A 56,908-nucleotide genomic window follows, 5' to 3' on the forward strand; every position below is an offset into this window, starting at 1 on the left:
GAGATCTCCTCGGTTGCCTTGGCGGTCTGGCTCGCCAACGACTTCACCTCGGAGGCGACGACCGCAAACCCGCGTCCGGCTTCACCGGCGCGTGCAGCCTCGATCGTGGCATTCAGGGCCAGCAAATTGGTCTGTGCCGCGATGGTGTTGATCAGACCGACGACCTCGCCGATGCGTCCCGCCGACTGCGCCAGCCCTTGCACGGTGCTGTCGGTTTCGCGCGCCTGATTGACGGCCCGGCTGGCGATGCCTGCCGCATGGGCGGCCTGCTGGCTGATGTCGTTGATCGAGGCCGAGAGCTCCTCGGCGGCCGCCGCAACGCTCTCGACGCTGCTCGAGGCCTCGTGCGAGGCCTTGCCTGCGATCTCGACGCGTTCATTGGTCTGGCGTGATACCGCGGACAGGTCGCCCGAGGTCTTGCGCATTTCGCCGGAAGCCTCGCTCAACTCGCCTAGCGACTTGCGCACCACGCCCTCGAACTCGCCGACATAGGCCTCCATCGCGCGCTGGCGCGCGGCGGCACCGGCGTTGCGCTCGCGCTCCTGTTCTTCGATCTTGAGCTTGTCGATGGCCTGCTGCTTGAAGGTCTCCAGCGCCCCGGCGAGCGAGCCGATCTCGTCACGGCGTTCGAGATAGCCGCTGTCGACGGCAAGATTGCCGCCGGCGACTTCGAGCATGGCGTCGCGGATCCGGTGCAGCGGCGTGATCACGCGGCGGCTGACCGCCAGCATGGCAGCGCCGGTCAGGACGATCGCGGCGACGAGGAGGGCGGTATTGACGATCAGCGACTGCACCGCGGTCGCCCGCTGCGACGCGGAGTGGTCTTTGGCGGCCTGCAGGGCCGCGTCGGCGAGCCTCACCGCGGTCATCATGCGGGGCACCGAATAGGGGCTCCACTGGTTGGCGGTCATCGACGGCTTCTCGCCCTTGGCGACCGTCGTGATGACGCCGTCGCGCGTGGCGGCGTATTGCGGATCGAAATAGGTCGACTTGGTTTCGGTCATCGCAGCCGCCAGCGCCGGCGGCAATGGCATGCCGGAGGCGGCCAGCTCGATCGCGGTCCAGGCGGTGTCGGTCCCGCCGACCAGCTTGGTGTAGGTGAGCTGCACCTCGGGAGCGATCTTGCCGGCGTTGAGGGCATTGCCGACGATCTGCGAGGATTCGCCGGCGGTGTTACGCAGCAGCCAAGCCATCTGCTTGATGGTCAGGAGCTGATCGATGGTCGCGTCCTGGTGATTGACGCTGGCGGCGAGCGCGCCCGACAGCTTTTCGAGCTGCGTCATCAGCGCATCTTCCGTCGCGACATATTCCTTGGCGAGGCCTGCGCGGCGCTCCGCCTTGGGCTTGACGACCTCGGTCCAGAACTCGGCCTGTGCCGCCAGCAGCGTCTTGTTCAGCGTGCCCAAGTCGGCGAGGAACGCCTCGCGCTGCGCGAGGTCGGTCGTGGGCAGGATCTCGAGCGTGCGGGCCAGCGCCGGCATCAGGGCGCCACGAAGCTCGCGGATGTACTTCTCGATGTCCTTGTCCAACGCGACATCGGAGGTGAGCTGGCGGTTGCTGGTCGAGCGGTCGGCCCGAATGTTGGCCATCGCTTTGAACACTTCGGTCGAGGCGGCAGAAACCGCGACGATCCGGTTGGCCTGCGCAAGCCGGCCCCATGAGCTCCAGGCGCTGATCGAGAAGCCGATGACGACGATCAGTGCGGTGGAGAGGATCACCGCCTTCAGCAGCGTGGATACGGTCAAGCGATTGAGCATCGGATACCTTGGGGTGAGCATTTCGAGTTCGTGGTCCTGAACGGCAGTCCCACGAAGTTCGAAAGACCAAGGGATGCACGCAGCAGACGCGCCCGCCGGTGGCGAGCGCGTGAAGCGCATTTGGCCCGAAAAGAGTAAAAACTTAGGCAGTGTTCCTGCCGTAAAATTACCGGCCGGCTGCGCACGGTATCCTCGGTCGCGCGCGCCTGACTGGCGGCGCGGCCGGCGATGCCTGCGCCGCATGGGAGGCCTGCTGGCTGATGTCCTTGATCGAGGCCGAAAGTCATTTCGGCGCCCGCGGGCAGGTCGGCCGATCGCATTATATTAGTAGTTGCAATGGGTTGCCAGAATGGAACCGGCGCGAGAGACAGGCGTTAGGACAATAATCGCAATTTGCCTGAAGGGGGTCTCGCGATGTTGGTGGGCGTGCTCGTCACTTTTCTCGTCGTCATTCTCGTACTTTATCTCATCAACATGCTGCCGATGGACGGTCGCGCCAAGCAGATCGCACGCGTGATCGTCATCATCATCGGCATCGTGTCGTTGTTGAAATATCTCGCGGTGTTCTAGCGAAGGTATCGTAGCCCGGATAAGCGAAGCGATATCCGGGATGCCGCAAAGAGGTCCCGGATGTCGCTGCGCTCATCCGGGGGGCTGCAACAAAAAGCCCCGGCCTTCGCCGGGGCTTCGTTCGCGCGCTTCAGTGCAGCGATTTCAGCCAGTCGTCGACGTCCTGACGAACCTGGTCCTTGGCCTTGCCGTAGCGTTCCTGGAGCCGGCCCTCGAGCTGCTCGCGGCGCCCCTCGATCAATTTGAGGTCGTCGTCAGTGAGCTTGCCCCATTTTTCCTTGGCCGAGCCCTTGAACTGTTTCCAGTTTCCTTCGATCCGATTCCAGTCCATGACCATCTCCCGTGGGTTGATGGCCCGACAACGCGAGCGCCGCGCAGCCTGTTCCGCGGCGCGCCGCGGCGTTTCGCCCAACGAAAAAGCCCCGGCGTGGCCGGGGCTTTTGACGTTTCTGTGCCTTGGCTCAGCCGAGCGCCTTTTTATCCCAGAGCCCTTTTATCCCAGAGTCTTGGCTTCGCGGCGGCGCGCGGTGAGGATGTATTCGGTGTAGCCGTTTGGCTGCTCGCGCCCCCTAAAGATGAGGTCGCATGCGGCCTTGAAAGCGACGCCGTCGAAGGCGGGTGCCATGGGCCTGTAGATCGGATCGCCCGCATTTTGCTTGTCGACGACAACCGCCATGCGCTTCAGCGATTCCATCACCTGCGCCTCGGTGATGACGCCCTGGTGCAGCCAGTTGGCGAGGTGCTGGCTGGAGATGCGCAAGGTCGCGCGATCCTCCATCAGGCCGACATCGTGGATGTCGGGGACCTTGGAGCAGCCGACGCCCTGATCGATCCAGCGCACGACATAGCCGAGGATGCCTTGGCAGTTGTTGTCGATCTCCTGCTTGACGTCGTCAGGTGCCCAGTTCGACTTCGACACCGGAATGGTGAGGATGTCCGAGAGCTTTGCGCGCGGCCCGCCCTTGGTGAGCTCCTCTTGCCGCGCGATCACGTTGACCTGGTGGTAGTGCAGCGCATGCAGCGTCGCGGCGGTCGGCGAGGGCACCCAGGCGGTGGTGGCACCGGCCTGCGGATGACCAAGCTTCTGCGCCAGCATGTCCGCCATCTTGTCGGGCGCGGCCCACATGCCCTTGCCGATCTGGGCATGGCCGGGCAGGCCACAGGTCAGGCCCATGTCGACGTTCCAGTCCTCGTAGGCCTTGATCCAGGCCTGCGCCTTCATCTCGTTCTTGCGGATCATCGGGCCCGCTTCCATCGAGGTGTGGATCTCGTCGCCGGTGCGGTCGAGGAAGCCGGTGTTGATGAACATGATGCGCTTGGAGGCGCGCTGGATGCAGGCCTTGAGGTTGACGGTGGTGCGCCGCTCCTCATCCATGATGCCGACCTTGAGCGTGTTCTCCGGCAGGCCCAGCATCTTCTCGACGCGGTCGAAGATCTCGCAAGTGAGCGACACCTCGTCCGGGCCGTGCATCTTCGGCTTGACGATATAGGCCGAGCCGGTGCGGCTGTTCTTGACCTTGGAATTGCCCTTGAGGTCGTGGATGGCGAGCAGTCCGGAGACGGCGGCATCCAGCAGGCCTTCCGGAATCTCCTCGCCCTTCTCGTCCAGCACCGCGTCGGTGAACATGTGGTGACCGCAATTGCGCATCAACAGCAGGCTGCGGCCGTGCAGCTTGAGCTCGCCCTTGCCGTCGGGCGTCTTGTAGCTGCGGTCAGCGTTGAGCGAGCGCGTCAGCGTCTTGCCGCCCTTCTCGAAATCGGCGGACAGCGTGCCGTTCATCAGGCCCAGCGTGTTGCGGTAGACCAGCACCTTGTCCTCGGCATCGACTGCGGCGACCGAGTCCTCCATGTCGAGGATGGTGGAGACCGCGGACTCCATGATCATGTCGGCGACACCGGCCGGATCGTCCTTGCCGATCGCACTGCTGCGGTCGATCTTGACCTCGACATGCAGGCCGTTGTTGACGAGCAACACCGCGCTCGGAGAAGCCGCATCGCCCTGGAAACCGGCGAACTGCGCCGCGTTCTTCAGTGCGGTGGCGTTGCCGCTCTTGAGCTTCACTGCAAGCTGCCCCGCGACGACGCTGTAGGCGGTGACGTCGGTGTGGCTGCCGGTGGCGAGCGGCACGGCGGTATCGAGGAACGCCTTGGCCTTGGCGATCACCTTGTCGCCGCGCGCCTTGTTGTAGCCCTTGCCGCTCTCGGCAGCGTCGTGCGGGATTGCGTCGGTGCCGTAGAAGGCATCATAGAGCGAGCCCCAGCGCGCGTTCGCGGCGTTGAGCGCATAGCGCGCATTGGTAAGGGGGACCACGAGCTGCGGGCCGCAGATCTTGCCGATCTCCTCGTCCACATTGGCGGTCTCGACCTTCTGCGTCGCCGGCTCCGGGACGAGGTAGCCGATCTCCTTCAGGAAGGCGGTATAGGCATTGAGGTCGAACGCCTTGCCCTTGTTGGCACGGTGCCAGTCGTCGATCTTGGCCTGCAGGGTGTCGCGCACCGCCAGCAATGCGCGGTTCTTCGGCCCCAGATCCTGGATGATGGCGGCAAGCCCGGCCCAGAACGCATCCGGCGCAATCCCTGTTTTCGGGGTCGCTTCCTTGGCGATGAAATCAAACAGGACAGGGGCGATCTTCAATCCGTGGGCGTCGACGCGTTTCATGATGGGCTTTCTTGTTGGAAATGGCTGTTTTTGGCTGCTTTTGACCCGACAGCAGCAAAATGCGCCCACAGGGGGCAGCTTTCGGGCCCTATTAGCCCCAAAACCGGGGCGGTGAGAAGACCCCCGGGGGCTTGTCAAAATGTCAAGATTGGGTGGGGCGGGCGGTATTCGGAACGCGCCCTTGGCGTCCTCTGCCAATGCAATAAGCGCGATCTCAATCCCGGGTCGTCCTGGCGAAAGCCAGGACCCATTACCCCAGGGAGGAGTTTGGCGGAGGACCGACGTCCGGTACTTCGACCGCTCGTAGTCGATAGATCACGCGGTATGGTCCCGGCTTTCGCCAGGACGACACCATTGATGTGGCGCGAAGTGTGCTCCCAAAGCGGAGCGCGCCCCTCAAATATTCGCGGCGAGGTCCACGGCCTCGTCGAACAGCACGCCCGTTGTCTTCAGCATCTGCTCGATCTCATCGGCGGCCTCGGTAACAGTTCGTGTCGAGGTGTCGATCACGAGCTCGGCCGCTTGCGGCGCCTCGTAGTCGTTGCCGATCCCCGTGAACGAGGCCAGCGCGCCGGCGCGCGCTTTCTTGTAATGGCCCTTGGGATCGCGCTCCTCGCACACTTCGGCAGGCGTCGCGACGTGGATCTCGCGGAAGACGGTGTCGGCGATGCGGCGCGCGGTCGCGCGATCCTCGCGGGCCGGGGAGACGGCGGCGACGATGGCGATGTGGCCGTTACGCGCCAGATGCGTCGCGACTTCCGCGAGGCGGCGGATGTTCTCGCTGCGGTCCGCGGCAGAGAACCCGAGATCGCTGTTGAGACCTGCGCGCAGCGTGTCGCCGTCGAGCAGGATCGGCGAGCCGCCATTGCTGAACAGCCGCCGTTCCAATGCCTTGGCGAGCGTCGATTTGCCGGACGCCGGCAGGCCGGTGAGCCAGACCACGGCACCATTGTGCTGATAGCGCGCGGAGCGTTCGTCGGGACGCAGGGCCGATTCCACCGGTACGATATCGACGGGCACGGCGCGCTGGCCGGCATCGACCGACAGCACCAGGCCGCCGCCGGCAATGCGTCCGGAGATCTCGATCACGAGACGGCCGGTCCGCGGGTTCTCGGTGTAGGGATCGGTAGCAATCGAATTTGAAAGAGAAATATCGATCTCGCCGACATGGTTGCGGCCGATCGCCTTGTTCTCGCTGCTCGAGAGCTCGCCCGGATCGACCGCCTTCTCGATGGCGACCACGGTGGCGCGGCTTTCCTTCGGCCCGCAACGCACCAGCAGCTGGTCGCCCCTGGCGAGCGGCTTGTCGTGCAGCCAGAAAATCCGCGCGCGCAGCCGGCGCGTTTCGCGTGGAGCTGTGCTCGCATGCGCGACGATGTCGCCGCGCTCGATGAACAATTCGCGGTCGAGCGTGATGCCGACCGAACGGCCGGCGCCTTGCCGGCCGGTGACCGGCGTCACCGGCCAGCTCTCGACCGTCTTGATCCTGGCGATCTTGCCGGCCGGCATGATCACGATCTCGTCGCCGGCCTTGAGGCTGCCGGATTCGATGCGGCCCGCCACGATGCGGCGGTCGTCGAACTTGTAGATCGCCTGCACCGGCAGGCGCAGCGCCAGCGCCTCCAGCGGCCGCGCCGGCTCGAGCCTGTCCAGCGCTTCGACCACGGTCGGTCCCTTGTACCAGCCGATCCGATCGGTGTGCTCGGCGACGCCGTCGCCGTCGCGGGCGGAAATCGGGATCACGGCCGTGGGCTTCACGCCGAGGCCATTCAGATGCGCGGAAATCTCGTCGCTGATCGCCTTGAAACGATCGGCGGAAAAGTCGACGCGGTCCATCTTGTTGACGACGACCGCGACCTGCTTCACGCCGAGCAGATGCAAGAGATAGCCGTGCCGCCGGGTCTGGTCGCGCACGCCTTCGAGCGCGTCGATGATCAGCACCGCGCCGTCGGCCTGCGAGGCGCCAGTGATCATGTTGCGCAGGAATTCGGCGTGGCCGGGCGCGTCGATCAGGACGATATCGCGCGAATTGGTGCGGAAGCGGATCTGCGTGGTGTCGATGGTGATGCCCTGGTCGCGCTCGGTCTGCAGCGCGTCGAGCAGGAACGACCATTCGAACGGCATGCCGCGCCGTGCGCTGACGGCTTTCAGCATGTCGAGCTTGCCGTCGGGCAGGCTGCCGGTCTCGTGCAAGAGGCGGCCGACCAGCGTCGACTTGCCGTGGTCGACGTGGCCGACGATGACGATGCGCACTTGCGGACGGGTGGTGCCGTTCGGCGTGGCGGGCGAGGTTGGGGTGACAATCATGTTCATATCGCGCTCGCGTCCTTGAGATCAGAGATAGCCGGCGACGCGCAGGCGCTCGAAGGCGTCCTCGGTCTCGTGGTCGAGCGCGCGCCCCGCGCGCTCCGGTATCTTGGTTTGCTCGAGCTCGATCAGGATCTCGTCGATATTGGACGCCGCCGAATTCACGGGATTGGTAATGTCCTGATCGCCCAGCGAGCGGTAGCGCTTGCCGTTTTGCGACAGATAGAGCGGGATGATCGGGATGTTCTCGCGCTTGGTGTAGGCCCAGATATCGGCCTCGGTCCAGTGCAGGATCGGGTGGATGCGCAAATGCGCGCCTTGCGGCGGCGAGGCGTTGAAATGGTCCCAGAACTCCGGCGGCTGGTCGCGCACGTCCCAATTGCCCTCGAGGCCACGCGGCGAGAACACGCGCTCCTTGGCGCGGGTCGCTTCCTCGTCGCGGCGGATGCCGGCGATCAGGCCGTCGAAGCCATATTTGCCGAGCGCCATCTTGAGGCCTTCGGTCTTGCGCGCTGCGGAGCGAGCGGCCGGCGGCAGCGTCGGATCGACGGCATCGATGGGCGGGCAGGGCTCGACGCGCAGATCGAGATCCCACTCTTTTCCGTAGTGATCGCGGAAGCGGTACATCTCGGGAAACTTCTTGCCGGTGTCGACATGAAGGGCCGGGAACGGCATCTTGCCGAAGAAGGCTTTTCGCGCCAGCCAGATCATGACGTTGGAGTCCTTGCCGAGCGACCACAGCAGCGCGATCTTCTTCAGCCGCGCGAAGGCCTCACGGAAGATGTAGATGCTCTGCGCCTCGAGCTGGTCGAGATGGTCCATGCTCGGCGCAACATCGACAGAAAATTCTTGCGAGCCCGCGCGTGCGACGGGGGCTTTGCTGCTCATTCCGACAGAAGCGGAATCGTCCTTGAGAAGATGCATCTCTGCCACTTTGCGTTTGGAGGCGAAAATTCTATAGTCGCGAAGCCAAGGAGAAGAAAAAATTTTCTCTTTGCGCGCTTGAAACGACACATATATAGAAAATAATTCCAGTCAACCCCGATGTGGGGGAAGCGAGTATCGTATGCGGTTCTTGCCGATGTTCCTCGATCTCAAGGCCGGGCCGGTGGTTCTCATCGGCATGGGCGAGTTCTTGCGCGCTAAGCTGCGCGTGCTCGCCTCCGCCGGCGCGCGCATCCGCGTGCATGCGATCGACGGCAATCATCATCTCGGCCTTAGCGCGGAAGACGCGGCGCGCATCGAAATCCTAACGGGCGATCCGCTCGCCGCCGATCTCTCGGGCGTCATCGCCGTCGTCTGCGCAGGCGCAGGCGATATCGGCGTGGCGATGTCGGTTCGCGCCAAGGCGCTCGGCCTGCCCGTCAACGTCATGGACGATCTCGATCATTCGAGCTTCATCTTTCCGGCGATCGTCGACCGCGGCGATGTCGTGGTCGCGATCGGCACTGGCGGGACATCGCCGGTGGTGGCGCGCCGCGTGCGTGAGAAGATCGAGGCGCTGCTTCCGGCGCGCATCGGCGAACTCGCCGAGTTCATCGGCGGCTTCCGCAAATCCATCAACGAGCGCATCGCCGAGTTTCCGCTGCGCCGCCGCTTCTGGGAGCGGGTGATCGACGGTCCGATCGGTGCCGCCGTGCTCGCCGGTCGCAAGAGCGAGGCGGACGTCGCGCTGAAGGCGATTGCCGATCCCTCCGAATTTGCGCGTGCCGACAAGCCAGAAGGTTCGGTGGCGCTGGTTGGCGCCGGCCCCGGCGATCCAGACTTGCTCACCATCAAGGCACTGCGCGCATTGCAGGACGCCGACATCGTCTTCCATGACGAGCAGGTCTCGGGCGAAATTCTCGACCGCATCCGCCGCGACACCACGCGCGTTGCCGTCGGCCGCCGCGTCGGCAGGCCCGGCATCGGCCAGGACGCCATCAACCAGCGCATGATCGAGGCCGCGCAAGCCGGCCAGCGGGTGGTGCGGCTGAAGGGCGGCGATCCCTTCGTGTTCGGGCGTGGCGGCGAAGAGATTGAAGCGCTGCGCGCCGCCGGTGTCGCCTATTCGATCATTCCCGGCATCACCGCAGGCCTCGGCGGTGCCGCCGATTTCGAGGTGCCGCTCACCTACCGTCACGAGGCGACCCGCATCACCTTCCTCACCGCACACAAGGCGCGCGACGCGGAAGCCGCGGACTGGTCGACGTTGACCGACACCAAGATGACCATCGTCGTCTACATGGGCGTGTCCGCTGCACCTGCCGTGCGCACGGGCCTGCTCGCCGCCGGCCGTTCGCCGGAGACGCCGGTCGGTGTGTTCGCCCGCGTCACGCGTCCCGATGCACAGGGCGCGATCGGCACGCTTCGAGACCTCCCCGAGCTCGCACGGCGGGCTGATGGCGGTCCCGCCATTCTCATCATCGGCGACGTGGTCCGTCATACCGGTTCGCTTCGCCGCCAGACACCCAACCAAATCATCTCTGACCTATTGGATGCAGCCGAATGACCTCCCCGCTCGAACAGAAGAAGATCAAGATCGCCGGCCCCTCGGTCGTGACCGCCAACCGCACCTGGGACGGCATCGTGGTTTACCGCACCGCCGCCAAGAGCTGGTCCGCGGACCTCTCGGAAGCCGCGATCGTGCGCAACTCCGACGAGGCCAAGGCGTTGCTTGCGGAGTCCGTCGCCGATGACGTCGGCGCGATCGGACCCTATATCGCCCCGGTGCAGGTCGGATCGGACGGCGGGATCGAACCCGGCAATCTGCGCGAACAGATCCGCCGCACCGGTGTGACCATCGGACAGTCGGCTCAGGCTTAAGGCATCTTCTTATGTATGCTTACGACGAAATCGACCGCACGCTCGTCAACGAGCGCGTCTCGGAGTTCCGCGACCAGGTGAAGCGGCGCCTCTCCGGCGAGCTCACCGAGGACGAGTTCAAGATGCTGCGCCTGCAGAACGGCGTCTATCTGCAATTGCACGCCTACATGTTCCGCGTCGCGATCCCCTACGGCACGCTGGCGACGAACCAGCTGCGGGCGCTCGCCCATGTCGCGCGCAAATACGACCGCGGCTACGGCCACTTCACCACGCGGCAGAACATCCAGTTCAACTGGATCAAGCTCGCCGAACTGCCGGACGCGCTGGAAGATCTTGCCAAGGTCGGCATCCATGCGATGCAGACCTCCGGCAACAACATGCGTAACGTCACCTCGGACCAGTGGGCCGGCGTCGCGCCCGGCGAGATCGAGGATCCGCGAATCTGGTCGGAGCTGATCCGCCAGCACACCACGCTGCATCCGGAATTCTCGTTCCTGCCACGTAAGTTCAAGATCGCGATCACCGCGTCGGACCATGACCGCGCCGCGATCAAGATCCACGACATCGGCCTCCGCCTGATCCAGAACGAGAAGGGCGAGACCGGCTTCGAGGTGCTGGTTGGCGGCGGTCTCGGCCGCACGCCGTTCATCGCCAAGACCATCAAGCACTTCGTGCATGGCCGCGACATCCTCAGCTACATCGAGGCGATCCTGCGCGTCTACAACCAGTACGGCCGCCGCGACAACATCTACAAGGCGCGCATCAAGATCCTGGTGCACGAGCTCGGCATCGAGAAATTCTCGCGCGAGGTCGAGGACGAGTGGCAGCATATCCGCAATTCCTCGCTTCAGATCGACGACGAGGTGATCGAGGACATCCGCTCGCGTTTCACCTATCCTCCTTACGAGAAGCTGCCGCACATGCCGGACGAGTTGCGCCAGGCCGCGGCCGATCCGGATTTCGAGGCGTGGCGCAAGAACTCGGTGGCCCCGCACAAGGTGCAGGGCTATTCGATCGTCACGATCTCGCTGAAGCCCACCGGCGGGCCTCCGGGCGATGCCACCGCAGAGCAGATGGATGCGCTGGCCGATCTCGCCGACAAATATTCCTTCGGCGAGATTCGCGTCGGCCACGAGCAGAACCTGGCGCTGCCGCATGTCGCCAAGCGCGACCTGCCGGCGCTTTGGAGGGCGCTCGACAAGCTCGGCCTCGCAACCCCGAACGTCAATCTGATCAGCGACATCATCGCCTGCCCCGGGCTCGATTATTGCTCGCTGGCGAATGCGCGCTCGATCCCGATCGCGCAGGAATTGACGCGGCGCTTCGCCAATCACGAGCTCGCCAATTTGATCGGCCGGCTCCACATCAACATCTCCGGCTGCATCAACGCCTGCGGCCATCACCACGTCGGCCATATCGGCATTCTCGGCGTCGAGAAGAACGGCGAGGAGATCTACCAGATCACCATCGGCGGCCGAGCCGACGAGAACGCCGCGCTCGGCACCCTGATCGGGCCGGGCGTGAAGTTCGACGAGGTCGCCGACGTCATCGAGGACATCGTGGAAGCCTATCTGGCGCTGCGCGAGCGGCCCGAAGAGCTGTTCATGGACACCGTGAAGCGCCTCGGCGTCGAACCCTTCAAGGAGCGCGTCTATGCCACTCGTTAACGGCGGAAAGATCACGGGCGACAGCTTCGTCAAGCTCGCCGTCGACACGCCGCTGCCCGAGGGCGGCGACGTCCTGGTGCCGGCCGAACGCTTCCTGGGCGAGGCGGACACGCTGCTCAACCGTTCGGGCAAGGTCGGCGTGATCTGGCCCAACAACCGCGACATCGCCGAGCTCGTGCCGTATCTCGGCAAGATTGCGACGGTCGCGCTGGTATTCCCGACCTTCCGCGACGGCCGTGCCTACAGCCAGGCTCGCCTGCTGCGCGAGCGCTACAATTATCGCGGCGAATTGCGCGCCACCGGCCAGGTGTTGCGTGACCAGTTCGTGTTCATGCTGCGCGCCGGCTTCGATTCGTTCGACGTCAAGAAGCAGGCCGACGCGGAAGCCTTCATGCAGACTGCAAAGCGCTATTCGGTGTTCTACCAGCCGACCGGCGACGGCCGCATCACGGCTTTGCACCGGCGCATGCAGTTGCGTCACTCCGAGGGTGTCGGCACGTGAACGTCGTTCCGTCTCAGCTCGCTCCGGTCTCCGTCTCTGCGCCGCCTTCCGCGGAGGAGCTCGATCGCGCCTTGCGCGATGCCTCGCCTGCGGAGATCATCACTGCGGCGCTGAAGACGGTCGGGCGCGAGAAGCTGGCGCTGGTGTCGTCCTTCGGTACGGAATCGGCGACGCTGCTGAAGGTGATGGCGGATGTCGATCCGGCCATCCCCGTGATCTTCCTCGATACCGGCTGGCTGTTCGAGGAGACGCTCGCCTATCGCGACACGCTGATCGCGACGCTGGGTCTGAAGGATGTCCGCTCGATCAAGCCGGCCGAGGAGAGCCTGTCGCGCGAGGATCCCGAGCGCGAGCTCTGGTTCTCCGATCCCGACGCCTGTTGCCGCATCCGTAAGGTGGAGCCGCTGGCGCGCGCGCTGAAGCCCTTTGATGCCTGGCTCAACGGCCGCAAGCGCTTCCAGGGCAATGCGCGCACCGATATTCCGGTCGTCGAGGACGATGGTGCGCGGTTGAAGTTCAATCCCTTCGCCAACGTCTCGCGCGAGGAACTCGAGGCAATTTTCGTCCGCGCCAAATTGCCGCGTCACCCCTTGGTCGCCTCCGGTTTCCGGTCAGTTGGGTGTATGCCTTGCACGAGCAGGACGGCCGAAGGCGAGGATGAACGCGCCGGTCGCTGGCGCGGCCGAGCCAAGACAGAATGCGGCATCCATACGATGAAGACCTCGTAGCACAGCTACGTTGCCACGCTGCGAACAAGAAAATCCGGTTTCGTTGACTTAAGCGCGTTTCGCCGCGAGTTTCGCCTGCCTTCGCTGACACCGGCGTCAGTGAAGTGAATGGAGATGGACATGATGCGCCGTATCGTTCCGCTCGCTGCAGGCCTCGTCTTGACGGTTTTCTTGGCAAGCTCGGCTCTCGCCGCTGACATCAACCTCTTGAACGTGTCGTACGACCCGACGCGCGAGCTCTATGCCGAGTTCAATAAGGCATTTGCGAATGCCTATCAGAAGGAGACCGGCAGGAGCGTCGAGATCAAGCAGTCGCATGGCGGCAGCGGCTCGCAGGCGCGTAGCGTGATCGACGGATTGCAGGCCGACGTGGTGACGCTCGCGCTCGCCTACGACATCGACGCGATCGCGGCCAAGGGCCTCACGGCGGCGGACTGGCAGAAGCGATTGCCGCAGAACTCGTCACCCTATACCTCCACCATCGTGTTCCTGGTGCGCAAGGGCAATCCCAAGGCCGTCAAGGACTGGGACGACCTGCTCAAGCCCGGCGTTGCCGTGATCACGCCCAACCCGAAGACGTCGGGCGGCGCGCGCTGGAATTATCTTGCGGCCTGGGGTTTCGCACAGAAGAAATACGGCTCAGCCGACAAGGCCAAGGATTTCATCGGAAAGCTCTACCAGCAGGTGCCGGTTCTGGATACCGGCGCGCGCGGCGCTACCGTGACCTTCGTCGAGCGCGGCGTCGGCGACGTCCTGCTCGCCTGGGAGAACGAGGCGTTCCTCGCGCTGAAGGAGTTCGGCGCCAGCAAGTTCGAGATCGTGGCGCCGCCGCAATCGATCCTCGCCGAGCCGCCGGTCGCGATCGTCGACAAGGTGGCCGACAGGAAGGGCACGCGCAACGCGGCCGACGCCTACCTGCAATATTGGTACACGAAGGAAGGTCAGGAGATCGCCGCGCGTAATTTCTACCGTCCGCGCGATGCCGAGATCGCCAAGAAGTACGAAAACGCCTTCGCCAAGGTCGAACTATTTACGATCGACGACGTTTTCGGTGGTTGGACCAAGGCGCAGAAGGAGCACTTCGCCGACGGCGGTATCTTTGACCTGATCTACAAGAACTGATCGGGAGCTGTCTTAGGACGCTTTAGCAGGGGGCCTGGTGAGCGCAATCGCAGCACGACGCCGGACGTTGCCGGGCTTCGGTCTCACGATGGGGCTGACGCTGTCCTGGCTGTCCGTCATGATCCTCATTCCACTCGCCGGGCTGTTCCTGAAGTCGCTCGAGCTCAGTCCCGAACAGTTCTGGAATATCCTCTCCAGCCGCCGCACCTTGAATGCCCTGCGCGTCTCCTTCGGCCTCGCCTTCGCGGCGGCCTGCATCAATCTCGTCATGGGCAGCATCATCGTCTGGGCCTTGGTGCGCTACCGCTTTCCCGGTCGCCGGCTGTTCGACGCCATCGTCGACGTGCCCTTCGCGCTGCCGACGGCGGTCGCGGGCGTCGCGTTGACCGCGCTGTTCGCCGAAAAGGGCTGGCTGGGCGCGCCGCTCGCGGCGCTCGGCATCAAGGTGGCGTTCACGCCGGTCGGCATCTTCGTCGCCATGATCTTCATCGGCATTCCTTTCGTGGTGCGCACGGTGCAGCCGGTGCTGCAGGATCTCGATCCCGAGATCGAGGAGGCCGCGGGCAGCCTGGGCGCCAACCGCTGGCAGACCATCACCCGTGTGATCCTGCCCTCGCTGGCGCCGGCTCTGCTCACCGGGCTCGCGCTCGCTTTCGCCCGCGCGGTCGGCGAATACGGCTCGGTGATCTTCATCGCCGGCAATCTGCCCAACGTGTCCGAGATCGCGCCGCTGCTCATCGTGATCCGCCTGTCGGAGTTCCGCTATGCCGACGCGACCGCCATCGCGGTGGTCATGCTCGTCGTGTCCTTTGTCGTCATCTTAGCCGTCAACCGACTCCAGCGCTGGGCGCAGAGCCGGGTACCGGCGCGTTGAGGGCGGACCATGGCGATGCAGATTGCCGACTCCGTTTCGCTCTCGGTCTCCGACGCCAAGGCGCGTGCGGCGGCAGCGCGCGACAATCTCCGCACCGAGCCGCGCGCGGTGCGCATCGTTATCATTGCGCTGGCGGTGACCTTTCTCACCGTCTTCGTCGTGCTGCCACTGGTGGTCGTGTTCGCGCACGCCTTCTCCAAGGGCATCCTCGCCTATTTGGCCGCACTCGCCGAGCCGGAAGCGCTGGCTGCGATCAGGCTGACGCTGCTGGTCGCGGCGATCTCGGTCGGCCTCAACCTCGTCTTCGGCCTCGTCGCGGCCTGGGCGATCGCAAAATTCGATTTCCCCGGCAAGACTTTCCTGATCACGCTGATCGACCTGCCGTTCTCTGTGAGCCCGGTGATCTCCGGCCTCGTCTTCGTGCTGCTGTTCGGCGCGCAGGGCTATTTCGGCGGCTGGCTTCGGGATCACGACATCCAGATCCTGTTCGCGGTGCCCGGCATCGCGCTCGCCACTACCTTCGTGACCTTCCCGTTCGTGGCGCGTGCGCTGATCCCTCTGATGCAGGAGCAGGGCACCCAGGAGGAGGAAGCCGCGATCTCGCTGGGCGCCTCAGGTCTTCAAACCTTCTTCCGCGTCACGCTGCCCAACATCAAATGGGGCGTGCTCTACGGCGTCCTGCTCTGCAACGCGCGCGCGATGGGCGAATTCGGCGCAGTCTCCGTCGTCTCCGGCCATATCCGCGGCGAGACCAACACCATGCCGCTGCTGGTCGAGATCCTCTACAACGAATACCATTTCGTCGCCGCCTTCGCGATTGCCTCGCTGCTGGCGATGCTGGCGCTGATCACGCTGATCGCCAAGACGGTTCTGGAACGCCATCTGGACGAGGGATACGCAGGTGACCATTGAAGTCAGAAATCTCGTCAAGACGTTCGGCAGCTTCAAAGCCCTCGACGGCGTCGACCTCAAGGTCGACAGCGGCGAGCTGGTGGCGCTGCTCGGGCCATCCGGATCGGGAAAGACCACGTTGCTCAGGATCGTCGCTGGCCTCGATTGGCCCGACGCCGGTGAAGTCCTCATCAACGGCGAGGACGCGCTGGCGCAGGGCGCGCGCGAGCGGCATGTCGGCTTCGTGTTCCAGCATTACGCGCTGTTCCGCCACATGACCGTGTTCGAGAACGTCGCCTTCGGCCTGCGGGTGCAGCCGCGCGTGGTCCGGAAAGACGAGGCTGCGATCCGGGCGCGGGTCAAGGAGCTGCTCGACCTCGTGCAGCTCGACTGGCTTTCCGACCGCTATCCGAGCCAGCTCTCTGGCGGCCAGCGCCAGCGCATCGCGCTCGCCCGCGCGCTCGCGATCGAGCCACGCATCCTGCTGCTCGACGAGCCGTTCGGTGCGCTCGATGCCAAGGTGCGCAAGGAGCTGCGAAAGTGGCTGCGCTCGCTGCACCACGAGATCAACGTCACCTCCATCTTCGTCACCCACGACCAGGAGGAGGCGCTGGAAGTCGCCAACCGCGTGGTGGTGATGGACAAGGGCAGGATCGAGCAGATCGGCTCGCCGGACGACGTCTATGAAAGCCCGGCAAGCGCGTTCGTCCACGGTTTCATCGGCGAATCCATCGAGCTGCCGGTTCGGGTCGAAGGCGGCGTCATCAGGCTCGGCGGCCGGCCGCTCGCCCTTGCGGCGGATGGGCTTGCGCCTGGCGCGTCAAGACTGTTCGTGCGGCGACATGACATGTTGGTCGGCCCGCCCGGCAGCGGCGCCTTCGAGGGCATCGTGCATCACGTCCGCAATTTCGGTCCCGTGCAGAGGGCCGAGGTTGCACTGTCAGACGGCAAGACCATCGAGATCGACGCACCCCGCGACAAGGAACTGCGCGCCGGTGATACGATCGGCCTCGAACCGCGCCGTTACCGGATCTTTGCGGGGTAAGGCCCCGTCATTCCGGGGCGATGCGGAGCATCGAACCCGGAATCCCAAGATTGTAGCGCGAGATTCCGGGGTCAGTGCTGCGCACTGCCCGGAATGACACGAGCAGATTTTCTTCAAAATTCACCTTTCAGCCATTGTTGGTATGCAACAACGGCCCCTCATTCGGGGGCCCCTACATGCGCGCTGCGGCCGCAATTCTCATCACTTTGCTGCTCGCCGGCTGTGCCGGCAACGAGGCACCGGTCCAGCAGCCGTCGATGTATACCGACATGGCGGCCCCTGGCGCCCAGCTCGACGCGCAGGCCGCCGCCGTGATGATCTCGCAATACCGCCAGAACAACATCCTCGGCACGGTCGTGGTCGACCCCGATCTGATGCGGCTCGCCGAATCCCAGTCCAACGCCATGGCCGCGGCCAACAAGATGGACCATGACGTCCGTGCGCCCTTGGCCAAGCGCCTCGCCGCGGGCGGCTATCCTGCGACCGTGGCGGTCGAGAACATCTCGGCCGGTTATCATACGCTGGCGGAAGCGTTTTCCGGCTGGCGCGACTCGCCTCCGCACCGCGCCAACATGCTCAAGAGCGGTGTCACAAAATTGGGCATCGCGGCGAGCTATGCTCCCGGCACCAAATACAAGGTGTTCTGGACCATGATCTTGGCCTCGACCGAGCGATAAGCCAGACTTGATCCCGGCATGCATTGACGCCGCGGTGGAGTGTCGCCACGGTGGCGCGCCATTGCTATTGTTCTCCCATGATTGATCGTAGCCCGGAATCCGCCAGCATCCCCGCCAATGCGCAACGCGTCCTGGTCCTGCAGGGCGGCGGCGCGCTCGGCTCCTACCAGGCCGGCGCCTTTCAGGCGCTGTGCGGCTTCGGCTTCGAGCCGGAATGGGTCGCCGGCATCTCGATCGGCGCGGTCAACGCCGCCATCATCGCCGGCAACGAGGGGCAGACCCGCGTCAAACGGCTCAAGGAATTCTGGGAGATGGTCTCCGCGCCGGTGCCGTGGAAGCCGATCGGCAAGAGCGACCACAGCCGCGAGTTGTTCAACTCGACCAGTGCCGCGCTGATCGCCACCTTCGGCGTGCCCGGCTTCTTCGTCCCACGCGTCCCGCCGGCGCCGCTCTGGCCGCTCGGCAGCCCGCAGGCCGAAAGCTATTACGACACCGCACCGCTGAAGAAGACGCTGGAGCGTCTGGTCGATTTCGATCGCATCAACGACCTGAAGACCCGCCTATCGGTCGGCGCGGTCGGCGTCACCTCCGGCAACTTCAAATATTTCGACAATTACGAGTTCAAGAAGCTCGGCAAGAAGATCGGCCCCGAGCACATCATGGCCTCCGGCGCGCTGCCGCCCGGCTTTCCTTCCGTCGTGATCGAGGGCGAGCATTATTGGGACGGCGGCATCGCCTCCAACACCCCGCTCGACTATGTGCTCGATGCCGAGGTCGACCGCGACATGCTGATCTTCCAAGTCGACCTGTTTTCCGCGCGCGGCGATCTGCCGACCTCGCTGCTGGAGGCCACCGAGCGCGAGAAGGACATCCGCTATTCCAGCCGCACGCGGATGAACACCGACAAGAACAAGCAGCTGCACAACGCCCGCAGGGCCGTGCGCGATCTGATCGGCAAATTGCCGGACTATCTGAAGAACGATCCTTCCGTTGAATTCCTGGCGAAGGTGTCGCGCGAAAGCACCGTCACCGTCGTGCATCTGATCTACCGCAGCAAGAACTACGAATCCTCGTCCAAGGACTATGATTTCTCGCACGTCGCCATGGTCGAGCATTGGGAGGCCGGCGTGAACGACGTGCATCTGTCGATGCGCCACAAGGATTGGCTCGAGAGACCACAGTCCGGCGAGACCATGGTGACTTACGATCTCACGGGGGACGTGTCCGCGCCCCCGGCAAAAAGGAGCGAATAGAATGGGTAGTCTGTCAGGCAAGAACGCCGTCGTGACCGGGTCCACCAGCGGCATCGGGCTTGCCTATGCGCGTGCGTTCGCCGGCGCCGGTGCCAACGTCGTCATCAACGGTTTCGGCACGCCGGAGGATATCGAGAAGGAGCGCACCAAGATCGAACAGGACTTCAAGGTGAAGGCGATCTACTCGTCCGCCGACATGACCAAGCCCGCCGAGATCGCCGCGATGATCGCGCTCGGCGAGCAGACGTTCGGCTCGGTCGACATCCTCGTCAACAATGCCGGCATCCAGTTCGTTTCGCCGGTCGAGGAGTTTCCGATCGAGAAGTGGGATCAGATCATCGCAATCAACCTGTCCTCCGCCTTCCACGGCATCCGCGCCGCGGTGCCCGGCATGAAAAAGAGGGGCTGGGGCCGCATCATCAACACGGCGTCCGCGCACTCGCTGGTGGCCTCGCCCTTCAAGTCGGCTTACGTGTCGGCCAAGCACGGCATTGCCGGTCTCACCAAGACCGTGGCACTGGAAGTCGCGACCCACAAGATCACCTGCAACTGCATCAGCCCCGGCTATGTCTGGACGCCGCTGGTCGAGAAGCAGATCCCCGACACGATGAAGGCGCGCAATCTGACGCGCGAGCAGGTCATCAACGACGTGCTGCTCGCCGCGCAGCCGACCAAGGAGTTCGTCACCTCCGAGCAGGTCGCCGCGCTGGCGCTGTTCCTGTGCAGCGACGACGCCGCCCAGATCACCGGCACCAATCTTTCCATCGACGGCGGCTGGACCGCGGCGTAAAGCGCTCAGTGTCGTAGGGTGGGCAAAGGCGCGTCAGCGCCGTGCCCACCACCTTTCTGTGATTGAGACGAGTGGTGGGCACGCTTACGCTTTGCCCACCCTACGATTCTGTCGCCCGGGCGGGCCTAATGCGTCCACGCCAACGCCGTCACGAAGGCCGACGACAGGTTCAATTCCACAAACATGATCTTGCCGGCGACGAGGAACAGCACGCTGGCAAGCGTCAGGCGCAGCACTGTCTCGGGCACACGCGTGGCGCTGTAGCTGCCGACGATGATGCCGGGCACCGAGCCCATCAGCAATATGCTCATTAGCGCCCAATCCACGTCGCCGAGCGCCCAGTGCCCGATGCCGGCGACCAGCGTCAGCGGCACCGCATGGGCGATATCGGAGCCGACGATGGCCACCATCGGCAGGCGCGGATAGAGCAGCAGCAGCACGGTGACGCCGACCGCGCCGGCGCCGACCGACGAGATCGACACCAGCACGCCGAGCACGATCCCGGTGACCACGGTCGCGATTGCGGTGGTGCGATCGTCGACACGCTCCAGCCTGCCGCGGTAGCGCTCCATGATCGACTTGCGGAAGATCAGCGACGTCGCAGTCAGCAGAAGCGCAAAACACAGCACCAGGTTGATCAGGCTACGCTCGGAATCGCTTTTGAGGTCGAGTTTCCACAGCACCAGCAGCGTCAGCGCACTGGCTGGAATGCTGCCGCAGGCGAGCCGCAGCACCGCCGGCCAGTGCACGCTGCGCGACCAGCCATGCATGAGGCTGCCGCCGGTCTTGGTCGCGGCGGCATAGAGCAGGTCGGTTCCGACCGCTGTGGAGGGATGAACACCGAACAGCAGGATCAAGAGCGGCGTCATCAACGAGCCGCCGCCCACGCCGGTCATCCCGACAAGCAGGCCGACGCCGAATCCAGAGGCGACATAGAGCGGATCGAACATGTCAGGTGAATCTTAGGTTGATCTCGTCGGTTGGGCAATACGAAGTAGAATAAAGTTCCAACGAGAGGCAACCTCCTGGATAAAATAAGAAAAATTGTGCTACCAGGCAAGGATAAGGGGGCGTTTCGCCTCTTTCGCGAGCTTGCCGCGAAACAGCCGTCCCTCGGAGCCGCGATCAAGCATACTGCTTTCCGGGCTCGTTCAGCCCCCCGAGCGGCCGTCGTGACGTATGGCGGACGTGGACAATATGGATGACGTCACCACTGACACGACGAAATATCCCGAATGGATAGCGCACGACTGTTGCTACGCGGACCTGGGAACGGTGCGCGACGCGTGGCGCGGAGAAAGGTGCGCTTCGAATGCCCCCGATGACGTCGATGAATCTTTGTCCGAGAGCTCCGGCGATCACAGGGCTAGCGTTGGTGGCATAATATGTCGCGATGCCTGCGAGATCAGCAAGCGCTTCTCGCGTTCAGACGACCTTCATCCGCGCTGAAACTTCGCGAAGGCCTCCGCAACCTCGGCATCCGTAGCGACCTCGCCACGATCGATCGAGGCCAAAGCCGCGTCGATGCTCCGCAATTCCTCTTGCGTTGCCAAGTACTCGCCGCCGAGCAGCTCGTTCTCGATTTCGCTAGCAATTGCAACCAACTCGTTCTGGGCCTCTTCAGGCCAGGTCTGAGCACGTTCCAGAAGGTTTCGCAGATCGCTTGCAGCCATAACCCGACGATATCAGGTGCCACACTGCTTTCCAATTGCCTCAGGCCCTTCGATAACGCCCGAACGCCAGCACGTGCAGGCCAAGGCGTTGCCGTACGATCCAGAACAAGAGCACCGTCTCGAAGGTGAGGGAGATCGAAGTCGCGGCTGCGGCGCCGTGGCCACCGTAGTGCGGTACCAGCGCGATGCAGAGCACGACGTTCATCATGAACGCCAGCGCATAAGCGAGCGCGCAGATCTTCTGCTGACCGAGCATGTTGAGCAGCCGCTCGACCGGCCCGATCGCGGCGCGCACCACGAGCCCGATCGCGGCGACGAACATGATGTCGTAGCCGACCACAAATTGCGGTCCGAACAGCCAGAGCAGCGGCTTGCCGAGCGCGAGCAGCACGATGGTCGCCGCCAGCGACGGCCAGAACGTCCAGTTGATCGCATGCGCCACATAGGCCGACAGCCGTGCCTTGTCGCCGCTTGCATTGTATGCGGCGAAGCGATGCGCCGTCGTCGCCGACATCGCGTAGTGGATGAACGAAACCAGCGCCAGCGTCTTCACCACCGCAAAGTAGACGCCGACCTCGTCGGAGGGGCGGAACTGCTGCAGCACCAGCACGTCGGTGTAGGACAGCAGCAGGTAGAAGCTCTCGACCAAGAGGATCGGCAGCGAGACGGCGAGCCAGCCGCGGATGTCATACGTCCTGGGGCCGGACGGAATATGATCGGCGAGCTTGCGGTTCAGCACCACCATCTGCCCCGTCATCGCGATCCACACGGCACCCAGGCTCGCGACCATCGCGGCGACCGCACCGAGATGATAGCCGAGCAGGAAGGCCGCGCCCGTGATGCCGATGATCAGCGCCTGGCGAATGATGAATTGCGGCATCAAGCCGAGCTGCATCCAGTCATGCGAGCGCGCGATGCCGTCCTGGGTGTTGGCGACGACGAAGGCGGGTAGCGTCATGCAGCCGATATAGAGCGGCAGCACCTCGGCGGGATCGAGCCAGGGCGACAGCAGCCTGACGATGCCGGCAAGGACCAGCGACACCAGCGTGGACACCGCGAAGGTGAGCCAGCGGCTGCCTCCGAGGAAGCCGCGCAAGAGCGCGTGGTCGCCACTGGCCCGATATTCGGGAATGATCTTTTGCGCGGAGGCCGAGATGCCGAAGTCCATCATGCTGCCGAGCAGCAGCACCCAGGTCCAGACATAGACATAGATGCCGTAGTCGGACGTGCCCATCCAGCGCGCCAGCAGCACCTGCGAGAGATAAGCGAGCCCGGCGCTGATGACGCGGATGACGAAGATGGTGCCGGCCAGCCGCCGCGTCAGCGAGGCCTCACTCGATCCGCCCGAGAGCTTGGCCCGCAGTCGCGCGATCAGCCCGGCCGGTCCGGTCGTTGCGGGTTCTGCATCCATCACGGCCAATTCGAAGATCCCTCAGGTCGCCCGGCATGCTGTGGCAGGTGAGGAATTAGCAACCATTCGTTAAGATTGGGTTGGGTGGGGCGCGGCGTCGCGCCACCGCACCTGTCGGCCCTGCGGACGCGGGGACCCATAACCACAGGAAGAAGTCGCTACGCGACCTGGCAACGACGAGCCTTCGCCAAACCACTCCCTGGGCTATGGGTGGCGGATCTGCGCTTCGCTTGTCCGGGACGACAGCTGAATGCGGAGCGTCGGCAGCGCAACTCACTCCAAATTCGTATTGAACTCGTACGACTTCTCCGGCCCGACCAACGTGAATTTCAGCGCTGCGCCGTCGGGCTTGGCGCCCGGCGGCAGGCCGTCGAGTTCGAAGGAAAACCGCATCACCCCAGGCGGGCTGGGCTGCACCGGAGCCGGAATCGGCAGGGCCCAATCGGGCGTCGGCCCTTCCACGTACAGATTGACGCTGCTGCTTTCGGGCGCGACCACGTCGACCACCACATTCTTGGGACCGTCGCGCTTGACGTCGCGGATGGTGAGCGGATTGGGATCGCCGATATTGGCCGGCTTCGGCACGGTGTCGAGCGCGGCACGCAAATTGGCATCCTCGGTCGAGGCGACGCTGTTGAAGCCGAGCTCGGCGTGGACCTCGACCGGAATGCAGAGCTTCTCGCACACCGCGTAATTGATCTCCGCACGCAAGGTCACGGGTTTGTCCGCAGCCTTCGCGACGATGCGCAACGGCAGCACGATCTGGTCATGATAGCCGATCGAATGGCCGCCGGCGCCATCATCGAATTTCAGCGGCGCCGGCCACATCACCGTCACCGCCTCGACATTGTCCGACTTCGAGAAGTCGAACCGCGGCGGAACGCCGGAATCGCCGGGGGTGCGCCAGTAGGTTTTCCACCCGTGCTGAAGCTGGAACGCGATACCGCCGAGCAGGACGGCGCCGCTGCGCGATCCCGCCAATAGCCGCACCGCGGAATGTCCGTCGCGCTGCCACGGCGAAGCGTCATCGGCGCGGGCTGCGATGGCCAACGACGACGCAAGCAGGGTTGTCGCGACGCCAATCGCCGCACGCAGGGGAACTCTTGTGAGCATAGCACGTCTTTACAGGGTCAGCCCCGGGCAAACCATTGAATTGCTTGTGATGGATGCACTTGTATCGACTCTCTGCAAGCCTTGATTTGACAGCCGCCCGGCCCAACATCAGGATAGGAATTGAAACCGGAGTGCTTTACCGATGGCTCCCACAGGTAAGAGGACGGGCGAAAGCACCCGCCGCGCGGGTCCGGCGCTTCCCAATTCGGCCGGTTATCTCGACGGCCGGCTGCTGATCGCGATGCCCGTCATGGGCGATTCCCGCTTCGAGCGCTCGGTGATCTATCTCTGCGCCCATTCGGCGGAGGGCGCGATGGGCATCATCGTGAACCATCCGGCCGGCAGCATCGACTTCCCCGAGCTGTTGGAGCAGCTCGGCATCATCAAGAAGGGCGAGCACATCAAGCTGCCGGAGAATGCCGAAAGCATGAAGGTGCTGCGCGGCGGCCCGGTCGATACCGGCCGCGGCTTCGTGCTGCATTCGAGCGACTTCTACATCGAAAACGCGACGCTGCGGATCGACGACGGCGTCTGCCTCACGGCGACCGTCGACATCCTGCGCGCCATCGCCAGCGGCTCCGGCCCCAAGCACGCCATTCTCGCGCTCGGCTACGCCGGCTGGGCGCCGGGCCAGCTCGAGACAGAGATCCAGAGCAACGGCTGGTTGCATTGCGACGCCGATGCGGATCTGATCTTCGGCGACGACGTCGACGACAAATACAACCGCGCCCTGCAGAAGATCGGCATCGATCCCGGGATGTTGTCGAACGAGGCGGGGCACGCGTAGCTGCTCGGGGACGCTTTGCCATAGTCAACCGCGACATCCTCGGCTGTCGTGCGTCACCCTCCGCTGTCGTCCCGGACAAGCGCGCCACAAGCGCGCGCAGATCCGGGCCCCATACTTCGAGGGAGGAGTGTGGCGCGAGCTCTCAACCACTAGCCTTTGTCAAACTCCGCCCTGTGGTCATGGGTCCCCGATCTTCGCTGCGCTCGTCCGGGACGACAGCGGAATATGTCGCTACTCCGCCGCCTGCTGCTGCACCGTGGGCTCCGTTCCCGCCACCGTGGCACGGCGCATGTCGCGGGGCTGCGACTGGTCGTAGCGGCGGACGCGGTGCATGGTCTGGCGGTTGTCCCACATCACGAGGTCATGCAGCTTCCATTTGTGGACGTAGACGAACTCGGGCTGCGTCGCGTGCTCGTTGAGATCGCGCAGCAACAGCCGTCCCTCCGGCACGCTCATGCCGACGATCTTGCCGGCGTGCGATGACAGATACAGCGATTTGCGGCGATGCACGGAATGTGTCCGCACCAGCCGCTGCAGCACCGGCTTGAACATCACCTTCTCCGCGTCGGTGTATTCGGTGAAGCCGAGCGATCCGCGCGAATACATCAGCGAGTGTTCACAGACGAGATCCTCGATCTCCGCCTTGGTCTCGTCGTCGAGCGCGTCATAGGCGGCGCGCATGTCGGCGAACTCGGTGTTGCCGCCCTTCGGGTTCACCACGCGCGCCGACAGCAGCGAGAACTTCGCAGGGATCGGCCGGAACGAGCTGTCGGAGTGCCACAGGCAATTGCCGAGGTTGAACAGATTGGCGCGGCTGTCCTTCGGCAGCGGCTTGCCGTCCTTGCCGAGGTTGGAGACGTCGTTCAGGCCCGAGGTGAGGCGGTATTCGTCGGCCTTGGTGATGTTGCCGCCCCGCGCGTCCTCGCGCTGGCCGAAGTTGAGCGCAAAGGCCATCTGCTGCTCGTCGGTGATGTCCTGATCGTGGAAGACCAGCACCGCGTATCTGTCCATGGCGGCCTCGACCTCGCGCGCCTCATCCGGTGTGAGCGGCTTGCGCAGATCGAGGCCGGATACCTCGCCGACAAAATGCTTCTGAAGCTGCCGGATGGCGATCGTCATGGCGTTTCTCCCGCGGGTCCCGAGCGGTTGGTCCCGCTCTGTCGGTCTAAAAAGCTACTCCCGCGCTCGCGGTTGTCAACGCGCGGCGCGCATGGCTGCCCGTAGCCGGGGTGAGCGCAGCGATACCCGGGAACGGTGAAGCAAAGTCCCCGATGTCGCCTTGCTCATCTGGGCCACGCACCTTGTAACCTCCTACGCGTTCCGCGCCATCAGCCCGCCGTCGACCGGAATCACCGCGCCGGTGAGGAAGGACGCCGCCGGGAGGCACAGGCTCAGTGTCATATGCGCGACCTCCTCGGGATCGCCGTAACGCAGAAGCGCGGTGCGGCGCTTGGCGTAGATCGTCTTGTGCTCTTCCGAGATGCGATCGGTGATCGCCGTGCGGATCGGGCCCGGGCAGATGCAGTTGACGGTGATGCCCTCGCGGCCAAGCTCGACCGCCAGTGAGCGGGTGAGGCTCGCAACGCCGCCCTTTGCCGCCGAATAGGGGCTGTGCAATGCGGTGGCGCCGAGCGCCTCGGTCGAGGCGATGTTGACGATGCGCGGGCACTTCGACTTGCGCAAATGCGGCAGCGCGGCGCGGATGATGCGCGGATGCGCCGTCAGCATCACCGCGATGCCCCTGGCCCAGGCGTCCTCGTAGGTCTCGTCGTCGATCGCGACCCGCACGGAGATGCCGGCATTGTTGACGACGATGTCGATTGCGCCGAAATGCGCGGCGACCTCGCCAACCACGCGCTTGATCTCGCCGCCGTCGGCAACGTCGAGCTTCCATGCCTTCGCCGATCCGCCGTTCGCGGCAATCTCCTCGGTCACCGCGTGCGCGCCTTGCGCGTCGAAATCGGTGACGGCGACATTCGCGCCTTCAGCGGCGAACACGCGCGCGGTCGCGCGCCCCATGCCGCTCGCCGCACCAGTGACAAGAACGGTCAGGCCCTTGACGGACCGGCTGAGCTCTTTGAACTCGGACATGTTGTTTCCTTGGGAAGCTGCTTGTTCTTGTTATGATTGACAAGGCTGGCATCGATCCGCAGACAGGTCAAACAAGCAAGATAAAAGGGGAGGCCGCGATGGCGAACGAGCTCGATTTCTCAGGCAAGCAGGTGCTGGTCGTCGGCGGTTCGAGCGGGATCGGCAATGGCATCGCGCAGGCTTTTCGCACCAGAGGCGCGGAGGTCGCGGTGTGTGGCACGCGTGCTCACGCAACGGAATATTCAGCCGAACAAGGTTCCGATCTCACCGGTCTTTCCTACGTGCAGCTCGACGTCAGTAACCCCGGTGCGATCGAGGCTTTCAAACCGGCCTTTGACAGGCTCGACATCCTCGTGCTGGCGCAAGGCGCGGTGCTCTATCGCCGCGGCGAGTTCGAGATGGCCGGCTTCCGCAAGGTGGTCGAGGTCAATCTGATGAGCCTGATGGCCTGCGCGACGCGGTTTCATTCCATGTTGCGGGATGCGAAGGGCGCGCTGATCATGGTGTCCTCGACCGCGGCCTATCATTCCACCATGGGCAATCCCGCCTACAACGCCTCGAAGACCGGTGCGGTCGGATTGACGCGGACCCTGGGCGAGGCTTGGGCCGAGGACGGCATCCGCGTCAACGGCATCGCGCCGGGGCTCGTCGACACCAAGATGACGAAGGTGACGACCGACAATCCCAAGCGGCTCGAAGGCGCGCTCGCGCGCATCCCGCTGCGGCGATTGGGCACGCCGGCCGACATGGCGGGCGCGGCGCTGTTCCTGGCCTCACCGCTGTCGTCCTACATCATCGGCCAGACGCTGGTCGTGGATGGCGGCCTTATCTTGTAGCCGGGGTGAGCGCAGCGATACCCGGGAACGGTGCACGCAAAGTCCCGGATGCCGCTTCGCTCATCCGGGCTACGCCCTGTAATGATCCGCCTACACTTTCATCGTGGCTTGGAACTGCGCTGCTCCTGATCGGTTACTTGGGCTGACCCCCGAGGAGGAGCATCATGGACACGGATCGGATTGTTGGATCGGCCAAGGAATATGCCGGACGCGCGGAAGGCGCGATCGGAGACATGGCAGGCGATGCCAAGACGCAGGCGTCGGGCAAGGCGCGGGAGGCTGCAGGCACGGTGCAGAATCTCTATGGTCAGGCCAAGGATGCCGTGCGTGACGCCGCGGACACCGCGACCAGCTACGCCAAGGACGCCTATGAGAACAGCGGCGATACCTTCCGCGATGGGACACAGGCGCTGTCGAAGAAGGTGCAGGACAACCCGCTCGGCGCGCTGATGGTTGCCGGCGGCATCGGCTTTGCGCTCGCGCTGCTGATGTCGCGCCCCGCACGCCGTCCGCCGCCGCGCTGGCGTTATTACAGCTGAGGGACAAGCAGGGACTTGTGCCCCGGACGCGCAGCGGCGCCAGAGCGCTGCTGCGCAGAGCCGGGGCGCATTCTTTTGTAAGAGGGTTGGGGTGAGAGAGCTGGGTCCCCGCTCTGCGTCGCATCACCATGAGGTGCTGCGCCGCGTCCGGGACACGTCAGCAATTACCGGAACATCTCCGCCGAGCGTCCGACGTTGCCCGGCGGACGCGGGATCGCGGGATTCTGTGCCGGATTGCGCGGCCCGGGCGCCGGCGCCAGTTGACGCGGCGGCGCTGGCTGCGGAGAGCCGAAGCCGAAGAAATCGCGGAATGAGGGCGTCGCTTGTGCCGGCTGTTGCGGCGGGACCGGCGGCTTCTTCGGCGCAAGTTTCGGCGGCGCGATCGCGGCGGCAGCTCCCGGCGCGGCGGGATTGGTGACGTTGCCCTCAGGCGTCGTCGCGGCCATCGGCGTATCGCCCTTGGCCTGCTCGCGGCCGACTTCGCGGCGCGGCCAGGCGTAATCGTCGGCGCGGCCGGCCGGAGCGGCTAGCGGCTCGCCCTTCACCATCGTCTTTGCGGCGAGCGCATCGACGGCGGCGGGACGCGAGCCCGGGCCGCCCAGCAATTGATCGGTCGAGATCGAGGCCGCAACCAGCGGCACGATCGGCCCCGCCAGCGGCCGCGGTGCGGGCTTGCCCGGCTCGGCGCTGGTGTCGGGCGTCGCAGGCTCGCTCGGCAGCGCGATCGGGCCGGAGCGTCCGGCCAGGAGACGCGTGATCTCGCGCTCGACATAATGCGCGAGCTTGCGCGCGCCGGCCTTGGTGAAATAGACGCCGTCAGAGCTGCGCAGCTGGCGGATCTGGCCTTCGAAGTCCGGGCCCTTTTGCAGGAAGCGGCCGGCCTCGTCGACAAAACCGTCCCAGACATCGACATAGGTGATGCCGGCCTTGGCCGCGCCCTCGCGATAGAGCGAATCCAGGAACAGCGTGTCCGCGGTGCCCTTGGGTCCGCGAACCGCGGGCAGGCCGACCCAGAGCACCGGCACGCCCTTGGATTTGAGGATATTTGCGAGCTCCTCGATCTTCTTGCCGTAGAGCTCCACCCAGCGCTCGTCGCGGAATTCGTAGAGGCCGTTCGGATTACGGGCCGCCTTTTCCGGCGCGGCCGCAGGCGTATCGGCATTGTCGGCGTCGTCCTGCGGCAGGTCGGCATCGGCATGCTTGTCGTCGGGCTTGGCGACGCTGTCGGTGCTGGGCTTCGTCTCGCCAGGCTTTGCCGGCGGCTTGCCGCGCGCGCCTTTGTCGTTCTTCTTGTCCTTGTCCTTATCCGTCGCCTTCTCCGCCGCAGGCTCGCGGATCGCGGCGCGGTCGTTGAGGCCGAGCATGACGACGATCACGTCGGGCTTTTCGGCCTCGATGATGCCTTTTGCCGCCGCCGCCCAGTCCGACGGCTCACCCTTCGGCTGGTACTTGATCAGACCTGAAAAGGTCTTGTGCTTGCGGATCACGCCCATGTCGGGCTGCTCGGCGTAAGCGTCTTCCAGGCCATAAGCCAGCCAGTCGGCCATGGCATCGCCGAGCACCAGCACGTTCTTCTCAGGAATGGTGTCGCGCTTGGCTGGCGCCGGGGCGCGCGAAAAATCCTGGCGCGGCGCCTGCGGCTGTTGCTGCTGGAACGGTGCAAAGAAGTCACCGCCGAACCATCCACCACCCCGTTGCGGCGGCGGTGCCGAGCGCTGCGGCGGGCCGCCGAAGCCGGGGAAGTTGAAGAACTGCGCCGAAGCAGGCCCCGCAACCGACACCAGGATCGCAAGCGCCGTCCCCAGCGCGATCAACGGGCCGGTCTCGGTCAGCGCCTTGAACAGGGACTTCTGCTTCGACATGCGATCTCTGGGCGCGAGGGGCCTGGAACAAGCCCGATATAATACCGGAATCAGGCCGCAAACAGGCAAATTGTAGCGTCATAAACTGCGCGATTTGGCCGGCGGTCAAGGCGATCGGCACGGACTCGGCGGAAAAGGTTACTGGCGACCGGCAATGCCGGGGCAGCGCCACGATCCGTCGTCAATTGTGATCCATCCGACAACCCGAATGATAATGAGGGTATAAAATCTCCTTGTAATTGCAATCTGTCCATACGCAGCAAAGTCAATTTCAGGAGCCCAGCCATGCAGGACATGACCAATTCGCGTGCACAAGCGATTCAGTTGCTCGACCAGCAGGCCGAGAAGGCCAAGGCGAAACGGCCGCAAGGCCACGGACGTGCCGAACGCGGTCTTGATGCTGTGGCCTACCATCCGGAAGGTTTTGGCCGGTTCGGCCGCATGTTCCCTGAGCTCGCCCGCGCCCGCTTCGGCGATACGCTGCCCCAGGAGCAGGAGGTCATGAAGGCGATCGCTGCGACCATGATCAAGACCGGCGACCTCGGCGCTCCGATCGACGAGAACGAGCCGGTCGACGAGAATCCGGCTATCAAAGCCGGCTATACCTATTTCGGCCAGTTCATCGATCACGACATTACGTTCGATCCCGCCTCCGATCTCGACCGCGACAATGATCCCAATGCGACCGAGGATTTCCGCACGGCGCGGCTCGACCTTGATTGCATTTACGGTCGTGGTCCGGCGGATCAGCCCTATCTCTACAATCCCGATCTCACCATCAAGCTCGGCTTCGATAAGACTCCGTCTTACCTGAAAGGGAAGAAGCGTTTTGACGTGCAGCGCGCGCCGCGCGACGAGAGTGGGGAGATCGACGATTCGAGCCAGGATTGTCCGCGCGCCATCATCGGCGACAAGCGCAACGACGAGAACAACATCGTTGTGCAGATCCATGCTCTGTGGCAGCGATTCCACAACAAGGTCATGCTCGATCTGGCCAGGCCATCGACTGCGAAGGGAAACGAGCGCCCGGGGATCACGGGCCTGGCTGCCTTCAACACCGCGCAGCGCATCGTGCGCTGGCACTATCAATGGGTAGCGCTGCATGACTTCGTGCGGCGCGTTGTCGGCGACAAGATGTTCAACGCCGTCTACAACGGCGGCAAGCCGGATTTGAAGTTCTACAAGCCGGAAGCCGCGCGCTATCCCTTTATGCCCGTGGAATTCTCGGTCGCTGCTTACCGGTTCGGCCACTCGATGGTCCGGCCGAGCTATTCGCTGAGCGCGGCGATCCCGCACCAGACGACGAATTCGCTGGATCGTCTGCCGATCTTCAAAGCGAGCTTCAGCTGCGACGACGTCCAGAGCCTGAATGGCTTCCGTCCGTTGCCGCCGGAATGGGGCATCGACTGGAGCTTCTTCCTGCCCGACGTGAAGAGCGATCTGCCGAAGCCGACGAAGGAGCTTCCGTTCGGGAGTTTTGTTCGACCCCAGCCGGCCTATCGGATCGACACCATGCTGGTCGACCCCCTATCCAGCCTGCCCGATCTGCGCAACGAGAGGCTCGATCGCAGGTCCCTGCCAAGCCTGAACCTGCAGCGCGGCATAGCGCTGGGCTTACCCAGCGGGCAGGCGGTGGCGCGGCGGATGGGGTTGACGCCGTTGACCGACGAGCAACTCTGGATCGAGGACGGGAACCTGACGGATGCGAACGCCGCGAAGGCGCGCCGCGAGATGTTCAAGGCAAACGCCGCGCAGCTCCACGAGAATGCGCCGCTCTGGTACTATATTCTGCGCGAGGCGGAGCTGACCGACCAGGTCAAGACCTCGTTCGAGGACGACGACAAGAAGAAGCGCACGGCCAAGCTCGGTGGCGCCCGCCTGGGTGACGTCGGCGGGCGCATCGTCGCCGAGGTCCTGATCGGCCTCGTCGCCGCAGACAGCCAGTCCTATCTCGTCCAGGTCCCGCATTGGCGGCCTACGGTGAAGGACATGACGACCCCGGGAACCAGGTTCGAACTGTCTGACGTTGTGAACTATGTCGACGCCTGAGCAGGCAAGGCGGCAGCAGAGGAGGCGTCGCGCTTTTTACCGCCCGCGCAGGCGATCCAGTACGTCGGAGGAGGCAAAGCCGTCGGCAGGCACCCCGATGGAGGCCTGGAAATTGCGCAGCGCCTCCCTTGTCTGGCCGCCGAACTGGCCGTCCGGGGTGCCCTTGTAGAAGCCGCGCTGGGCCAGGAGCTGCTGCAGTTCCAGCCGCTCGCTGCGCGACAGCTCGCGCTCCTGGCGCGGCCAGGGCTGCACGAAGGGCTGGCCGCCGCGCAGGCGGTCGGCGAAATGGCCGATCGCCAGCGCATAGGCCTCGGCCGGGTTGTACTTCATGATGACGCGGTAGTTCTGCAGCATCAGGAAGCCGGGGCCTTGCGCGCCCGCCGGGGCCAGCAGATAGGCCTTCTCGCCCGGATGCGGGAACGGCTGGCCCGTCGCCCGCTTGAGCCCGAGCTTCTCCCATTGCGCGATCGTCATGGCCTTGGCGCGGTCGGCCAGCATGTAGTTGAATCCCTGCGGCACGACCACCTCGAAGCCCCAGGTCTGGCCGGCCTGCCAGCCGTCCTTCTTCAGGTTGTTGGCGGTGGAGGCGATCAGATCGGTGGGATTGTCGACGACGTCGCGCCGTCCGTCACCGTCGCCATCGACGGCAAAGCGCTTGAACGCAGTCGGCATGAACTGGGTCGGGCCGAAGGCGCCGGCCCAGGAGCCGCGCATCTGCTCCGGCCTGAGATCGCCGCGGTTGAGGATCTCCAGCGCCGACAGAAACTCGTCCTTGAAATAGGCCTGGCGGCGGCCGATGCAGGCGAGCGTCGCGGTCGATTGCAGCACGCTGCGGTCGCCCATCTGCGTCGAGTAATTGGACTCGATGCCCCAGATCGAGGCGATGATGTAACGGTCGACGCCGGTGGCTTTCTCGGTGGCGTCGAACTGCGCCTTGTATTTGGCGAGGATCTCGCGGCCCTTGGCGAGGCGGTTGTCGTTCACGAGGATGTCGAGATAGTCCCAGATCGATTTGGTGAACTCCGGCTGCGAATCCATGAGGTCCATGATGCGCAGGTCGGGTGTGAGCCCGGCCGTGAAGCGTTGAAAATTCTCCTGCGTGACGCCGCGCCGCGCGGCATCGGGCCACATCCCGGCGACGCAATTGTCGAAATTGCCGGCAGCCTCGCGGATCGCTGCAGCCGTCATCAGTGGATGGCCGGAGGCGCCGTCCTCACCGCTCCAGGGCAATGCTCCCGTTTGAGCGCCGCCGGGGCCCGGCGGGGCCTGCGACGATGCGGCGTTGGGGCCGGAGAAGATGCCGCCGAACAGGTTGGACAGGCCGTTCTGCGCCTGGGCATGCGCGCCGGCAGGCATCAGCAAGGCGGCCGCAACCATCATCGCGCCGGTCACGGATACCGCCCGTCTTGCCTGCCCTGCCACTGATCGCATCATGTCCCACCCGTCGGGCTGTTCAAAAATCCGCCATCAGGAGGCCTGGTTACGGTTGCCAATAGCTTAACAAAGGTGAAATTTTGGTGGCGGCCTTTTTCTTAACTCTGCGCGGGTGAGGCCCCACATCCGCCTTTGTTGGCGGCTGCAAACAGGCTAGCAAGATGCCATTGCTCCGTTCCCATCTGCCCCCAGGTATTCGATCAATCACATGAAAATTCGCAAAGCCGTATTCCCCGTCGCCGGCCTCGGCACCCGTGTCCTGCCCGCCACCAAGGCGATGCCGAAGGAAATGCTGACCATCGTCGACAAGCCGCTGATCCAGTACGTCTATGACGAGGCGAGGGAGGCCGGCATCGAGCACTTCGTCTTCGTCACCGGCCGCAACAAGAACGTCATCGAAGATCATTTCGACCGGATGTTCGAGCTCGACGCGACGCTTGCGGCGCGCGGCAAGAAGGCCGAGCAGGACATCCTGGCGCAGAACCAGCCCGAAGCGGGCGCCGTCAGCTTCACCCGCCAGCAGGCACCGCTCGGCCTCGGTCACGCGGTCTGGTGCGCGCGGGACATCGTCGGCAACGAGCCGTTCGCTGTCGTGCTGCCCGACGAGCTCGTGCTCAACACGCCGGGCTGCCTCAAGCAGATGATCGAGATGGCATCATCGCTCGGCGAGAAATCCAATCTGATCGCCGTCGAGGCGGTGCCCGACCATCTCACCCATCAATACGGCATCTGCGGCGTCGGCAAGCGCAGCGGCAAGATGTTCGAGGTCGACGGCATGGTCGAGAAGCCGGCCAAGGGCACCGCGCCCTCCAACCTCTCGATCACCGGCCGCTACATCCTGCAGCCGGAGATCTTCAAGATTCTTGAGACGCAGGAGCGCGGCGCCGGCGGCGAGATCCAGCTCACCGACGCCATGATCGGCCTTTCCAAATCGCAGAAGTTCTACGGCGTCGAGTTCGAGGGCGAGCGCCACGATTGCGGCTCCAAGCCCGGCTTCCTGCGCGCCAACATCGCCTACGGCCTGAAGCGCCCGGAGCTGCGCGACGGCCTGATCGCGGAGATGAAGAAGTATCTGGGGCACTAGCGCGCCAATATTCGGTGTCGTCCCTGCGCACGCAGGGACCCATACTGCGTGATCTGTCGATTGCGTTCGGTAGCAGTACCGAACGACGAGTCTTCGCCAAACTTCTTCCCTGTGGTTATGGGTCCCTGCGTGCGCAGGGACGACACCTGTGGTGTAGCGCGCGTCACCGCCTATTTATGACGATCACCCTGACTCACGCCACCAGCGACAGCTGCGGCAGACTCGCAACCACCGACTGGTTGCGGCCGCCGGCCTTGGCGGCATAGAGCGCCTTGTCGGCGGCGGCGACCATGATCGGCCAGTCCATGCCGGCGGTGGGAACGAGGCTGGCGACGCCGCAGGACACCGTCAAAATCACCTGCTCATCGGACCAGCCCTGCACCTTGTTGCGGATCGCCTCGGCGACCTTGAAGGCGTCGACGGCCGAAGTGTTCGGCAGCAGCACGGCGAATTCCTCGCCGCCATAGCGCGCGGCACAGTCGCCGGCCCGGCTCACCGAATCGGAAATGCAGATGGCGATGCCGACCAGCACCTGGTCGCCCGCCTGATGGCCGAACGTATCGTTGTAGGCCTTGAAGTGATCGGCATCGATCATCACCAGCGCGATCGGCGCCTTCTGCCGCATCGCGCGCCGCCATTCGACGTCGATGACGGTATCGAACTTGCGGCGGTTCTTCAGGCCGGTGAGCGCGTCGGTCGTCGCCATCTCCTCCAGCTTGCGCTCGGCCTCGGCGCGCCGGCCGATTTCGCGCGCCAGCACCAGCGTCGATCCCAGCACGAACAGCGCGAGCGCCAGCACCACGGCGCCGATGCGGAACGCCTCCTTCCGCCAAAGCGCGAACACGGCGGCCAGGGGTTTGCCCGCCACCACGAACAGCGGTCCGCTGTCGCCGCTGCGGACGTAGAGCCGCGGCGTCTGGTCGACCGGGCCCTGTCCCGAATAGGCGGCGCCGATCGGGAGATTGTCGGCCTTCCAGGCCCGGCGGTCGTTCAGGTTGGTGCCGATGATGTCGAGATCGAAGGGCCGCCGCATCATGATGGTGCGGTCGCGTCTGAGGACGGTGATGGTGTCTTCGGGGTCGAGGTTGAGCTGCTCGAACAATTCGTGGAAATAACTGAAGCGGATCGAGCCGGCGACGACGCCCATGAAGCCGCCGTCGGTGTCGCTGATGCGCCGGCTCAGCACGATCGCGTAGGCGCCGCGGAACAGCATCGGGCGGCTGATGAACAGCCCGATGTCGGGATTGTCGCGGTGGACCTTGAAGTAATCCTCCTCGCTGCGGTTCTCGGGGAGCGGATCGAGCGTGGAGGCGTCGATGGTCAGCTGGCCCTCGGCATCGAATACCTGGATGGCGCCGAAATGCCTTGCCGTCGTCGCATGGTCGAACAGGATCAGGTGGCGGATCGGCTTCGACACCGTCGTCAGCTCTGGCAGCAGCATGTTGCTGGCGACCGCCTTCAGCGACAAATCGTAGATTTCGACATTGCGGCTGACGTCGGACTGGATGGTCGTCGCGAGGTTCTCCAGCGTCTGGCGGGCGAGCGCCTCCTCGCCCCGGCGCATGTCGAGCATGACGTTGACGCAAATGGCGGAAAAGCCGATCACCGTCACCACGGACGAGATGATCAGCAGTCTCGCCGAAATCCGCCACGGCCGGGCGGCCGTGAGGTCGCGCCATCCAGATAACATCGCTTGCTCCCGACATAGTGGATGCGCCCGAAAGCTTGAGCGATGTTTAAAGCAGGACGGCGCTGCCGCAGTGAGTTAAGAATCGGTTTACGCAGCTCACGGTTTTGGGCAGACCTCGTGGGAGCAGAGCCGGTTTTGGACAAGAGGACGATTGTGAACGACTACGACGCATTGCGCGACTATCTGCTGCGGCAGAAGCAGGATGAGTTGGTGCTGAGCTTCGAGCAGATCGAGGAGATCATCGGCGCGGCCCTGCCGCGCGCGGCCAATCGTGCCTCGTGGTGGGACAGCCTGCGCAGCCCCGACATCCAGATGCCGCAGCGCGAAGCCTGCCTCGCCGCGGGCTTCGTCGCGACACGAATGCCGGACGGAGCAAGCGTGCGGTTCAGGAAGCAGAAGAGCGAGCGGCGGCGGTAGCGCGTGCGGCACGCGATCAGGCGGGTGCAGGTCGCTCCACATCCAACAGTATCGTAGGGTGGGCAAAGCGAAGCGTGCCCACGACTAGCTGGAGCGGCATGCGAGGAAAAACGGTGGGCACGGCGCAAGCGCGCCTTTGCCCACCCTACGGGTCCGAGCTCGTGATCAGCTCGCCGCTTCGAGCCGCACTTCGGTGAGCAGCCGCATCGCGGCATCGGCGTCCATCGGCTCGCCGAAGGCGAAGCCTTGCGCGTATTCGCAGCCCATCTGGTAGAGCTCGACCGCGTCGGAATCGGTCTCGGCGCCTTCGGCCACCACATCCATGCCGAGATCGTGCGCGAGCGCGATGATCGACTTCAGGATCACCGGCCGGGTGCCGCGGTTGGTGGTGCGCACGAAGGACTGGTCGATCTTGATGGTGTCGAACGGGAAGCGCTGCAGATAGGCCAGCGAGGAATGGCCGGTGCCGAAATCGTCGAGCGAGAGCCCGGTGCCGAGCTCGCGGATCCGCGTCAGCATCTGCGCCGCATGCTCCGGATTCTCCATCACCAGCGATTCCGTCAGTTCGAGCTTGAGCGTGCCGCGCGCCACCGAGGAGCGCGACAGCACGGTGCGGATGTCGTGGATCAGATCGTGGCGCAGCAATTGCCGGGACGAGACGTTGACGGAAGCAAAGATCGGCTCGCGCGAGCGCATCGCGCGCTGCCACACCGAAAGCTGTTTTGCGGTCTGGTCGAGCACGAACATGCCGAGGTCGACGATCAGGCCGGTCTCTTCCGCGATGCTGATGAATTCCGACGGCGCCATGCGTCCGAGCTTCGGATGATCCCAGCGCACCAGCGCTTCGAAGCCGGCGACCGAACGATCCTCCAGCCGCACGATCGGCTGGTACAGGATCGTCAGCTCCTGGCGCTCGATGGCGCGGCGCAGCTCGCTCTCCAGCGTCAGGCGATCGGTCTTCCGTGCCCGCATCGCCGGCTTGTAGACGTCGATGCGGTCGCCGCCGATGCGCTTGGAGTGATACATCGCAAGCTCTGCGTCCTTGATGATCTCGTCCGTCAATTGGGTTTGCGGATCGGAGAGCGCGAGGCCGATCGACGCCGTGAGGAAGATCTCGCGGTCGTTGAAGGCGATCGGCGCGCGGATGGTCTTGCGGATGGTTTCGGCGAAGGCAGTGATGCGGGCGGGGTCCTGCTCCGACAGCAGGATCAGGCCGAACTGATCGCCGGCCATGCGGGCCAGCGTGTCCTGCGGCTTCAGGATGCGGGTGAGGCGGCGGGCCAGCGTCAGCAGGATGGAATCGCCGACCGCAATGCCGACGGAATCGTTGACCTGCTTGAAGCGGTCGAGATCGATCACCATCAGCGTCGGCCGCAGCGTCGGCATGGTCTTGGCGAAATGCGCGACCGCACCGAGCCGGTCCATGAACAGTTTGCGGTTGGGCAGGCCGGTGAGATTGTCGTGCACGGAATCGTGCAGCAGCCGTTCCTCGGCATTGCGCAGCTCGGTGACGTCGGTGAGCGTACCGACGACGCGCGAGACCTCGCCGTCCGAGCCGACCACCGGGCGCGCCTTCAGCGCGAACCACATGAAATGGCCGTCGGGGGTGCGCAGGCGGAAATCCTGCACCAGGCGGCCGCGGCGTTGGTCGAGCACGCTGTCGAGCGCGGCGCGGAATCGGTCCTGGTCGAGCGGATGCAGCACTTCGAGCCAGGAAGCGGCCGGGCCTTCCAGCGTGCCGCGCTTGAGGCCGAGCAGGGCCTCGGTCTCGGGGCTGGTGAAAACCTTGTCGGCGGAGACGTCCCAGTCCCAGATCAGATCGCCCGAACCGGCCAGCGCCAGCGCGCGCCGCTCGATGTCGGAGACGACGCCCGTGCTGGCGCCGCCGCCGGCAAAGGCGTGCTGCATCACCGTGAAGCCGATCAGCATCACGATCAGCACGAGGCCGCCGAGCAGGGCAGGGCCGACGATGTCGTTGGTGACGGAGCCGGCGACCGTCATGCCGGCCGCGACCACCCAGACCACAAGGAGGAACCAGGTCGGGATCAGCAGCACGGCGCGGTCGAAGCCATGGGTGGAGAGATAGACGATCAGCCCAAAGCCGGCGAAGGCGATCAGCACCAGCGAGATGCGCGCGATGCCGGAGGCCACCGCCGGATCGAACAGCGCGAGCGCCACCAGCGATCCCAGGAACGCGAGCCAGCCCACCGTGATGTGCGAATAGCGCACATGCCATCGACTGAGGTTGAGATAGGCGAACAGGAACACCAGCAGCGTGGCCGCCAGGATCGCCTCACCCGCCGCGCGCCAGATGCGCTCGGCGTTGTTCGACATGTCGAGCACCTTGCCCCAGAAGCCGAAATCGACGCCGATATAGACCAGCACCGCCCAGGCCAGCGCCGCGGCGGCCGGGAACATGATGCTGCCCTTGACCACGAACAGAATGGTCAGCACCAACGCGAGCAGGCCTGAGATGCCGATCACGATGCCCTGGTACAGCGTGAACGAGTTGACCTTGTCCTTGTAGGCTTCCGGCTCCCACAGATAGAGCTGCGGCAGCTTGTCGGTGCGCAGCTCCGCCACGAAGGTGATCACGGCGCCGGGGTCGAGCGTGACGCGGAAGACGTCGGCAGTCGGGCTTTCCTGCCGCTCCGGCCGGTCGCCGGTCGAGGGCGTGATGGTCGCGATGCGCGACAGGCCGAGGTCGGGCCACAACAGCCCTGAGGAGACGATGCGGTAATGCGGGGCGACGATCAGGCGGTCGAGCTGGTCGTCGGTGTTGTTGGCGAGCGCGAACACCACCCAGTTCTGGCCGCCCTCGCGGGCGCGCACCTCGATGCGGCGGACGATGCCGTCGGTACCGGGCGCGGTGGAGACCTGGATGCGATCGGCGTCGCTGCGCTGGTGCTCGAGCACGCCGGTGAGGTCGATCGCGGGCGCGTCACTGCGGACGCTGACGGCGTCGAGCGCGCGCGCGGGATACGCGGCGACGAGAATCATGAGGCCCAGCGCGATGGGCGCGAGGCACCTGATCAGACGCAAGGTCAGTTCTCCGCGTTCGACGCAAACTCTGAGTAAAAGACGATTTCAGACCGAACCGATGTGGTTCGGTGCGCCGCGATAGATGCCACGAAAGCGAGGAAAATCAAAGGGTTTCCGCCTTGCCCTGTGGGCCGGCGGCCTACACCTCCAACACAATTTTGCCAATATGTGCGCTCGTCTCCATGCGCCGGTGCGCATCGGCTGCCTTTTCCAGCGGGAAAGTGCTGTCCATCAGCGGTTTGACGCGGCCTTCGCGCAAAAGTGGCATCACTTTCTGCTCGATTGCGGCCACCATCGCCGCCTTGTCCGCATTAGTACGGGGGCGCAGGGTCGAGCCGGTATGGGTGAGGCGCTTGACCATCACCTTGGCGATGTTGACGCTGACCTTGGACCCGTTGAGGGTTGCGATCTGCACGATCCGGCCGTCGACGGCGGCGGCATCGTAGTTGCGATCGACATACTCGCCGGCGACCATGTCGAGGATCAGATTGACACCGGCATTGCCGGTTTCCGCCTTGACCACGGCGACGAAATCTTCGCTCTTGTAGTTGATGGCGCGGTCGGCCCCGAGCTTGAGGCAGGCGTCGATCTTGTCCTGCGATCCCACGGTGACGAACACTTTTGCGCCGAACGCCTTCGCGAGCTGGATCGCCATGGTGCCGATGCCGGAGGAGCCGCCATGGATCAGCAGCGTCTCGCCGGCCTTGAGGCCACCGCGCTCGAACACATTGTGCCACACCGTCATCAGGGTTTCCGGCAGCGCGCCGGCTTCCTTGATCGACAGCGCCGGCGGCACGGTCATCGCCTGGGCGTCCTGGGCGATGCAGTACTGCGCATAACCGCCGCCGGCGACCAGCGACATCACTTTGTCGCCGACCTTGTGCCGCTTGGCGTTGCTGCCGACCGCGACCACCTCACCGGCGATCTCGAGGCCAGGCAGGTCGCTGGCGCCGGGCGGCGGCGGATAGGCGCCGGAGCGCTGCGCGACGTCGGGCCGGTTGACGCCGGCAGCCATCACCTTGACCAGGATCTCGTCGGGGCCGGGCTGCGGAATGCTGCGCTGTTCCGGGACCAGCACCTCCGGTCCGCCGGGCTTGGAGATGGCGACCACGGTCATTTGCGCGGGCAGCTTGTCCATGATGTGTCCTTGGGTGAAGGTGCGGAATGAACGAGCCCCTTGCTTAGCCAGCGCGATCCAGGCTGGCAACCGCCTCGGCATTGTGCCCGCGCGAACTTTGGGAGGAACGAGAATGGCGACGGAAGACGACGACCGCCCGCGCAAGAAGATCAGTCATGAAATCGGACAGGATCTCTCACTGTTGTCGGTGGAGGAACTGACCGAGCGCGTCCTGCTGCTCAAGACCGAGATCGCAAGACTGGAAGAAGCCGCCGCCAAGAAGCGCGCCTCGCGCGACGCGGCGGATCATTTCTTCAAGAAGTAGCAGCCGCCACACAACAGCCGTGGTCCCGGACAAGCGCGCCCCACGCGCGCGCAGAGCCGGGACCCATACTCTCAGGACGAGGTCGTTGCGCGAGGCCGGCAACTCCGAGTCCCCGTTACCACATCCGCCGGTGGCTAAGGGTCCCGGATCTGCGCTTCGCTTGTCCGGGACGACGGCGGAGCGTGTCGCCGCGTTGGGTGACCGCCAACTCTTGTTCCGCACCGCACTCGGCCACTGGCCGATATGGCTAACGAACCCTCAAAAAATTAGCTCGTTTACTCCAGATTAAGCTTTCGGGATTATGACTGGAACCGTCCTCGTTTGGACACCGAGTGGCTCCTGTCCACTCTGTTTGACGCCTCCCTGTTATCAACTTTCAAAGCCGCCGGTCTTCCGGCGGCTCTTTTTTGCGTGTTTGCATCTCGTTGCGGTTGAATTCCTGGGAATGACCCGCGGAAACCATATCCGCGCTTGTCACTGGACTCCGCGTCCCGCCCGCGCAATGATTTGTTCATCATAAGCCGGCGCCAAAGCCGGGCAGTCAAACAGTTGCGTAAGAGGCGTTAACCATGGAACGTTTGCAGGCCGACGGCGCTCTCGTTCAACTCAGCGAGCGGTTCACCAATTCTGCGGCGTTCGGCGTCCTGTTCCGCGAGGGCATGGACCTCGTCGAAGAGACCGCCGCCTATCTCGACGGCGCCGGCCGCACCGAGGCCAAGGCGCTCGACCGTGCCGTCAGCCTCACCTACGCGACCGAGAGCATGCGTCTCACCACCCGCCTGATGCAGCTCGCCTCGTGGCTGCTGCTTCACCGCGCGGTGAAGGAAGGCGAGATGACGCTGAGCCAGGCCAATCGCGAGAAGACCAAGGTCAAGCTCAGCGCCGCCGATCCCGGCCCCACCGACACCATCGAGAAGCTGCCCTCGCAGCTCCAGGACCTGATCCATCGCTCGATGAGCCTGCAGACCCGCGTGCGCCGCCTCGACACCACCATCCACACTCCGCCGGCCGAGCACGTCGCGATCGGCAATCCGCTGGTGCCGCACCTCAACGCGCTGAAGGCCGCGTTCGAACGGTAATTTCCATCGTCTTGCTATTGAACCGTCACCCTGAGGCGGCCGCTTCTTCAGCGGCCCTCGAAGGGCGACGGCCCGGCTGCATCTCGGCCGTTCATCCTTCGAGGCTCCCGGCGCGATGTTTTGCATCGCGCCGCTCGCGCCCCAGGATGACGGATATGGTCGACGACAGCTCCCCAAAACAAAAACGCCCCCGGCTCTCCCGGGGGCGTTTTTCGTCCAGGCCGAAACGGCCGGATCAATCCTTCTTGAGGAAGCCCGAAAACTTCTTCTGGAAGCGCGAGACGCGGCCGCCGCGGTCCATCAGCTGCTGGGAGCCGCCGGTCCAGGCCGGGTGCGATTTCGGGTCGATGTCGAGGTTCAGCGTGTCGCCTTCCTTGCCCCAGGTCGAGCGGGTCAGGTACTCGGTTCCGTCGGTCATCACGACCTTAATCGTATGATAATCCGGATGAATTTCGGCTTTCATGGCAAATTCCTCGGCGCCCGGCGCCTGTTCTGGTGGCTCGCGAATGACGGATTTGGCCGGCTCTATACCGCACGATATCAGGCAAAACAAGCGGGCTTGCGGGCCTGAACCGGGTTTGCCCCTAAGGGACATCCCGGATTTGCCACTACTCTTGCACCGGCCTATTGGGAGCAAACGAATGCAATGGGCCAGATCTCATGAGCGCAGTGGAACGGCTTGATGACCAATATGTCGATCAGCCCGGAATGAACGTCGTGGACACCCCCTCGATCGAAGCCGAGCTGATGGAAGAGCCGGCCAAGGGTCGCGCCAAGCTGCGGCCGCTGCTCGCGCTGGCGCCCTATGTCAGCCGCTACCGGGGCCGGGCGGCGCTGGCCTTCGTCGCACTCACGGTCGCGGCACTGACCACGCTATTGGTGCCCGTCGCGGTGCGCCGGATGATCGATTTCGGCCTGACGCCCGAAGGCATCGAGCTGATCAACAGCTACTTCTCGGTCATGCTCGCGGTGGTCGGCGTGCTCGCGCTCGCCAGCGCAGCGCGCTACTACCTCGTGATGACGATCGGCGAGCGCATCGTTGCCGACCTCAGGCGCGACGTCTTCGCTCATCTGCTCTCGCTGTCCCCCGCCTTCTTCGATTCCGCACGCAGCGGCGAACTGATCTCGCGGCTCACCGCCGACACCACCCAGCTCAAATCGGCCGTCGGCGCCTCCGTGTCGATCGCGCTGCGCAATCTGATGATGTTCCTGGGCGCCACGGCGATGATGGTGATCACAAGCCCGAAGCTGTCGGGCTTCGTGCTGCTGGCGATCCCCTTGATCGTGCTGCCGCTGGTCGCCTTCGGGCGCTGGGTACGGCGTCTGTCGCGCAATGCGCAGGACACGCTCGCGGAGGCCTCGGCCTATGCGGGCGAGCTGGTCGGCGCGATTCGCACCGTGCAGGCCTATACCAGCGAAGGGTTCGCCGAGAAGCGTTTCGGCGGCGAGGTCGAGCAGGCCTACGAGGCCGCACGCACTTCGACCCAGGCGCGCGCCGTGCTCACGGCCATCATCATCTTCATCGTGTTCGCCAGCGTGGTCGCGATCCTCTGGATCGGCTCGCATGACGTGCTCACCGGCGCGATTTCGCCGGGCCGGCTCGGTCAGTTCGTGCTGTATGCGGTGTTCGCCGCAGCGGGCCTCGGCCAGCTCAGCGAGGTCTGGGGCGAGGTCTCGGCGGCATCAGGCGCGGCCGAGCGCCTGTTCGAGATCCTGCATGTGAAGCCCGACATCCAGGCGCCTGTGTCGGCGCGCGCGCTGCCGGTGCCGGCACGCGGCGAGGTCGGCTTCGATCAGGTCAGCTTTGCCTATCCGGCGCGGCGCGACGTCAACGTGCTCGATGCCGTGTCGTTCACCGTGCGCCCCGGCGAGAAGGTCGCGATCGTCGGTCCGTCCGGCGCCGGCAAGAGCACGATCTTTCACCTGTTGCTGCGCTTCTACGACCCGCGCAGCGGCGCGATCTCGCTCGACGGCGTGCCGGTCAAATCCGCCGATCCCAGGGACTTCCGCGCCCGCATCGCGCTGGTGCCGCAGGAATCCAACGTGTTCGCCGCGAGTGCCCGCGAGAATATCCGCTTCGGCCGGCCCGACGCGACCGACGCCGAGGTCGAACGTGCCGCCGAGCTCGCGCATGCCGCCGAATTCATCCGCCGCCTGCCCGAAGGTTTCGACACCCCGCTCGGCGAGCGCGGCGTGACGCTATCAGGCGGCCAGCGCCAGCGTATCGCGATCGCGCGCGCCATCCTGCGCGATGCGCCGCTCCTGCTGCTCGATGAAGCCACCTCCGCGCTCGATGCGGAGAGCGAGACCCTGGTGCAGACCGCGCTGGAAGAGCTGATGCGCCACCGCACCACGCTGGTGATCGCGCATCGCCTCGCCACCGTGCTGTCCTGCGACCGCATCCTGGTGATGGACCAGGGCAAGATCGTCGAGCAGGGCACGCATGCCGAGCTCGTCGCCGCGAACGGACTTTATGCGCGGCTGGCGAGGCTGCAGTTCGAGGGGGCGTGAGACGTTCGGAACGTTGCCAAAGTCGCGACAATGAGAGTGTCGCGAGCACGTCCCACAGTCTCGTCATTGCGAGCGTAGCGAAGCAATCCAGAGTCTTTCCGCTGAGGCAGTCTGGATTGCTTCGTCGCAAGAGCTCCTCGCAATGACGTGTGGAGGGAGCTTCGCACCTTACCGGCACTTCGGCGAGAGCGCCGGCACGTTCGGCCACGGCCAGTTCTTCCAGCTGCCGTCCTCGCCGACGCAGGCCGACGGGGCAGGGCCACTCGTATCGAGCTGCGAGGCAAAGCGCTGGTCGACATAGCTCGTTGACACATAGCCGGCGACGATGACGCCCAGGAAGACCGAGGAGCCCTTCGCGAAATCGCGCAGATTCATCGACCGTCTCCGTCCCATTTGTCTTCGCTGCTGTCGCTGCAACGATTAACGCACGTCCCTGGATCCCGGCGTGATGGGCCTCACGCCCGCCAGAATTACGGCCGCCAAGATCAGACCTTCCATGCCATCTTCAGCACCGGCCGGCCCGAGGTCGGGTTCACGTCGTCGCCGGCATGGGCAAAGCCGTTGCGCTCGTAGAATCGGATGGCGCGGGCATTGTCCTTGTTGACCAGCAGCGTCACGCCTGAGGGTGACAAGCGCTTGGCTTCATCGACGAGCAACCGCGCGGCCTCCGAGCCCCAATGCGCGGGATCGACCACGAGCTGGTCGAGATAGCCTTCGCCGTCGATGGTGACGAAGCCGGTCAGCGCGCCGTCCTGTTCCGCCACCACGATCGAGGCTTTGGGCACCAGGTCCTTGCGCCAGCGCTCGCGCCACCATTCCAGACGGGCCGCGAAGTCGATCTGCGGATAGGCCTGCTGCCAGCTGCGATGCCAGAGGTCGATCGCGGCGGCGTCGTCCTCGGGCCGATAGGGGCGGAGGTGGATCGCGCTCACTACCGCTCCGTCAGCTTCAGCTCGATGCGGCGGTTGCGTTTGAAGGCCTCTTCCGTGTTGCCGGGATCGAGCGGCTGGAATTCGCCGAAGCCGGCCGCGACGAGGCGCTGCGCGGGCACGCCGAGCGAGATCAGATATTGCACCACCGAGATCGAGCGTGCCGCGGACAAGTCCCAGTTCGACTTGAAGTTCGGGCCGTTGACCGGGCGTATGTCGGTATGGCCGTCGACACGCAGCACCCAGGGAATCTCGCTCGGGATCTTCTTGTCGAGCTCGATCAGCGCGGTCGCGAGCGTGTCGAGCTCGGCACGGCCCTCGGGCAGCAGCGTCGCCTGTCCGGTGTCGAAGAACACTTCGGACTGGAACACGAAGCGGTCGCCGACGATGCGAATGTCCGGCCGGTTGCCGAGGATGGCGCGCAGGCGGCCGAAGAATTCGGAGCGATAGCGCGACAATTCCTGCACGCGCTGCGCCAAGGCGACATTCAAGCGAGACCCCAGATCCGCAATGCGGTTCTGCGATTCCTTGTCGCGCTTCTCGGAGGCGTCGAGCGCCTCTTCCAGCGCGGCCAACTGCCGGCGCAAAGCGCTGATCTGCTGGTTCAGAACCTCGATCTGCGCAAGTGCCCGCGCCGAGACCGCCTTCTCCGAATCCAGCGCCTTGCCGAGCTCGGAGGTCTTGCCTTGCGCGTCATTGCCGGCGGCAGCTAAGCCCTCATAGAGGCCCTTGATGCGGTCGCGCTCGCTCTCGGCCGAGGCGAGGCCGGCCCTCAGCTGCGAGACCTGGTCGTCGAGCGTGAGCTTGCCGAGCTTCTCCAGCGACAACAGCTCGTTGAGCTGGGCGATCTTGGCGTTGAGCTGCTCCAGCGCCTTGTCCTTGCCGGTGACCTCCTGCGACAGGAAGAACTGCACCACCAGGAACACCGACAGCAGGAACACGATCGAGAGCACCAGCGTCGACAACGCGTCGACGAAGCCGGGCCAGTAGTTGAAGGCGCCTTCGCTGCGGCGGCCGCGCGCTAAAGCCATGTTGTCCGTCTCCACTTTCGTGTCCCGGACGCGCTGCAGCGTGCAACGCTGCTGCGCAGAGCCGGGACCCATATCGTCCCTGACACTGGGCCCCGGCTCGGCGACGCATCACTTCGTGCTGCATCGCGTCCGGGGCACAAGACCTCCGTTTCTATCTTCAGCTCTTCTCCGGCTGGCGGGCGAGGCGCTCCAAGAGGCGCCGGATCTCCCGGTTCTGTTCGCCCTGGCCGTCGGCCCATTCACGGATCATCTGCTGTTCGGTGCGCATGTGCGAGACCAGCGCCTGGATCGCCTCGGCAAGGCTCGCCATCGCCGCCGTGGTGCCGCGGCTGGTGCCGCCTTCCTCGAGCACCGAGCGCAGCCGTTCGACCGCGGCCTGGAGCTCGCCGCTGGCGACCCCGCCGCCCGCCGCAACGGCCACGTCGCCGCTGCCATATTCGCGCACCGTGGTAGCCAGCCAGTCCTCAAGGTCGGTGTAGAAGCGGTTCTGCGCCTGGCTCGATTGCAGGTCGAGGAAGCCGAGGATCAGCGAGCCGGCGAGGCCGAACAGCGAGCTCGAGAACGAGATGCCCATGCCGCCGAGCGGGGCGGCGAGGCCCTCCTTCAGGGTGTCGAACAGGGAGCCGGCATCGCCGCCGACCTTGAGCCCGTCGATCACCTTGCCGACCGAGCCGACCGTCTCGATCAGGCCCCAGAAGGTGCCGAGCAGGCCGAGGAAGACCAACAGGCCGGTCATGTAGCGCGAGATGTCGCGGGCTTCATCCAGGCGGGTCGCGATCGAATCGAGCAGATGCCGCATGGTGGTCTGGGTGATGGTCATCCGCCCGGACCGCTCGCCGCCGAGGATCGCCGCCATCGGTGCCAGCAGTTTCGGGTGCCGGGCCGGCGCCAGGCCGGGATCGGCGATGCGGAAATTGTTGACCCAGGAGACCTCGGGGTAGAGCCGGATGACCTGGCGGAAGGCCAGCACGATGCCGATGAACAGCACCCCTCCGATCAGGGCATTGAGCCCGGGATTGGCGAAGAAGGCCTGGATGATCTGTTTGTAGAGCACCACGCCCACCAGTGTGCACAACACCAGGAAGACCAGCATCCGCACCAGGAAGACGCTGGGCGAGGACAGTTTGGTGTACTCGATATCCATGGTGGAGCGGGGCGATTTGCCTGACGGCATGGCCGGTATCATCCATTACGAAGCTTGATTGCGGTGCGCACTATGGCACAGCGCCAGCCCAAAAAAAGCGCCGGATGCGCCGATTTCGGGGATGGCTCGGGGAACCCCGGCCCGAAGCGGCGCTTTGATAAGCCGGTATCTGCAGAAGTTCGCCATTCGGGGGGCGCATGAGCGTCGTTTCCGCGATCATCGGGACTGCCGAACGCGTGCCGCTGCCGGACGTCGTGATCCGCGCCGCGATCCAGCGCCTGTGCTCCCGCACCGCAACGCGTCTCGCCAGCCATGACGCGGCCACTGACGCCGCCTTCGCCGGCCGGATGATGCTGCGGCCGATCGCCGAGGACGCCGAGGCCGGGCGTGACGAGGTGCCCACGGCGTTCTTCGCCGAAGTGCTCGGCCCCTGCCGCAAATACTCCTGCTGTTTCTACAAGACCGATGCGACCACCTTGCAGGAGGCGGAGGAGGAGGCGCTGCGCCAGACCGTCGAGCATGCCGGTCTCGCCGATGGCCAGACCATCCTCGAACTCGGCTGCGGCTGGGGCTCGCTGTCGCTGTGGATGGCGCGGCAGTTTCCGCACGCCAAGGTGACGGCGGTGTCGACCGCGCAGGCGCAGCGCGCTTATGTCGAGGACGAGGCGCAGCGGCGCGGCTTGCCGAACCTGCGCGTGGTCACCGCGGACATGAATGTGTTCGCGCCCGACGGCCGGTTCGACCGCATCGTCTCGGTCGAGATGTTCGAGCAGATGATGAACTGGCGCAAGCTGATGACGCGTCTGCGGTCATGGCTCGCGCCCGACGGGCGGTTCTTCATGCAAATCGTCACCCATCGCTCCGGCTCGCAGCTGTTCGACCGGCTCGATCGTGACGACTGGATTGCGCAGCACATCTTCGCGGGCGGGCTGATGCCGAGCCATCACCTCGTCAGGCAATTCGACGACATCTTCACGGTCGAGAAGGAATGGTGCTGGAGCGGCACGCATTATCAGCGCACCGCGAACGACTGGCTCGCCAATTTCGATAAGCATCGCGACGCGATCGAGACGTCGTTGCGCCAAGTCTATGGCGAGGAGACCGCACTTTGGCTGCGGCGCTGGCGCTGGTTCTTGCTCGCGACATCGGGCCTGTTCGGCTATGCCGGTGGAACCGAATGGGGCGTCAGCCACTATCGGATGAAAGCCGCCGAGTGATTGCGCTGTTCGGTCGCAGCACGCGGCCATGGAACCCCGACTCACAATCAAGTGACGCGGCAAAAGCCGCCTGAACTCAGTGCCCTACGCTGTGTGACAATGAGCCGCCTGTGCCATGCGTTGCATCGCAGCAGGTGCATTCTATTTTGTCGGCATCAGCCGCGTGCGAACGGGCCCAGAACGGGCCTCGCGCGGAGCGTGATCGGTTTCAACAATATCGGGGCATCCCATTTCATGTCAGGACTTCGTGCGCGATCGGCATGCGTTGCAATGATGCTCGCGGCCTTAGCGCCGCTGTTGGGCGCTTGCGAGGAATCCAGCTCCGCGGTGTCTGCCGCTCCGCCGGCCCACCCTGACGTCAGCATCGTCATCGTCAAGCCGCAGCCGCGCGCCGTGGTGCGCGAGCTGCCGGGCCGCATCGCGCCGACGCGTGTCTCCGACGTGCGGCCGCGCGTGTCCGGCATCGTGGTCGAGCGCCTGTTCCGCCAGGGCAGCGAGGTCAAAGCCGGCGATCCGCTCTACCGTATCGATCCGCGCCCGTTCGAGGTCGAGGTGATGGCCAACGAAGCTGCGCTCGCCAAGGCCGAGGCCGCGTTGATGCAGGCCAGGCAGCAGGCGCACCGTGTCGCCACCCTCACCAAGGATCGCGCCGCCCCGGAAGCCGAGAACGAGAAGGCGATTGCGGCCGAACGCCAGGCCCATGCCGAGGTCGAAGGCCGTAAAGCCGACCTCGCGCGGGCCAAACTCAATCTCGACTACGCCACCGTGCGCGCGCCGATCGACGGCGTGGTCGGTGCCGCCCTCGTCAGCGAAGGCGCCCTCGCGGTGCAGAACGAGACCAACCTCGCCACCATCCAACAGCTCGATCCGATCTATGCCGACTTCACCCAGTCGGTGACCGAGCTCAACCAGCTCCGCCGCGCTTTCGAGACCGGCGACCTCGAGCGCATCGCCTCCGATGCCGCCAAGGTCCGCCTGGTGCTCGACGACAACACCATCTATTCGCTCGACGGCAAGCTGCTGTTCTCCGATGCCAAGGTCGACGCCCACACCGGGCAGGTGACGCTGCGCGGCGAGTTCCCCAATCCCAAGCGCGAATTGCTGCCGGGCATGTATGTTCGCGTCCGCATCGACCAGGGTCTCGATTCCGACGCGATCGCGGTGCCGCAGCAGGCGATCCAGCGCAATGGCGGCGGCGGCAGCGAGGTGTTCGTCGTCAAGGACGACAACCACATCGCGGTGCAGGCGGTGCGCACAGGATCGGTGCAGGAGGGACTCTGGTTCGTCACCGAAGGCCTGAAGGCCGGCGACAAGGTCGTGGTCGAAGGGTTCCAGAAGTTCGCGGCCGGCGACAAGGTCGAGCCGCAAACCTGGTCGGAAGCTGACGCGACCGCCGACAACCGGCACGCCCAGCAAGTCGCGCGGTAACGCGCCATGGCAAGTTTCTTCATCGACAGGCCAATCTTCGCCTGGGTGGTCGCGCTGTTCATCTGCTTGATCGGCGCGATCGCCGTGCCGCTGTTGCCGATCGCGCAATATCCGATCATCGCGCCGCCCTCGATCTCGATCTCGACCAGCTATCCCGGTGCCTCGCCGGAAAACCTCTACAACAGCGTCACGCGGCTGATCGAGGAGGAGCTCAACGGCGCCGCCAACATCCTCAACTTCGAATCGACCAGCGACTCGCTCGGCCAGGTCGAGATCATCGCCAACTTTCAGCCGGGCACCGATACCAGCGCCGCCTCGGTCGAGGTGCAGAATCGCATCAAGCGCGTCGAGGCGCGCCTGCCGCGCGCGGTGATGCAGCAGGGCATCCTGATCGAGGAAGCCTCCAGCGCGGTGCTGCAGATCATCACGCTGAACTCGACGGACGGCAGCCTGGATGAGGTCGGGCTTGGCGATTTCATGATCCGCAACGTGCTGGGCGAGATTCGGCGCATTCCCGGCGTCGGCCGCGCCACGCTGTACTCGACCGAGCGCAGTCTGCGCGTCTGGCTCGATCCGGCCAAGCTGGTCGGCTATGGGCTCACCGCCGACGACGTCAACAAGGCCATTGCCGCGCAGAACGCGCAGGTCGCCTCGGGCAGCATCGGTGCCGAGCCCTCGACGTCGAACCAGCGCACCTCCGCGCTGGTGCTGGTCAAGGGCCAGCTCTCCTCGCCGGACGAGTTCGGCGCCATCATCCTGCGCGCCAATGCCGACGGCTCGACCGTGCGCCTGCGCGACGTCGCGCGCATCGAGATCGGCGGTCTCAGCTACCAGTTCAACACGCGGCTCGACGGCAAGCCGACCGCGGGTCTCTCCGTCCTGATGTCGCCGACCGGCAACGCGCTGGCGACCGCGAGCGCGGTCGAAGAGAAGATGAAGGAGCTGTCGCGCTTCTTCCCGGCCAACATCACCTACGAGATTCCCTACAACATCACGCCCGTGGTCGAGGCTTCGATCAAGAAGGTGCTGACGACGCTGGTCGAAGCCGTGGTGCTGGTGTTCGTGGTGATGTTCCTGTTTCTCCAGAACATCCGCTATACCATCATCCCGACCATCGTGGTGCCCGTGGCGCTTCTGGGCGCCTGCACCACGCTGCTGCTCGCCGGCTATTCCATCAACATGCTCTCGATGTTCGGCATGGTGCTCGCGGTCGGCATCCTCGTCGACGATGCCATCGTCGTGGTCGAGAACGTCGAGCGCATCATGAGCGAGGAAGGCTTGCCGCCGAAGGAAGCGACGCGCAAGGCGATGTCGCAGATTTCGGGTGCCATCATCGGCATCACGCTGGTGCTGATGGCGGTGTTCGTGCCGATGGCGTTCTTCCCGGGCTCGGTCGGCATCATCTATCGGCAGTTCTCGGTGACCATGGTGGCCGCGATCGGCTTCTCCGCCTTCCTGGCGCTGTCGCTGACGCCGGCGCTGTGCGCGACCTTGCTCAAGCCCGTGGCCGCCGGCCACGGTCATGCCAGACGCGGCGTGTTCGGCTGGTTCAACCGCGTGCTCGACGGCGGCAAGGAAGGCTATTCCTGCACCGTCGGCTTCTCGCTGAAGCGCACCGGTCGCCTGATGCTGGTCTATGCCGCGCTGCTGGTTGGTCTGTCCTGGGCCTTCGTCAGTCTGCCCGGCGGCTTCCTGCCCGTCGACGACCAGGGCTTCGTCACCACCGACGTGCAGACGCCGTCGGACTCGTCCTATGCCCGTACCGAGGCCGTGATCGAGAAGGTCGAAAAATATCTTGCGCAACGTCCCGGCGTTGACAACGTCACCTTCCTCACCGGCTTCAGCTTCTCCGGCCAGGGCATGAACACCGCGCAGGCCTTTATCACCTTGAAGGACTGGTCGGAGCGCGGGCCGAAGGATTCCGCCGCGGCGATCGTCAACGACATCAACCGCGATCTGTCATCGATCCGCGACGCCAAGATCTCCGCGCTGCAGCCGCCGCCGATCGACAATCTCGGCAACTCCTCGGGCTTCTCGTTCCGCCTCCAGGACCGCGGCCAGAAGGGGTATCAGCAATTGATGCGCGCCGCCGACCAACTGATCGCGGAGGCCAATGCGAGCCCGGTGCTGCAGAAGGTCTATATCGAGGGCCTGCCCGAGGCGGGCGTGGTCAATCTCGTGATCGACCGCGAGAAGGCCGGCGCCTTCGGCGTCACCTTCGAGGACATCAACAACACGATCTCGACCAATCTCGGCTCGAACTACATCAACGACTTCCCGAACCGCGGCCGCATGCAGCGCGTCGTGGTGCAGGCGGGCGCCCGCGATCGCATGCGGACCGAGGACATCCTCAACTACAACGTCAAGAACAGCCGCGGCCAGCTGGTGCCGTTCTCGTCCTTCGCCACGGTCGAATGGGCCCGCGGGCCGACGCAGATCGCCGGCTTCAACTATTACCCGGCGGTGCGCATCTCCGGCGAAGCCAGGCCCGGCTTCACCTCCGGGGATGCCATCGCCGAGATGGAGCGGCTTGCCGGCCGCTTGCCGCGCGGCTTCGGCTATGAATGGACCGGGCAGTCGCTGCAGGAAAAGCTGTCCGGCTCGCAGGCGCCGTTCCTGCTCGCGCTGTCGGTGTTCGTGGTGTTCCTGTGTCTGGCCGCACTCTACGAGAGCTGGACCATTCCGCTGGCGGTGCTGCTCACCGTGCCGCTTGGTATCGTCGGCGCCGTGACCGCGGCGATGCTGCGCGGCCTGCCGAACGACGTCTATTTCACCGTCGGCCTGATCACCATCATCGGCCTCGCTGCCAAGGACGCGATCCTCATCATCGAGTTCGCCAAGGACCTGCGCAAAGAGGGCAAGCCGCTGGTGGAAGCCACCATCGAGGCCTGCCGCCTGCGCTTCCGTCCGATCCTGATGACCGGCCTCGCCTTCATCTGCGGCGTGCTGCCGATGGCCATCGCCCACGGCGCCGGCGGCGCCAGCCAGCAGGCGCTCGGCTCGGTCGTTATGGGCGGCATGATCGCCGTGGTGATCCTGGCGCTGTTGATGGTGCCGGTGTTCTTCGTCTCGGTGCAGCGCGTGCTGGGCGGGGATCGGGAGAAGGCGGCGGCGAAGGACGGTGAGGCGTACGGGCCGCCGGCGCGGGTGAAGTCTTAGGCCGACATCGACGAGCCTATCCACACGTCATTGCGAGCGAAGCGAAGCAATCCAGACTGCCTCTGCGGAAACATTCTGGATTGTTTCGCTACGCTCGCAATGACGAGGAGGAGATGTCGCGGCTCAGACTCTCAACCAGTCTTACGCCGCCTTCCGCAAAATCTTCACCAGCTCCCCGTGCACGAACTCGTTGCCGCACACGACGTCGCCTGTGACGAGCGCATCGCCGGGGGTGTTGATGTCGCTCACTGTTCCGCCGGCCTCGCGCACCATCAGCATGCCGGCGGCGATGTCCCAGGATTGCAGATTGCGCTCCCAATAGCCGTCGAGGCGGCCGGCGGCGACGAAGGCGAGGTCGAGCGAGGCGGCGCCGAAGCGGCGCAGGCCCGCGACGCGATCCTGGATCGCGGTCATCTCGCGGCGGAATTCCTCGTGGTCGCCGCGGCCGATGTGGGGCAGGCCGCAGGCCACCACGCATTCGTTGAGCTGGCGGCGTCCGGCGACGCGCAGGCGCTGGTCGTTGAGGAAGGCGCCCTTGCCGCGCTCGGCGATGTAGAGCTCGTCATTGGCGGGGTTGTAGATCACGCCGGCGATGATCGTGCCCTCGCGCGACAAGCCGATCGAGATCGCAAATTGCGGGATGCCGTGCAGGAAGTTGGTGGTGCCGTCGAGCGGATCGACGATCCAGGTATGGCTCTTGTCGGTGCCTTCGCGCGTGCCGCCTTCCTCGCCGATGAAGCCGTAGCCGGGGCGGGCCTTGGCGAGGTCCTGATAGAGGATCTCCTCGGCGCGCTTGTCGGCGAGCGAGACGAAATTCGCCGGCCCCTTCAGCGAGACCTGGAGATGCTCGATCTCGCCGAGATCGCGCTTGAGGCTGCGGCCGGCGCGGCGCGCGGCCTTGACCATGACGTTGATAGTGGCGGAATACAGCATGAGCTTTCGGTCTTGATCGGGGGCAAGAATCGGGGGCGAGGGCGGGAAATCGCGCCTGTTTGAGGGATTGGGTGCCCTGCGAGGGCGCTTACGTCAAGTCATTGGGTCAAGTCATTTGGTCCCGAGCCATTTCCGGGCGGAGGCCTCCGCCTTGGCCCGGTCCTCGGCCGGCAGGTCGGACAATTGCTTGTCGAGTTCCGGATCGCCCTTGCCGGCGGTCTTGGCCACCAGGTGCCATTTGAAGCCTTCGACCTTGTCCATGGGCGTGCCGACGCCGTTGATCAGCACCCAGGCCAGCCGGTTCTGCGCGATCGCGCTGCCCTGGCGGGATGCCTTGCGGAGCAGGGCGACGGCAGCCGGCTGGTTCTTCGGCGTGCCGGTGCCGTTGAACATGGCAATGGCATATTCGACCTCGGCGTCGACATTGTCGGCGAGCGAGGCGGCCTGCAGCAGCCGCACCGCGCGTTCCGGGTCCTTCGCGACGCCAGTGCCTTCCTTGTAGAAAGTCGCGAGCGCGTATTGCGCCTCGGGCAGGCCGGCATCGGCGGCCAAGCGCAGCAGCTCGGCTGAGCGCTTGACGTCCTGCGGCAGGGTTTGGCCGTCCAGATAGAGCAGAGCCAGGTTATAGGCCGCCTTGGGCTCGCCGAGCTTGGCGGCGGACGCCATCAGCTTGACCGCCTCGCCCTTGTCGACCGAGCCGCCGCGGCCCGAAATGCGCAGCATGGCGAGCGCGAACATCGCCTCGCGGTCGCCGGCGTCCGCAGCGCGCTTGTACCATTCGGCCGCCTTGGCGTAGTCGCGGCGAATGCCCATGGCGTTGGAATAGAGTTCGCCGAGCATGGTCATCGCCTTGGGATCGCCGGCTTGCGCGCGGGCGTTGGCGAGGTCGAGCGCGGTCTTGTACTGGCCGCGCTGATAGGCGCCGTACACCAGATCGGCGCTGGAATTGTCGGTCGGCGGCGCAGGGATCACGGTCGGTGTTGGCGTCGGCTTGGAGGAGGGGGCCGGCTTGGGCGATGGCGAAGGTTTTGGCGGCGGCGCAGCCTCCTTCTTCTTGGCGGGCGCGGGCGGCTTGGGCTTCTGCTTCTCAGGCGTCGCGCTCGGTATGGTGGCCGGCGGGGTGATCTGGAGCTGCGCGGCCGCGGGCACCGTGAGCAGCAGCGTGGCCAGCATGGTGATGCAGGAAAGCTTCATGTCGGGCGCTAGCCGTGCTCGCTGCCGGCAGGATTCTGGCTGGCCGTCGCCGTCGCGTGCGCCTTTTTGATCGCGGCGTCCGCCTCGATCAGCGCGGCCCTGGGCCCGCGCGGATCGGACCAGATGAAGTCGCCGACCAGCACGAAATCGGCGCCGCTGAGGGCGAAGTCGTGGGCCTCTTCCAGGGACGTCGCAAAGCCGACGCAGGGCGGCTCGAACAGCTCGGCCCACCAGTCCAGCCGCTCGGCGATCGCTTGCGCCGAGGGACGCTGGCTTTTCGCATCAGGCTCGCCGAACAGCACGTAATCCGCGCCCATCTCGCCCGCATCCATGGAATGGTGCCGCGTCGTCAGCCCGCCAACACCGGCGATGCGATCGGGCTTGAGCGATGGCAGCGCCTCTTTCAGTGCGGCGATGCCGGGCAGGTGCGCGCCGTCCGCGCCGCCGCGCGCCACCAGCTCGGCATGGCCGTCGACCAGCAGCGCGGCGCCGGCCTTCTGCACCCGTGGCGCCAAGGCCTTGATGCGCGAGATCATGGTGCGGTGGTCGGTCTCCTTCAGCCGCAGCAGCACGGCCGCGACGTCGGCAGAGGCCAGCAGGGCCGGCAGCTCGGCGAGAAGCGCCGCGGGATCATCGACGACAGGCGTCGCAAGATAAAGGCGCGGCGCCGGGCGCGGCGGAGGCGGTTTGTTCGACAAGATCTAGGCTGCCTTCTGTTCCAGGCTACTTTGCCACTCGCCCTTGGAGGCGAGGCCGTTCATCCGTGCACGATGGCTGAAGGCGCACTGGCCGGCCGCGACATTCTCGGCCTTGCCGGACCAGGCCTTCTGCGGCGCGGCCTGCAGCGCGCGGCCGTAGGAGAAGGTCAGGCCCCAGGGCAGCGGGCCGAGCTTGTGCATGGCGTTGAGATGCGCGGTAGCCTCTTCGTCCGACTGGCCGCCGGAGAGGAAGGCGATGCCGGGGACTGCCGCGGGCACGCAGGCCTTCAGCAACCGGATCGTCTTCTCCGCGACTTCCTCGACGGAGGCCTGCTTTGCGCATTTCTTGCCTGATATCGCCATGTTGGGCTTCAGCACCATGCCTTCGAGCGCGACGCGCTGGACGCGCAATTCCTGGAACGTCTTGTTGAGCGCGCGGCTCGTGACCTCATAGCAGCGGTCGATGTC

The 56,908-nt window shown here is 65.0% G+C and carries 50 protein-coding genes and 1 pseudogene (2 of these 51 cut by a window edge); 25 read left to right on the forward strand and 26 right to left on the reverse strand.

The annotated features are described in order from the left end of the window. Positions 1–1,757: the 5' portion of a methyl-accepting chemotaxis protein gene (locus XH84_RS09085; protein ID WP_128922337.1), read on the reverse strand. 337 nt of this gene lie to the left of the window's left edge; only the first 1,757 of its 2,094 coding nucleotides appear in the window; its start codon is at positions 1,755–1,757; the stop codon falls past the left edge of the window. Positions 1,758–2,171: 414 nt separating this feature from the next. Here XH84_RS09085 and XH84_RS09090 point away from each other — a divergent pair, with 414 nt between their 5' ends. Beyond that, positions 2,172–2,327, forward strand: a complete 156-nt coding sequence (locus XH84_RS09090; protein WP_008546817.1) for a Thivi_2564 family membrane protein — start codon at positions 2,172–2,174, stop codon at positions 2,325–2,327. A 130-nt stretch (positions 2,328–2,457) separates the two neighbouring features. Here XH84_RS09090 and XH84_RS09095 read toward each other — a convergent pair whose 3' ends face one another. From XH84_RS09095 to cysD, 4 genes are all read right to left on the reverse strand, one after another. Next, positions 2,458–2,658, reverse strand: coding sequence for a CsbD family protein (locus XH84_RS09095; protein WP_027553924.1), 201 nt, complete (start codon positions 2,656–2,658; stop codon positions 2,458–2,460). 162 nt (positions 2,659–2,820) lie between these two features. Then, on the reverse strand, positions 2,821–4,986 hold the full coding sequence (locus XH84_RS09100) for a malate synthase G (RefSeq protein WP_128922147.1): 2,166 nt from the start codon (positions 4,984–4,986) through the stop codon (positions 2,821–2,823). Positions 4,987–5,382: 396 nt separating this feature from the next. Next, a complete protein-coding gene (cysC, locus tag XH84_RS09110; protein ID WP_128922146.1) occupies positions 5,383–7,299 on the reverse strand; it encodes an adenylyl-sulfate kinase in 1,917 nt (638 codons plus the stop codon). 21 nt (positions 7,300–7,320) lie between these two features. Continuing rightward, complete coding sequence (cysD, locus tag XH84_RS09115; protein WP_128922145.1) at positions 7,321–8,115, reverse strand: sulfate adenylyltransferase subunit CysD; 795 nt, start codon at positions 8,113–8,115, stop codon at positions 7,321–7,323. Between the two features lie 244 nt (positions 8,116–8,359). Between cysD and cysG the strand changes: the two genes are divergently transcribed. The 12 genes from cysG (at position 8,360) to XH84_RS09175 (ending at position 19,647) form a co-directional block, all read left to right on the forward strand. Then, positions 8,360–9,784, forward strand: a complete 1,425-nt coding sequence (gene cysG / locus XH84_RS09120; RefSeq protein ID WP_128922144.1) for a siroheme synthase CysG — start codon at positions 8,360–8,362, stop codon at positions 9,782–9,784. Further along, positions 9,781–10,098: a DUF2849 domain-containing protein gene (locus tag XH84_RS09125; RefSeq protein ID WP_128922143.1), complete on the forward strand. Its 318-nt coding sequence runs from the start codon at positions 9,781–9,783 to the stop codon at positions 10,096–10,098. The genes cysG and XH84_RS09125 overlap by 4 nt, the downstream gene beginning before the upstream one ends. 11 nt (positions 10,099–10,109) lie before the next feature. Then, positions 10,110–11,765: a nitrite/sulfite reductase gene (locus tag XH84_RS09130; protein ID WP_128922142.1), complete on the forward strand. Its 1,656-nt coding sequence runs from the start codon at positions 10,110–10,112 to the stop codon at positions 11,763–11,765. After that, positions 11,752–12,267: a DUF934 domain-containing protein gene (locus XH84_RS09135; protein WP_128922141.1), complete on the forward strand. Its 516-nt coding sequence runs from the start codon at positions 11,752–11,754 to the stop codon at positions 12,265–12,267. Before XH84_RS09130 ends, XH84_RS09135 begins: the two co-directional genes overlap by 14 nt. Further along, positions 12,264–12,995, forward strand: coding sequence for a phosphoadenylyl-sulfate reductase (locus tag XH84_RS09140; RefSeq protein ID WP_128922140.1), 732 nt, complete (start codon positions 12,264–12,266; stop codon positions 12,993–12,995). The genes XH84_RS09135 and XH84_RS09140 overlap by 4 nt, the downstream gene beginning before the upstream one ends. A gap of 120 nt (positions 12,996–13,115) precedes the next feature. Further along, a complete protein-coding gene (locus tag XH84_RS09145; RefSeq protein WP_164936598.1) occupies positions 13,116–14,117 on the forward strand; it encodes a sulfate ABC transporter substrate-binding protein in 1,002 nt (333 codons plus the stop codon). Between the two features lie 37 nt (positions 14,118–14,154). Continuing rightward, entirely contained in the window at positions 14,155–14,991 is an 837-nt protein-coding gene (gene cysT, locus XH84_RS09150; RefSeq protein WP_164936597.1) for a sulfate ABC transporter permease subunit CysT, read from the forward strand. Between the two features lie 9 nt (positions 14,992–15,000). Next, positions 15,001–15,903, forward strand: a complete 903-nt coding sequence (gene cysW, locus XH84_RS09155) for a sulfate ABC transporter permease subunit CysW (protein WP_128922137.1) — start codon at positions 15,001–15,003, stop codon at positions 15,901–15,903. Further along, positions 15,893–16,927 carry a sulfate/molybdate ABC transporter ATP-binding protein gene (locus XH84_RS09160; protein WP_128922136.1) on the forward strand — a complete coding sequence of 345 codons (1,035 nt, stop codon included), beginning with the start codon at positions 15,893–15,895 and terminating at the stop codon, positions 16,925–16,927. Before cysW ends, XH84_RS09160 begins: the two co-directional genes overlap by 11 nt. Positions 16,928–17,103: 176 nt before the next feature. After that, complete coding sequence (locus XH84_RS09165) at positions 17,104–17,604, forward strand: CAP domain-containing protein (protein WP_128922135.1); 501 nt, start codon at positions 17,104–17,106, stop codon at positions 17,602–17,604. Positions 17,605–17,681: 77 nt separating this feature from the next. After that, the gene (locus tag XH84_RS09170) at positions 17,682–18,857 is read left to right on the forward strand and encodes a DUF3734 domain-containing protein (RefSeq protein ID WP_128922134.1); all 1,176 of its coding nucleotides are present in this window, start codon (positions 17,682–17,684) and stop codon (positions 18,855–18,857) included. A gap of 1 nt (position 18,858) precedes the next feature. Then, entirely contained in the window at positions 18,859–19,647 is a 789-nt protein-coding gene (locus XH84_RS09175; protein ID WP_128948132.1) for a 3-hydroxybutyrate dehydrogenase, read from the forward strand. A 125-nt stretch (positions 19,648–19,772) separates the two neighbouring features. Here the strand turns inward: XH84_RS09175 and XH84_RS09180 are convergent, their stop codons facing one another. The 5 genes and pseudogenes from XH84_RS09180 to XH84_RS09200 form a co-directional block, all read right to left on the reverse strand. Further along, complete coding sequence (locus XH84_RS09180) at positions 19,773–20,597, reverse strand: sulfite exporter TauE/SafE family protein (protein ID WP_128922132.1); 825 nt, start codon at positions 20,595–20,597, stop codon at positions 19,773–19,775. 175 nt (positions 20,598–20,772) lie between these two features. Beyond that, positions 20,773–21,060, reverse strand: a pseudogene (locus XH84_RS09185) (type II toxin-antitoxin system RelE/ParE family toxin); the annotation flags it as partial. Between the two features lie 23 nt (positions 21,061–21,083). Further along, a complete protein-coding gene (locus XH84_RS09190) occupies positions 21,084–21,320 on the reverse strand; it encodes a hypothetical protein (RefSeq protein WP_128922131.1) in 237 nt (78 codons plus the stop codon). Between the two features lie 40 nt (positions 21,321–21,360). After that, the gene (locus XH84_RS09195; RefSeq protein ID WP_430641880.1) at positions 21,361–22,740 is read right to left on the reverse strand and encodes a flippase; all 1,380 of its coding nucleotides are present in this window, start codon (positions 22,738–22,740) and stop codon (positions 21,361–21,363) included. 264 nt (positions 22,741–23,004) lie between these two features. Beyond that, positions 23,005–23,844, reverse strand: coding sequence for a protein-disulfide reductase DsbD domain-containing protein (locus XH84_RS09200; protein WP_128922129.1), 840 nt, complete (start codon positions 23,842–23,844; stop codon positions 23,005–23,007). Between the two features lie 142 nt (positions 23,845–23,986). On the opposite strand from XH84_RS09200, the gene XH84_RS09205 reads away from it, so the two are divergent. Further along, positions 23,987–24,631, forward strand: a complete 645-nt coding sequence (locus XH84_RS09205; protein WP_128922128.1) for a YqgE/AlgH family protein — start codon at positions 23,987–23,989, stop codon at positions 24,629–24,631. A 231-nt stretch (positions 24,632–24,862) separates the two neighbouring features. On the opposite strand, the gene XH84_RS09210 is transcribed toward XH84_RS09205, so the two are convergent. Together XH84_RS09210 and XH84_RS09215 are read right to left on the reverse strand one after the other, a co-directional pair. Then, positions 24,863–25,750 (reverse strand): TauD/TfdA dioxygenase family protein, encoded by an 888-nt coding sequence (locus XH84_RS09210; RefSeq protein WP_128922127.1) that lies wholly within the window; start codon positions 25,748–25,750, stop codon positions 24,863–24,865. A gap of 192 nt (positions 25,751–25,942) precedes the next feature. Further along, complete coding sequence (locus tag XH84_RS09215; RefSeq protein WP_128922126.1) at positions 25,943–26,722, reverse strand: SDR family NAD(P)-dependent oxidoreductase; 780 nt, start codon at positions 26,720–26,722, stop codon at positions 25,943–25,945. A gap of 98 nt (positions 26,723–26,820) precedes the next feature. Here XH84_RS09215 and XH84_RS09220 point away from each other — a divergent pair, with 98 nt between their 5' ends. Together XH84_RS09220 and XH84_RS09225 are read left to right on the forward strand one after the other, a co-directional pair. Continuing rightward, the gene (locus XH84_RS09220) at positions 26,821–27,558 is read left to right on the forward strand and encodes an SDR family NAD(P)-dependent oxidoreductase (RefSeq protein WP_128922125.1); all 738 of its coding nucleotides are present in this window, start codon (positions 26,821–26,823) and stop codon (positions 27,556–27,558) included. Positions 27,559–27,722: 164 nt separating this feature from the next. Then, complete coding sequence (locus XH84_RS09225) at positions 27,723–28,097, forward strand: CsbD family protein (RefSeq protein WP_128922124.1); 375 nt, start codon at positions 27,723–27,725, stop codon at positions 28,095–28,097. A gap of 164 nt (positions 28,098–28,261) precedes the next feature. On the opposite strand, the gene XH84_RS09230 is transcribed toward XH84_RS09225, so the two are convergent. Next, complete coding sequence (locus XH84_RS09230) at positions 28,262–29,959, reverse strand: SGNH/GDSL hydrolase family protein (RefSeq protein WP_128922123.1); 1,698 nt, start codon at positions 29,957–29,959, stop codon at positions 28,262–28,264. Positions 29,960–30,244: 285 nt separating this feature from the next. On the opposite strand from XH84_RS09230, the gene XH84_RS09235 reads away from it, so the two are divergent. Beyond that, positions 30,245–32,008 (forward strand): peroxidase family protein, encoded by a 1,764-nt coding sequence (locus XH84_RS09235; RefSeq protein WP_128922122.1) that lies wholly within the window; start codon positions 30,245–30,247, stop codon positions 32,006–32,008. Between the two features lie 36 nt (positions 32,009–32,044). On the opposite strand, the gene XH84_RS09240 is transcribed toward XH84_RS09235, so the two are convergent. After that, complete coding sequence (locus tag XH84_RS09240; protein ID WP_430641881.1) at positions 32,045–33,442, reverse strand: lytic murein transglycosylase; 1,398 nt, start codon at positions 33,440–33,442, stop codon at positions 32,045–32,047. A 208-nt stretch (positions 33,443–33,650) separates the two neighbouring features. Here XH84_RS09240 and XH84_RS09245 point away from each other — a divergent pair, with 208 nt between their 5' ends. Continuing rightward, positions 33,651–34,526: a UTP--glucose-1-phosphate uridylyltransferase gene (locus XH84_RS09245; protein WP_128922120.1), complete on the forward strand. Its 876-nt coding sequence runs from the start codon at positions 33,651–33,653 to the stop codon at positions 34,524–34,526. A 193-nt stretch (positions 34,527–34,719) separates the two neighbouring features. Here XH84_RS09245 and XH84_RS09250 read toward each other — a convergent pair whose 3' ends face one another. Then, positions 34,720–36,216, reverse strand: coding sequence for a sensor domain-containing diguanylate cyclase (locus tag XH84_RS09250; RefSeq protein ID WP_128922119.1), 1,497 nt, complete (start codon positions 36,214–36,216; stop codon positions 34,720–34,722). A 153-nt stretch (positions 36,217–36,369) separates the two neighbouring features. On the opposite strand from XH84_RS09250, the gene XH84_RS09255 reads away from it, so the two are divergent. Next, a complete protein-coding gene (locus tag XH84_RS09255) occupies positions 36,370–36,633 on the forward strand; it encodes a DUF7662 domain-containing protein (RefSeq protein WP_164936596.1) in 264 nt (87 codons plus the stop codon). 165 nt (positions 36,634–36,798) lie between these two features. Here the strand turns inward: XH84_RS09255 and XH84_RS09260 are convergent, their stop codons facing one another. Next, on the reverse strand, positions 36,799–39,675 hold the full coding sequence (locus XH84_RS09260) for an EAL domain-containing protein (protein WP_164936595.1): 2,877 nt from the start codon (positions 39,673–39,675) through the stop codon (positions 36,799–36,801). 139 nt (positions 39,676–39,814) lie between these two features. Next, on the reverse strand, positions 39,815–40,813 hold the full coding sequence (locus tag XH84_RS09265) for an NAD(P)H-quinone oxidoreductase (protein ID WP_128922117.1): 999 nt from the start codon (positions 40,811–40,813) through the stop codon (positions 39,815–39,817). Between the two features lie 112 nt (positions 40,814–40,925). Here XH84_RS09265 and XH84_RS09270 point away from each other — a divergent pair, with 112 nt between their 5' ends. Next, positions 40,926–41,117: a DUF1192 domain-containing protein gene (locus tag XH84_RS09270; protein ID WP_128922116.1), complete on the forward strand. Its 192-nt coding sequence runs from the start codon at positions 40,926–40,928 to the stop codon at positions 41,115–41,117. Between the two features lie 569 nt (positions 41,118–41,686). After that, complete coding sequence (gene rcdA, locus XH84_RS09280; RefSeq protein WP_128922115.1) at positions 41,687–42,196, forward strand: protease adaptor protein RcdA; 510 nt, start codon at positions 41,687–41,689, stop codon at positions 42,194–42,196. A 235-nt stretch (positions 42,197–42,431) separates the two neighbouring features. Here the strand turns inward: rcdA and rpmE are convergent, their stop codons facing one another. Next, positions 42,432–42,659, reverse strand: coding sequence for a 50S ribosomal protein L31 (rpmE, locus tag XH84_RS09285; RefSeq protein WP_097659924.1), 228 nt, complete (start codon positions 42,657–42,659; stop codon positions 42,432–42,434). Between the two features lie 197 nt (positions 42,660–42,856). Between rpmE and XH84_RS09290 the strand changes: the two genes are divergently transcribed. Continuing rightward, the gene (locus XH84_RS09290) at positions 42,857–44,707 is read left to right on the forward strand and encodes an ABC transporter ATP-binding protein/permease (protein WP_128922114.1); all 1,851 of its coding nucleotides are present in this window, start codon (positions 42,857–42,859) and stop codon (positions 44,705–44,707) included. A 168-nt stretch (positions 44,708–44,875) separates the two neighbouring features. On the opposite strand, the gene XH84_RS09295 is transcribed toward XH84_RS09290, so the two are convergent. The 4 genes from XH84_RS09295 to XH84_RS09310 all read right to left on the reverse strand — a co-directional run bounded on the left by XH84_RS09295 (position 44,876) and on the right by XH84_RS09310 (position 47,841). Continuing rightward, positions 44,876–45,082 (reverse strand): hypothetical protein, encoded by a 207-nt coding sequence (locus XH84_RS09295; RefSeq protein WP_128922113.1) that lies wholly within the window; start codon positions 45,080–45,082, stop codon positions 44,876–44,878. Between the two features lie 110 nt (positions 45,083–45,192). Continuing rightward, entirely contained in the window at positions 45,193–45,639 is a 447-nt protein-coding gene (locus tag XH84_RS09300) for a GNAT family N-acetyltransferase (protein WP_128922112.1), read from the reverse strand. Then, positions 45,639–46,667, reverse strand: coding sequence for a peptidoglycan -binding protein (locus XH84_RS09305; RefSeq protein ID WP_128922111.1), 1,029 nt, complete (start codon positions 46,665–46,667; stop codon positions 45,639–45,641). The genes XH84_RS09300 and XH84_RS09305 overlap by 1 nt, the downstream gene beginning before the upstream one ends. A 157-nt stretch (positions 46,668–46,824) precedes the next feature. Next, positions 46,825–47,841, reverse strand: coding sequence for a flagellar motor protein MotA (locus tag XH84_RS09310; protein WP_164936594.1), 1,017 nt, complete (start codon positions 47,839–47,841; stop codon positions 46,825–46,827). 167 nt (positions 47,842–48,008) lie between these two features. On the opposite strand from XH84_RS09310, the gene XH84_RS09315 reads away from it, so the two are divergent. From XH84_RS09315 to XH84_RS09325, 3 genes are all read left to right on the forward strand, one after another. Then, on the forward strand, positions 48,009–49,028 hold the full coding sequence (locus XH84_RS09315) for an SAM-dependent methyltransferase (protein WP_128922109.1): 1,020 nt from the start codon (positions 48,009–48,011) through the stop codon (positions 49,026–49,028). Positions 49,029–49,262: 234 nt separating this feature from the next. After that, on the forward strand, positions 49,263–50,456 hold the full coding sequence (locus XH84_RS09320) for an efflux RND transporter periplasmic adaptor subunit (protein ID WP_128922108.1): 1,194 nt from the start codon (positions 49,263–49,265) through the stop codon (positions 50,454–50,456). 6 nt (positions 50,457–50,462) lie between these two features. Beyond that, on the forward strand, positions 50,463–53,615 hold the full coding sequence (locus XH84_RS09325; protein WP_128922107.1) for a multidrug efflux RND transporter permease subunit: 3,153 nt from the start codon (positions 50,463–50,465) through the stop codon (positions 53,613–53,615). Positions 53,616–53,756: 141 nt separating this feature from the next. On the opposite strand, the gene XH84_RS09330 is transcribed toward XH84_RS09325, so the two are convergent. The 4 genes from XH84_RS09330 to XH84_RS09345 form a co-directional block, all read right to left on the reverse strand. After that, the gene (locus XH84_RS09330) at positions 53,757–54,548 is read right to left on the reverse strand and encodes an inositol monophosphatase family protein (RefSeq protein WP_128922106.1); all 792 of its coding nucleotides are present in this window, start codon (positions 54,546–54,548) and stop codon (positions 53,757–53,759) included. Positions 54,549–54,659: 111 nt separating this feature from the next. Beyond that, positions 54,660–55,742, reverse strand: coding sequence for a tetratricopeptide repeat protein (locus tag XH84_RS09335; protein WP_128922105.1), 1,083 nt, complete (start codon positions 55,740–55,742; stop codon positions 54,660–54,662). Between the two features lie 8 nt (positions 55,743–55,750). Further along, entirely contained in the window at positions 55,751–56,440 is a 690-nt protein-coding gene (locus tag XH84_RS09340) for a thiamine phosphate synthase (RefSeq protein WP_128922104.1), read from the reverse strand. A 3-nt stretch (positions 56,441–56,443) separates the two neighbouring features. Next, positions 56,444–56,908: the end of a class I fructose-bisphosphate aldolase gene (locus XH84_RS09345; RefSeq protein ID WP_128922103.1), read on the reverse strand. Its footprint extends 561 nt past the window's final position; only the last 465 of its 1,026 coding nucleotides appear in the window; the start codon falls outside the window, past its right edge; the stop codon is at positions 56,444–56,446.

The sequence above is a fragment of the Bradyrhizobium nanningense genome (assembly GCF_004114535.1).
GTDB lineage: Bacteria > Pseudomonadota > Alphaproteobacteria > Rhizobiales > Xanthobacteraceae > Bradyrhizobium > Bradyrhizobium nanningense.

Bases quoted from the DNA above. Each gene is read 5' to 3' on its own strand.
- XH84_RS09165 (WP_128922135.1), top strand. From the start codon at position 17,104: ATGCGCGCTGCGGCCGCAATTCTCATCACTTTGCTGCTCGCCGGCTGT.
- XH84_RS09305 (WP_128922111.1), bottom strand. From the start codon at position 46,667: ATGGCTTTAGCGCGCGGCCGCCGCAGCGAAGGCGCCTTCAACTACTGG.
- XH84_RS09205 (WP_128922128.1), top strand. From the start codon at position 23,987: ATGGCTCCCACAGGTAAGAGGACGGGCGAAAGCACCCGCCGCGCGGGT.
- XH84_RS09200 (WP_128922129.1), bottom strand. From the start codon at position 23,844: ATGCTCACAAGAGTTCCCCTGCGTGCGGCGATTGGCGTCGCGACAACC.
- XH84_RS09235 (WP_128922122.1), top strand. From the start codon at position 30,245: ATGCAGGACATGACCAATTCGCGTGCACAAGCGATTCAGTTGCTCGAC.
- rpmE (WP_097659924.1), bottom strand. From the start codon at position 42,659: ATGAAAGCCGAAATTCATCCGGATTATCATACGATTAAGGTCGTGATG.
- cysC (WP_128922146.1), bottom strand. From the start codon at position 7,299: ATGAACATGATTGTCACCCCAACCTCGCCCGCCACGCCGAACGGCACC.
- XH84_RS09330 (WP_128922106.1), bottom strand. From the start codon at position 54,548: ATGCTGTATTCCGCCACTATCAACGTCATGGTCAAGGCCGCGCGCCGC.
- cysG (WP_128922144.1), top strand. From the start codon at position 8,360: ATGCGGTTCTTGCCGATGTTCCTCGATCTCAAGGCCGGGCCGGTGGTT.
- XH84_RS09230 (WP_128922123.1), bottom strand. From the start codon at position 29,959: ATGTCGAAGCAGAAGTCCCTGTTCAAGGCGCTGACCGAGACCGGCCCG.
- XH84_RS09170 (WP_128922134.1), top strand. From the start codon at position 17,682: ATGATTGATCGTAGCCCGGAATCCGCCAGCATCCCCGCCAATGCGCAA.
- XH84_RS09180 (WP_128922132.1), bottom strand. From the start codon at position 20,597: ATGTTCGATCCGCTCTATGTCGCCTCTGGATTCGGCGTCGGCCTGCTT.
- XH84_RS09220 (WP_128922125.1), top strand. From the start codon at position 26,821: ATGGCGAACGAGCTCGATTTCTCAGGCAAGCAGGTGCTGGTCGTCGGC.
- XH84_RS09090 (WP_008546817.1), top strand. From the start codon at position 2,172: ATGTTGGTGGGCGTGCTCGTCACTTTTCTCGTCGTCATTCTCGTACTT.
- XH84_RS09315 (WP_128922109.1), top strand. From the start codon at position 48,009: ATGAGCGTCGTTTCCGCGATCATCGGGACTGCCGAACGCGTGCCGCTG.
- cysD (WP_128922145.1), bottom strand. From the start codon at position 8,115: ATGGACCATCTCGACCAGCTCGAGGCGCAGAGCATCTACATCTTCCGT.
- XH84_RS09225 (WP_128922124.1), top strand. From the start codon at position 27,723: ATGGACACGGATCGGATTGTTGGATCGGCCAAGGAATATGCCGGACGC.
- XH84_RS09190 (WP_128922131.1), bottom strand. From the start codon at position 21,320: ATGGCTGCAAGCGATCTGCGAAACCTTCTGGAACGTGCTCAGACCTGG.
- XH84_RS09250 (WP_128922119.1), bottom strand. From the start codon at position 36,216: ATGTTATCTGGATGGCGCGACCTCACGGCCGCCCGGCCGTGGCGGATT.
- XH84_RS09095 (WP_027553924.1), bottom strand. From the start codon at position 2,658: ATGGACTGGAATCGGATCGAAGGAAACTGGAAACAGTTCAAGGGCTCG.
- XH84_RS09215 (WP_128922126.1), bottom strand. From the start codon at position 26,722: ATGTCCGAGTTCAAAGAGCTCAGCCGGTCCGTCAAGGGCCTGACCGTT.
- rcdA (WP_128922115.1), top strand. From the start codon at position 41,687: ATGGAACGTTTGCAGGCCGACGGCGCTCTCGTTCAACTCAGCGAGCGG.
- XH84_RS09135 (WP_128922141.1), top strand. From the start codon at position 11,752: ATGCCACTCGTTAACGGCGGAAAGATCACGGGCGACAGCTTCGTCAAG.
- cysW (WP_128922137.1), top strand. From the start codon at position 15,001: ATGGCGATGCAGATTGCCGACTCCGTTTCGCTCTCGGTCTCCGACGCC.
- XH84_RS09270 (WP_128922116.1), top strand. From the start codon at position 40,926: ATGGCGACGGAAGACGACGACCGCCCGCGCAAGAAGATCAGTCATGAA.
- XH84_RS09175 (WP_128948132.1), top strand. From the start codon at position 18,859: ATGGGTAGTCTGTCAGGCAAGAACGCCGTCGTGACCGGGTCCACCAGC.
- XH84_RS09295 (WP_128922113.1), bottom strand. From the start codon at position 45,082: ATGAATCTGCGCGATTTCGCGAAGGGCTCCTCGGTCTTCCTGGGCGTC.
- XH84_RS09125 (WP_128922143.1), top strand. From the start codon at position 9,781: ATGACCTCCCCGCTCGAACAGAAGAAGATCAAGATCGCCGGCCCCTCG.
- XH84_RS09145 (WP_164936598.1), top strand. From the start codon at position 13,116: ATGATGCGCCGTATCGTTCCGCTCGCTGCAGGCCTCGTCTTGACGGTT.
- XH84_RS09130 (WP_128922142.1), top strand. From the start codon at position 10,110: ATGTATGCTTACGACGAAATCGACCGCACGCTCGTCAACGAGCGCGTC.
- XH84_RS09245 (WP_128922120.1), top strand. From the start codon at position 33,651: ATGAAAATTCGCAAAGCCGTATTCCCCGTCGCCGGCCTCGGCACCCGT.
- XH84_RS09290 (WP_128922114.1), top strand. From the start codon at position 42,857: ATGAGCGCAGTGGAACGGCTTGATGACCAATATGTCGATCAGCCCGGA.
- XH84_RS09335 (WP_128922105.1), bottom strand. From the start codon at position 55,742: ATGAAGCTTTCCTGCATCACCATGCTGGCCACGCTGCTGCTCACGGTG.
- XH84_RS09325 (WP_128922107.1), top strand. From the start codon at position 50,463: ATGGCAAGTTTCTTCATCGACAGGCCAATCTTCGCCTGGGTGGTCGCG.
- XH84_RS09265 (WP_128922117.1), bottom strand. From the start codon at position 40,813: ATGGACAAGCTGCCCGCGCAAATGACCGTGGTCGCCATCTCCAAGCCC.
- XH84_RS09240 (WP_430641881.1), bottom strand. From the start codon at position 33,442: ATGATGCGATCAGTGGCAGGGCAGGCAAGACGGGCGGTATCCGTGACC.
- XH84_RS09310 (WP_164936594.1), bottom strand. From the start codon at position 47,841: ATGCCGTCAGGCAAATCGCCCCGCTCCACCATGGATATCGAGTACACC.
- XH84_RS09100 (WP_128922147.1), bottom strand. From the start codon at position 4,986: ATGAAACGCGTCGACGCCCACGGATTGAAGATCGCCCCTGTCCTGTTT.
- XH84_RS09320 (WP_128922108.1), top strand. From the start codon at position 49,263: ATGTCAGGACTTCGTGCGCGATCGGCATGCGTTGCAATGATGCTCGCG.
- XH84_RS09210 (WP_128922127.1), bottom strand. From the start codon at position 25,750: ATGACGATCGCCATCCGGCAGCTTCAGAAGCATTTTGTCGGCGAGGTA.